At 71.0% G+C, this 57,671-nt stretch carries 40 protein-coding genes, 6 tRNA genes and 1 riboswitch; of the genes, 21 read left to right on the forward strand and 25 right to left on the reverse strand.

Going from position 1 to position 57,671, the window contains the following annotated elements; genetic code table 11:
- Window positions 1–321: 321 nt before the first annotated feature.
- On the reverse strand, window positions 322–870 hold the full coding sequence (locus ABZ453_RS40070) for a MarR family transcriptional regulator (RefSeq protein ID WP_133049006.1): 549 nt from the start codon (window positions 868–870) through the stop codon (window positions 322–324).
- A 152-nt stretch (window positions 871–1,022) separates the two neighbouring features.
- Between ABZ453_RS40070 and ABZ453_RS40075 the strand changes: the two genes are divergently transcribed.
- Complete coding sequence (locus tag ABZ453_RS40075; RefSeq protein ID WP_359023308.1) at window positions 1,023–2,285, forward strand: MFS transporter; 1,263 nt, start codon at window positions 1,023–1,025, stop codon at window positions 2,283–2,285.
- 78 nt (window positions 2,286–2,363) lie between these two features.
- Here the strand turns inward: ABZ453_RS40075 and ABZ453_RS40080 are convergent, their stop codons facing one another.
- The 3 genes from ABZ453_RS40080 to ABZ453_RS40090 form a co-directional block, all read right to left on the reverse strand.
- Window positions 2,364–3,170, reverse strand: coding sequence for a methyltransferase domain-containing protein (locus ABZ453_RS40080; RefSeq protein ID WP_359023218.1), 807 nt, complete (start codon window positions 3,168–3,170; stop codon window positions 2,364–2,366).
- 67 nt (window positions 3,171–3,237) lie between these two features.
- Window positions 3,238–4,899, reverse strand: coding sequence for a SpoIIE family protein phosphatase (locus ABZ453_RS40085; RefSeq protein WP_359023220.1), 1,662 nt, complete (start codon window positions 4,897–4,899; stop codon window positions 3,238–3,240).
- A gap of 275 nt (window positions 4,900–5,174) precedes the next feature.
- Window positions 5,175–6,554, reverse strand: a complete 1,380-nt coding sequence (locus tag ABZ453_RS40090; RefSeq protein ID WP_359023222.1) for an NAD(P)/FAD-dependent oxidoreductase — start codon at window positions 6,552–6,554, stop codon at window positions 5,175–5,177.
- Between the two features lie 383 nt (window positions 6,555–6,937).
- On the opposite strand from ABZ453_RS40090, the gene ABZ453_RS40095 reads away from it, so the two are divergent.
- Both ABZ453_RS40095 and ABZ453_RS40100 read left to right on the forward strand, forming a co-directional pair.
- Window positions 6,938–7,693, forward strand: coding sequence for a helix-turn-helix domain-containing protein (locus ABZ453_RS40095; RefSeq protein ID WP_359023224.1), 756 nt, complete (start codon window positions 6,938–6,940; stop codon window positions 7,691–7,693).
- 249 nt (window positions 7,694–7,942) lie between these two features.
- Complete coding sequence (locus ABZ453_RS40100; protein ID WP_359023227.1) at window positions 7,943–9,895, forward strand: sigma-70 family RNA polymerase sigma factor; 1,953 nt, start codon at window positions 7,943–7,945, stop codon at window positions 9,893–9,895.
- A gap of 9 nt (window positions 9,896–9,904) precedes the next feature.
- Here the strand turns inward: ABZ453_RS40100 and ABZ453_RS40105 are convergent, their stop codons facing one another.
- Entirely contained in the window at window positions 9,905–13,615 is a 3,711-nt protein-coding gene (locus ABZ453_RS40105) for a BTAD domain-containing putative transcriptional regulator (RefSeq protein ID WP_359023229.1), read from the reverse strand.
- A gap of 516 nt (window positions 13,616–14,131) precedes the next feature.
- Window positions 14,132–16,231: an asparagine synthase-related protein gene (locus ABZ453_RS40110; protein WP_359023230.1), complete on the reverse strand. Its 2,100-nt coding sequence runs from the start codon at window positions 16,229–16,231 to the stop codon at window positions 14,132–14,134.
- 696 nt (window positions 16,232–16,927) lie between these two features.
- Here ABZ453_RS40110 and ABZ453_RS40115 point away from each other — a divergent pair.
- The 4 genes from ABZ453_RS40115 to ABZ453_RS40130 are packed head-to-tail and all read left to right on the forward strand — an operon-like array spanning window position 16,928 to window position 21,905.
- Window positions 16,928–18,352 (forward strand): MFS transporter, encoded by a 1,425-nt coding sequence (locus tag ABZ453_RS40115; protein WP_359023232.1) that lies wholly within the window; start codon window positions 16,928–16,930, stop codon window positions 18,350–18,352.
- Window positions 18,353–18,411: 59 nt separating this feature from the next.
- The gene (gene lhgO, locus ABZ453_RS40120) at window positions 18,412–19,632 is read left to right on the forward strand and encodes an L-2-hydroxyglutarate oxidase (RefSeq protein WP_359023236.1); all 1,221 of its coding nucleotides are present in this window, start codon (window positions 18,412–18,414) and stop codon (window positions 19,630–19,632) included.
- A 45-nt stretch (window positions 19,633–19,677) separates the two neighbouring features.
- A complete protein-coding gene (gene trmB / locus ABZ453_RS40125) occupies window positions 19,678–20,526 on the forward strand; it encodes a tRNA (guanosine(46)-N7)-methyltransferase TrmB (protein WP_359023238.1) in 849 nt (282 codons plus the stop codon).
- A 50-nt stretch (window positions 20,527–20,576) separates the two neighbouring features.
- Complete coding sequence (locus ABZ453_RS40130) at window positions 20,577–21,905, forward strand: PrsW family intramembrane metalloprotease (RefSeq protein WP_359023240.1); 1,329 nt, start codon at window positions 20,577–20,579, stop codon at window positions 21,903–21,905.
- A gap of 383 nt (window positions 21,906–22,288) precedes the next feature.
- Here the strand turns inward: ABZ453_RS40130 and ABZ453_RS40135 are convergent, their stop codons facing one another.
- From ABZ453_RS40135 to ABZ453_RS40150, 4 genes are all read right to left on the reverse strand, one after another.
- Window positions 22,289–23,233 carry an aldo/keto reductase gene (locus ABZ453_RS40135; protein ID WP_359023242.1) on the reverse strand — a complete coding sequence of 315 codons (945 nt, stop codon included), beginning with the start codon at window positions 23,231–23,233 and terminating at the stop codon, window positions 22,289–22,291.
- 97 nt (window positions 23,234–23,330) lie between these two features.
- Complete coding sequence (locus ABZ453_RS40140) at window positions 23,331–24,353, reverse strand: M23 family metallopeptidase (protein ID WP_359023244.1); 1,023 nt, start codon at window positions 24,351–24,353, stop codon at window positions 23,331–23,333.
- An 11-nt stretch (window positions 24,354–24,364) separates the two neighbouring features.
- Window positions 24,365–24,522, reverse strand: a riboswitch (cyclic di-AMP (ydaO/yuaA leader).
- 245 nt (window positions 24,523–24,767) lie between these two features.
- Window positions 24,768–24,841: transfer RNA gene (locus ABZ453_RS40145), tRNA-Met, on the reverse strand.
- Window positions 24,842–24,932: 91 nt separating this feature from the next.
- Window positions 24,933–26,063 (reverse strand): dihydrofolate reductase family protein, encoded by a 1,131-nt coding sequence (locus tag ABZ453_RS40150; RefSeq protein ID WP_359023246.1) that lies wholly within the window; start codon window positions 26,061–26,063, stop codon window positions 24,933–24,935.
- A 96-nt stretch (window positions 26,064–26,159) separates the two neighbouring features.
- Between ABZ453_RS40150 and ABZ453_RS40155 the strand changes: the two genes are divergently transcribed.
- Both ABZ453_RS40155 and ribA read left to right on the forward strand, forming a co-directional pair.
- On the forward strand, window positions 26,160–26,672 hold the full coding sequence (locus ABZ453_RS40155; RefSeq protein ID WP_356772382.1) for a MarR family transcriptional regulator: 513 nt from the start codon (window positions 26,160–26,162) through the stop codon (window positions 26,670–26,672).
- 128 nt (window positions 26,673–26,800) lie between these two features.
- Window positions 26,801–27,442 carry a GTP cyclohydrolase II gene (ribA, locus tag ABZ453_RS40160; RefSeq protein WP_133049024.1) on the forward strand — a complete coding sequence of 214 codons (642 nt, stop codon included), beginning with the start codon at window positions 26,801–26,803 and terminating at the stop codon, window positions 27,440–27,442.
- Between the two features lie 28 nt (window positions 27,443–27,470).
- On the opposite strand, the gene ABZ453_RS40165 is transcribed toward ribA, so the two are convergent.
- Window positions 27,471–28,625: a histidine kinase gene (locus tag ABZ453_RS40165; RefSeq protein WP_359023249.1), complete on the reverse strand. Its 1,155-nt coding sequence runs from the start codon at window positions 28,623–28,625 to the stop codon at window positions 27,471–27,473.
- A 255-nt stretch (window positions 28,626–28,880) separates the two neighbouring features.
- On the opposite strand from ABZ453_RS40165, the gene ABZ453_RS40170 reads away from it, so the two are divergent.
- Entirely contained in the window at window positions 28,881–30,083 is a 1,203-nt protein-coding gene (locus ABZ453_RS40170) for an acyltransferase (RefSeq protein ID WP_359023251.1), read from the forward strand.
- A gap of 95 nt (window positions 30,084–30,178) precedes the next feature.
- On the forward strand, window positions 30,179–30,601 hold the full coding sequence (locus ABZ453_RS40175; RefSeq protein ID WP_359023253.1) for a peptidoglycan-binding domain-containing protein: 423 nt from the start codon (window positions 30,179–30,181) through the stop codon (window positions 30,599–30,601).
- Between the two features lie 115 nt (window positions 30,602–30,716).
- On the opposite strand, the gene ABZ453_RS40180 is transcribed toward ABZ453_RS40175, so the two are convergent.
- From ABZ453_RS40180 to ABZ453_RS40205, 6 genes are all read right to left on the reverse strand, one after another.
- Window positions 30,717–30,789: transfer RNA gene (locus ABZ453_RS40180), tRNA-Lys, on the reverse strand.
- A gap of 99 nt (window positions 30,790–30,888) precedes the next feature.
- On the reverse strand, window positions 30,889–32,448 hold the full coding sequence (locus ABZ453_RS40185; RefSeq protein ID WP_359023255.1) for an amino acid permease: 1,560 nt from the start codon (window positions 32,446–32,448) through the stop codon (window positions 30,889–30,891).
- 57 nt (window positions 32,449–32,505) lie between these two features.
- Window positions 32,506–35,616, reverse strand: coding sequence for a VCBS repeat-containing protein (locus tag ABZ453_RS40190; RefSeq protein WP_359023257.1), 3,111 nt, complete (start codon window positions 35,614–35,616; stop codon window positions 32,506–32,508).
- 251 nt (window positions 35,617–35,867) lie between these two features.
- Window positions 35,868–37,964 carry a DEAD/DEAH box helicase gene (locus tag ABZ453_RS40195; RefSeq protein ID WP_359023259.1) on the reverse strand — a complete coding sequence of 699 codons (2,097 nt, stop codon included), beginning with the start codon at window positions 37,962–37,964 and terminating at the stop codon, window positions 35,868–35,870.
- Window positions 37,965–38,200: 236 nt separating this feature from the next.
- Window positions 38,201–38,719, reverse strand: a complete 519-nt coding sequence (locus tag ABZ453_RS40200; RefSeq protein WP_359023261.1) for a hypothetical protein — start codon at window positions 38,717–38,719, stop codon at window positions 38,201–38,203.
- Between the two features lie 83 nt (window positions 38,720–38,802).
- Window positions 38,803–39,153 (reverse strand): metallopeptidase family protein, encoded by a 351-nt coding sequence (locus tag ABZ453_RS40205; protein ID WP_359023263.1) that lies wholly within the window; start codon window positions 39,151–39,153, stop codon window positions 38,803–38,805.
- Window positions 39,154–39,238: 85 nt separating this feature from the next.
- Between ABZ453_RS40205 and ABZ453_RS40210 the strand changes: the two genes are divergently transcribed.
- From ABZ453_RS40210 to ABZ453_RS40245, 8 genes are all read left to right on the forward strand, one after another.
- Complete coding sequence (locus ABZ453_RS40210) at window positions 39,239–40,810, forward strand: metallophosphoesterase (RefSeq protein ID WP_359023265.1); 1,572 nt, start codon at window positions 39,239–39,241, stop codon at window positions 40,808–40,810.
- 80 nt (window positions 40,811–40,890) lie between these two features.
- A tRNA-Glu gene (locus ABZ453_RS40215) sits at window positions 40,891–40,963 on the forward strand.
- A 41-nt stretch (window positions 40,964–41,004) separates the two neighbouring features.
- Window positions 41,005–41,079: transfer RNA gene (locus ABZ453_RS40220), tRNA-Asp, on the forward strand.
- 24 nt (window positions 41,080–41,103) lie between these two features.
- Window positions 41,104–41,177: transfer RNA gene (locus ABZ453_RS40225), tRNA-Phe, on the forward strand.
- Window positions 41,178–41,411: 234 nt separating this feature from the next.
- Complete coding sequence (locus tag ABZ453_RS40230) at window positions 41,412–41,756, forward strand: hypothetical protein (RefSeq protein ID WP_359023267.1); 345 nt, start codon at window positions 41,412–41,414, stop codon at window positions 41,754–41,756.
- A gap of 69 nt (window positions 41,757–41,825) precedes the next feature.
- Window positions 41,826–45,794, forward strand: coding sequence for an ATP-dependent RNA helicase HrpA (gene hrpA / locus ABZ453_RS40235; RefSeq protein ID WP_359023269.1), 3,969 nt, complete (start codon window positions 41,826–41,828; stop codon window positions 45,792–45,794).
- 93 nt (window positions 45,795–45,887) lie between these two features.
- A tRNA-Asp gene (locus tag ABZ453_RS40240) sits at window positions 45,888–45,962 on the forward strand.
- A gap of 363 nt (window positions 45,963–46,325) precedes the next feature.
- Window positions 46,326–46,517 carry a DUF6274 family protein gene (locus ABZ453_RS40245; RefSeq protein WP_359023271.1) on the forward strand — a complete coding sequence of 64 codons (192 nt, stop codon included), beginning with the start codon at window positions 46,326–46,328 and terminating at the stop codon, window positions 46,515–46,517.
- A 482-nt stretch (window positions 46,518–46,999) separates the two neighbouring features.
- On the opposite strand, the gene bldC is transcribed toward ABZ453_RS40245, so the two are convergent.
- Together bldC and ABZ453_RS40255 are read right to left on the reverse strand one after the other, a co-directional pair.
- Window positions 47,000–47,206 carry a developmental transcriptional regulator BldC gene (gene bldC, locus ABZ453_RS40250; protein WP_003949541.1) on the reverse strand — a complete coding sequence of 69 codons (207 nt, stop codon included), beginning with the start codon at window positions 47,204–47,206 and terminating at the stop codon, window positions 47,000–47,002.
- A 494-nt stretch (window positions 47,207–47,700) separates the two neighbouring features.
- The gene (locus tag ABZ453_RS40255) at window positions 47,701–48,543 is read right to left on the reverse strand and encodes a hypothetical protein (RefSeq protein ID WP_359023273.1); all 843 of its coding nucleotides are present in this window, start codon (window positions 48,541–48,543) and stop codon (window positions 47,701–47,703) included.
- 219 nt (window positions 48,544–48,762) lie between these two features.
- On the opposite strand from ABZ453_RS40255, the gene ABZ453_RS40260 reads away from it, so the two are divergent.
- Both ABZ453_RS40260 and ABZ453_RS40265 read left to right on the forward strand, forming a co-directional pair.
- Window positions 48,763–49,860: a Glu/Leu/Phe/Val dehydrogenase dimerization domain-containing protein gene (locus tag ABZ453_RS40260; protein WP_359023275.1), complete on the forward strand. Its 1,098-nt coding sequence runs from the start codon at window positions 48,763–48,765 to the stop codon at window positions 49,858–49,860.
- 307 nt (window positions 49,861–50,167) lie between these two features.
- A complete protein-coding gene (locus tag ABZ453_RS40265; RefSeq protein ID WP_133049037.1) occupies window positions 50,168–50,425 on the forward strand; it encodes a DUF3073 domain-containing protein in 258 nt (85 codons plus the stop codon).
- A 146-nt stretch (window positions 50,426–50,571) separates the two neighbouring features.
- Here ABZ453_RS40265 and purM read toward each other — a convergent pair whose 3' ends face one another.
- The 6 genes from purM to purS form a co-directional block, all read right to left on the reverse strand.
- Window positions 50,572–51,636 carry a phosphoribosylformylglycinamidine cyclo-ligase gene (purM, locus tag ABZ453_RS40270; RefSeq protein ID WP_359023277.1) on the reverse strand — a complete coding sequence of 355 codons (1,065 nt, stop codon included), beginning with the start codon at window positions 51,634–51,636 and terminating at the stop codon, window positions 50,572–50,574.
- Between the two features lie 45 nt (window positions 51,637–51,681).
- Window positions 51,682–53,211 (reverse strand): amidophosphoribosyltransferase, encoded by a 1,530-nt coding sequence (purF, locus tag ABZ453_RS40275; protein ID WP_359023279.1) that lies wholly within the window; start codon window positions 53,209–53,211, stop codon window positions 51,682–51,684.
- A gap of 187 nt (window positions 53,212–53,398) precedes the next feature.
- Window positions 53,399–54,196 (reverse strand): sterol carrier family protein, encoded by a 798-nt coding sequence (locus ABZ453_RS40280; protein WP_359023281.1) that lies wholly within the window; start codon window positions 54,194–54,196, stop codon window positions 53,399–53,401.
- A gap of 88 nt (window positions 54,197–54,284) precedes the next feature.
- The gene (gene purL / locus ABZ453_RS40285; protein WP_359023283.1) at window positions 54,285–56,543 is read right to left on the reverse strand and encodes a phosphoribosylformylglycinamidine synthase subunit PurL; all 2,259 of its coding nucleotides are present in this window, start codon (window positions 56,541–56,543) and stop codon (window positions 54,285–54,287) included.
- Window positions 56,540–57,220, reverse strand: coding sequence for a phosphoribosylformylglycinamidine synthase subunit PurQ (gene purQ / locus ABZ453_RS40290; protein ID WP_359023285.1), 681 nt, complete (start codon window positions 57,218–57,220; stop codon window positions 56,540–56,542). Before purQ ends, purL begins: the two co-directional genes overlap by 4 nt.
- The gene (gene purS / locus ABZ453_RS40295) at window positions 57,217–57,480 is read right to left on the reverse strand and encodes a phosphoribosylformylglycinamidine synthase subunit PurS (RefSeq protein WP_093501106.1); all 264 of its coding nucleotides are present in this window, start codon (window positions 57,478–57,480) and stop codon (window positions 57,217–57,219) included. The genes purQ and purS overlap by 4 nt, the downstream gene beginning before the upstream one ends.
- Window positions 57,481–57,671: the final 191 nt, after the last annotated feature.

Consider the following 57,671-nt stretch of genomic DNA (forward strand, 5'->3'; position numbering starts at 1 on the left):
CCTTCGGTCTTGCGTTTCCGACTCTATCAGATCCTTTCGGCGTCTGATTCCCCGTCAGAGGGGGTTGCCTTCCCGGCCGTTGGGCCGTTCCGACGTCTCAAACCTTAGCCGATTCTCTCGGCGATTCCCAATCGGGCTACCGGGCTCCGAATCGAATTAAATTCGGGCACGCCAAAATCAAATCGTTCAGGAGATCGTGCTGAAGGTTTGTGCCGCTACTGCGGCGGGAGGTGCTGCCGCAGAACCGTTACGGCCCCGTGGCAACCCGAAAAACTTTACGGATCCGGCAGAGGGCTGTCAAGTGCCCCGTGTCAAGATCTTTTAGTCCAGGTCGAGCAAGCGTCCCCCCGCATCCGGCTGGGCGTGTTCCACCCTGCGCAGGAGGCGAGTGAGGACGTCTCCCAGAGTAGCGCGCTCGTCGGCGGAGAGGTCCTGGAGCAGGTCCTCCTCGAAGACCGTGGCCAGGCGCATCGCCTCGAGCCACTTCTCCCTGCCCTCCCCGGTCAGTTCGACGATGACGCGGACCCGGTTGGTCTCGTCCCGCTCCCGAGTCACCAGTCCCTCGCCGACCATGCGGTCGATCCGGTGGGTCATCGCGGCCGGCGTCAGACCGAGCCGCTTCGCGAGGTCGCTGGGGCCCAGACGGTAGGGGGCCCCGGAGAGGACGAGGGCCTTGAGTACCTCCCACTCGGCGTTGCTGATGCCGAGCGCGGAGGTCTGGCGGCCGTAGGCCACGTTCATCCGGCGGTTGAGCCGGGCCAGCGCGGAGACGATCTTCTCGACCTGAGGGTCGAGGTCCCGGAACTCCCGCTGATAGGCGGCGATCTGCTCGTCGAGCGTCGGCTCGGTGACGCCGGGGGTCTCGGCCATGTGCGCAGTATCGCACGCAGTCGCTTTGCCTTGAAGTCCTTGCCTCTGTAGCCTTTAGCCTTGAAATTTATCTTCGAAGTCTTCGGTTCTAAGTACTGAGGGACTTCAACTACCTGAGAGAGGTGAACGTGACCAGGGCGATGGGCGCAGCGATGCGCCGGATCCATGTGGGCAACGCACTCAGCGCGTTCGGGCTCGGCTTCACCGTCCCGTACCTGTACGTCTATGTGGCGCAGGTGCGAGGGCTGGGAGCCATGACGGCGGGGCTGGTCCTCGCGGTCTTCGCCGTGGCCGCGCTGATCGTGCTGCCGTTCGCCGGGCGGGCCATCGTCCGGCGCGGTCCGCTGCCGGTCCTGCTCGCCGCCCTGGTCACCGCCGCTCTGGGAGCGCTGAGCCTGGGGCTGGCGGGCAGCGCGACGGCCGTACTGCTGTCGGCGGCGGCGCTCGGCGCCGGGCAGGCCGTGATGCAGCCGGCACTGGCGACGATGATCGTGGACTGCTCGACCACGGACACGCGGTCCCGCGCTTTCGCCATGCAGTTCTTCCTGCAGAACCTGGGGCTGGGTGTCGGCGGCCTCATCGGCGGCCATCTTGTTGACTCTACGCGCGTCGACTCCTTCACCCTGCTGTTCTCGATCGAGGCCGCGGTGTTCCTGGCGCTGGTCGCGGTGATGGCGACCGTGCGGGTGCCGCGCGCGCCGCGCATGGCGGACGCCCCCGCACGGTCGGGCCAGGGCGGCTTGAAGCAGCTGCTCGGGAACCGGGCCATGGTGCAGCTGTCCGTGCTGGGCTTCGTGCTCTTCTTCGCCTGCTATGGGCAGTTCGAGTCGGGGCTGAGCGCGTACGGCGTCGAGGCGGCCGGTATCTCGACGTCCGCGCTCGGCAGCGCGCTGGCCGCCAACACGCTGATGATCGTCGTCGCGCAGTTCGCCGTACTGCGGTTCGTCGAGCGTCGGCGGCGGTCGCGGGTGATCGCCGGTGTGGGGCTGATCTGGGCCGTGGCGTGGCTCGCCGCCGCATACGCCGGGCTCGGGCACGGCAGTCAGGAGATGGCGACGGCCGCGTTCGTGTCGACGTACGCCCTGTTCGGGCTGGGTGAGGCGATGTTGTCGCCGACCGTCGCTCCGTTGGTCGCCGATCTCGCGCCCAGCGGGATGGCGGGGCAGTACAACTCCGCTTTCGCGCTGGTCAAGCAGCTCGCGCTGGCGGTCGGGCCGGCGGTGGGCGGGCCGCTCGGGGCCTCGCTGCCCATGGCGTACGTCGTGACGTTCCTGCTGTTCTCGGTGGGGATCACCTTCCTCGCGCTGCGGCTGGGTCGGCAGCTCACCGCCGTCCAGGACCGGCCGTGGCTCGGTCGGAGTCGGGTGGTGGCCCGGGGCGGGGCCGCCGCGGAGCCGGTCGTCGCGGAGGCGTGAGTCCGCGATCAGTGTGGAAAGCGGCCGTCACCTTCGGGTGGCGGCCGCTTGTTGTGCCGGTTCGGTTGCTGTGCCGGTTCAGCGGGTCGCCGTCGCCAGGGTGGCCGTGAAGGCGAAGGCCGTCGTGGCGTGGGCGGAGAGGCGGGCGGTGAGGGCCTGGCCGGCGGCCGTCAGGGCTTCCGCGCCTTCCGTGTCGAGGATCTGCTGGGCCCAGGGCAGGACGGAGAGGTGGCCGGGGGCGAACTCGGCCAGTGGGGGGAGGCTGATGCCGAAGGTGAGCTCGTGGGTCTTGGGGTCGTGGAAGCCGGCCGTGTGGAGGGCCGTGGTGAGGTGGTCGGGGGTGCAGGCGAATGCCGCGGCGAAGGAAGCCGCCGGGTCGGGGCCGCCGTACTCCTTGATGACCTCGTGCTGGGCGGCGAAGTACGGGCTGGTGAGGGCGGCCGGCGACCAGACGGTGGCGGCGAAGCGGCCCTCGGGGCGGGTGACGCGGGCCGTCTCCTTGAGCGCGGCGGTCAGGTCCGGGAAGAACTGGGCGCCCTGTTGGCAGACGACCGCGTCGAATGTGGCGTCGGGATTGGGGAGGTCGTCGGCGGGGGCGGCGGTGAACTCGATGTCTGGGTAGTGGCGGGGATGATGCGCCACGGCCACCTTGAGCATGGCCTCGTTGACGTCGGCGCCGTGGACGCGGCCCGCGGGACCGACCTGGGCGGCCGCGGCGCGGGCCGCGAAGCCGGTGCCGCAGGCCAGGTCGAGGACCGTGTCGCCGGGACACAGGTCCACGGCGTCGAGCAGCGCCGTCACGAAGGGCGTCATGATCGGTGCGAGGTACTGCTCGTAACGTTCGGGGGCGCTGCCCCTGAGCTGGAAACCCGGTTCGTCTGCCATGGGGAGCTACTAGCACTGGGAGGCGGGTTCGCCTAGATGGCGCGCGCGGGGCTTGTGCGCGCGCCGGTCAGGTCGCGCCTTTCGGCAGAAGGAACTCGCACCACACCGCCTTGCCACCGCCCGGTGTGCGGCGGGAGCCCCAGTTGGAGGCGATCGTCGCCACGATGGCGATCCCGCGCCCCGACTCGTCGCCCGGCTCCGCACGGCGGCGGCGCGGCAGATGGTCGTCGCCGTCCGTGACCTCGATGATCAGGCGGCGGTCGGTGCGGCGCAGGCGCAGCCGCATCGGCGGGATGCCGTGCTGGAGCGAGTTGGCGACCAGTTCGCTGGCGGCGAGGACCCCGAGGTCGTGCAGATCGGCGGGGAAGCGCCAGCTGGTGAGGACTCCGGAGGCGAAGGCACGCGCGCGTGGGGCCGCTTCGACGCCGCCGAGCAGTTCCAGGGCGGCGTTGCGGAAGAGTTCGCCGTCGGGGCCGGTGCGGGCCGGGTGCTGGAGGACCAGGACCGCCACGTCGTCGTCGTGGTCCGCCGTCACGCCCGCGGAGCGGACCAGCCGGTCGCAGACGACCTGTGGGGTGCCGGTCGCGCCGGCCAGGGCGCGCTCCAGGGCCGCGATACCCTCGTCCAGGTCCTCGTTACGGCGCTCCACCAGACCGTCGGTGTAGAGGACCGCGGTGGAGCCGGGGCCGAGGGGGATCGAGCCGGAGGCGTGCATCCAGCCGCCGGTGCCCAGGGGCGGGCCGGTCGGTTCGTCGGCGCGCAGCACCACCCCGCTCTCGTCGCGGACGAGGATGGGGAGATGGCCGGCCGAGGCGTACACCAGGCGGCCCTCGTTCGGGTCATGGATGGCGTAGACGCAGGTGGCGATCTGGTTGGCGTCGATCTCCGTCGCCAGGCCGTCCAGCAGCTGGAGGACCTCGTGCGGAGGCAGGTCGAGGCGGGCGTAGGCGCGGACGGCCGTGCGCAGCTGGCCCATGACGGCGGCCGCGCGGACCCCCCGGCCCATGACGTCGCCGATGACCAGGGCCGTACGGCCGCCGCCGAGGGTGATGACGTCGTACCAGTCGCCGCCGACCGCGGCCTCCGTGCCGCCGGGCTGGTAGGTGGCGGCGATGCGCAGGTCGTCCGGCTGTTCGAGCTCCTGCGGGAGGAGGGAGCGCTGGAGGGTGACCGCGGTCTCGCGCTGGCGGCGTTCGCTCGCGCGCAGGCGCTCGGCGGCCTCGGCGTGGTCGGTGACGTCGGTGGCGAAGACGAGTACGCCGTGGCCGTCGGGGGACTCCCCTTCGGTGACCGGGGTGCAACTGAAGGTGTAGGAACGGCCGTCGGGGGCCTTGCGGGACTTCAGGGTGCGTGGTCTGCCGCTGCGCTGGACCTGGTCGAGCAGGGGCAGCAGGCCCAGTTCGTCGAGCTCGGGCAGGGCCTCGCGGGTGGGTTCGCCGAGCGGGCGCGGGCCGAACGCGGCGACGTAGGCGTCGTTTACGTAGGCGACGCGGTGGTCGGGGCCGTGGACCAGGGCGACGAGGGCCGGGACGCGGTCGAGGACCTCACGGACGGGAAGTTCGTCGACGGCCGGCACGGGGCGGGTGGCGTCGGTGAGTTGTTCGGCCCGGGCCGCGGGGACGGAGCCGGGCTGCTCGGACTGCCGGTCGGGAAGTGCCACCTGGTCGGTCCGCGCTGCGGCGCGGCGCTGCGTTCCGGGGAGCCGGGCGCTCCAGCGCGTGAAGTTCACGAATCCTTGCCTCGTGTCGTCGTCTTCGGCGTCTGCGGCCGGCTCCGGGTCTGGCCGGAGGGCTGGGGGATGACGCCCCCGGGATGCAGCACGGTGGGGAAAGCCTCTTGGGTTCGAAGGGGGCGGGGGATACGAAGGGGCGGGGTTCGAAGGGAGCGGAGTTCGATGGGGGCGGGCTGCCGCTCGCCCGGATGGCGGGGATCAGTCTGGCAGTGTGGCCTACCGGAGCGACATCCGTCAGACGCCCACTCGGTCGGTGGAGTTCCTGGGTCCGGTCAGGACGACCCCTTCGGGTCGGTCGTCGGGTCGGTAGGAGGCTTTCCACCGGCCGCGAGTTCGAACTCCGCACGGGGATGTTCGAGTGAACCCAGCGAGACGATCTCCCGCTTGAAGAGGCCCGAGAGGGTCCATTCGGCCAGGACACGGGCCTTGCGGTTGAAGGTGGGCACCCTGCTGAGGTGGTAGACGCGGTGCATGAACCAGGCAGGGTAGCCCTTCAGCTTGCGCCCGTAGACATGCGCGACACCCTTGTGCAGACCGAGTGAGGCGACCGAGCCGACGTACTTGTGGGAGTACGTCTCCAGCTCCTCGCCGCGCAGCGCGTGCGCGATGTTGTCGCCGAGGACCCGGGCCTGGCGGACGGCGTGCTGGGCGTTGGGGGCCGTCTCCGCGCCCGGCTGCTCGGCGGTGACGTCGGGGACGGCGGCGGCGTCTCCGGCCGCCCACGCGTGCGTGACGCCGTCGATCGTCAGCTGGGGGGTGCATTTCAGCCGACCCCGTCCGGTGAGCGGGAGGTCGGTCGCGGCGAGGAGGGGGTGCGGCTTGACGCCGGCCGTCCACACCAGCGTGCGGGTCGGGAAGCGGGCCCCGTCGCTGAGCACGGCGATCCGGTCGGTGCAGGACTCCAGGCGGGTGTTCAGCCGTACGTCGATGTTGCGGCGGCGCAGTTCGGTGATCGTATAGCGGCCCATCTCCTCGCCGACCTCGGGCAGGATGCGGTCCGAGGCCTCGACGAGGATCCACTTCATGTCCTCGGCCGTGACGTTGTGGTAGTAGCGCGTGGTGTAGCGGGCCATGTCCTCCAGCTCGCCGAGCGCCTCCACGCCGGCGAAGCCGCCGCCGACGAAGACGTAGGTGAGCGCGGCGTCGCGGATGGCCGGGTCGCGAGTGGAGGAGGCGATGTCCATCTGCTCGATGACGTGGTTGCGCAGGCCGATGGCCTCCTCGACCGACTTGAAACCGATGCCGTGCTCGGCGAGCCCGGGAATCGGCAGGGTGCGCGAGATCGAACCGGGCGCGAGCACGAGTTCGTCGTACGACAGCTGTACGGCGCCCGCTCCCTCCTCCTCCGTGGCGAGGGTGGTGAGGGTCGCGGTGCGCTTGCCGTGGTCGATCGAGCGGACCTCGCCGATGACGACATGGCAGTGGTCGAGCACCCGGCGCAGCGGTACGACGACGTGGCGCGGGGAAATGGCGCCGGCCGCCGCCTCGGGCAGGAACGGCTGATAGGTCATGTACGGGTCCGGGGTCACGATCGTGATCTCGACCTCGCCCCGCCCCAGTTCCCGTTTCAGCTTCCGCTGCAGACGCAGGGCCGTGTACATCCCGACGTAGCCGCCGCCGACAACGAGAATGCGCGCACGTTCCTTCACCATCCCATGACGCACCCAGCGCTTGAGTTTGTCCACAGCCTCGACAATTTGTGTGACCGCAGGTCGGGGATCTCCGGAGTTGGCCGAATTGCCCAAGTAGTGAGGAGGAGTGCAGGTCAGTGGGTGTGCGCCGGGGAGCGTCAGGGGGTGCAATCGGGACTTATACCACCCGTGGTCCGATCGGGGGGCGCTCCGTGCGGAACCTGCCCCTTCTGAATTGACCCCCTCTCAACTATGTTCGTGTGTCGACGGGGTGTAGGGGGAAGCGCTTCATCGGATCCGAAGTCCGCGACGGGCGGACCGGTGATCCCCGCTTCCCCGCACGCTCCGCCTTTCCGATGGCGGGGAAAGTCTCCGGGGGGAGACGTCATTACCGGGGGAACGTTATGCATGTTCAGGACTCTCATTGGTCGTCCGCGCTCGCAGCGGGCGGCATGGTGAGCGCGGCGGCGGGCAACGGACGCGGGGACGGGCCGCGTACGACGCCGCTGCGCGTGGACGCACAGCGCAATCTGGAGCACGTACTGCGCGCGGCGCGCGAGGTCTTCGGCGAGCTGGGGTACGGCGCGCCGATGGAGGACGTGGCGCGGCGGGCGCGGGTGGGTGTGGGGACCGTGTACCGGCGGTTCCCGAGCAAGGACGTGCTGGTGCGGCGGATAGCCGAGGAGGAGACCTCCCGGCTGACCGACCAGGCCCGGGCGGCGCTCGGGCAGGAGGACGAGCCGTGGTCCGCGCTGTCGCGGTTCCTGCGGACGTCGGTGGCCTCGGGAGCGGGGCGGTTGCTGCCGCCGCAGGTGCTGCGGGTCGGCGTCGCCGAAGAGCGCGGGGACGCTTCCGTGTTCGACGAGGCTCGGGTGCCGCAGCAGCGGGGGCATGGCGTCGGGGGTGCCGGCGTGGGCGCCGGTGAGCTGCGGCTGGTCTCCGAGGACGACACGGGGGCCGCGGCGCTGCTCGAGGTCGTGGGGCAGTTGGTGGAGCGGGCCCGGGCGGCGGGTGAACTGCGGGCCGACGTGTCCGTGTCGGACGTGCTGCTGGTGATCGCCACGGCGGCGCCCTCGCTGCCGGACGCGGCGCAGCAGGCGGCGGCGTCCGCGCGGTTGCTGGACATCCTGCTGGAGGGGCTGCGGTCGCGGCCTGCCTGATGCCGATGGTGTCCGCGGGTGGGGGTGCGCCCGGCCGTCGGCCGGTTGTGCGTTCCCACCCGCACCACCGTGCGGCTTCCCCTGGGAGTCGGTTGAGGCTTCCCCGATTGGGTGCGGACTAGTACTGAGGGGTGGGAAAACCCCCCGGACGAGTGGATGCGGTGTACTCCGGGGGCCTGAACAAAACCCCATATGGCACTCTGACCCGGTGTTCGGGACGGGTAGGGCCGGCGGCGGGGGCATTCCGCGATGAGTGTTGACGGGCGGGACGGGTCACCGGGGGACGGTGACCCGGAGGCCGGTGGTTCGCCGCAGGTGCCGAGTCAGGGCGGTCGGCCCTCCATCCCGGCCCAGGCCGGTGAGCCCGTCGAGGGCAGCGTCCCCGCCCAGCGCGACCGGCGCGAGGACGGCGCCGTGGTGCCCCAGGCGAGGAGCCTGCCGCCGTCGGACGCCGATCTGATCGAGCGGATGCGCTCCGGCGACGACACCGCGTACGAGGCGCTGTACCGGCGGCACGCCGACGCCGTGCGCCGTTACGCCCGCACCTGCTGCCGGGACGCCCACACCGCCGACGACCTCACCGCCGAGGTCTTCGCCCGCATGCTCCAGGCCGTACGTCGCGGGCACGGTCCCGAACACGCGGTACGCGCCTATCTGCTCACCACCGTCCGGCGCGTCGCCGCCTCCTGGACGAAGTCCGCCAGACGGGAGCAACTCGTCGACGACTTCGCGGTGTTCGCCGCGCGGGCAGCCCGTTCCCCCGACGTCTCCGACGACGCCGCGTCCCTGGGCTCCTTCGGCGCGGGCCTCGACCTGGGCGCCGATGTGCGCGCGATGCACGAGGCCGAGCAGTCCCTGGCGATGCGTGCCTTCCGGTCGCTGCCCGAACGCTGGCAGGCCGTGCTGTGGCACACCGAGGTCGAGGACGAGTCGCCGAGCGAGGTCGCCACCCTCTTCGGCCTCGACGCCAACGGCACGCGCGTGCTCGCCAGCCGCGCCCGTGAGGGTCTCAGGCAGGCCTATCTGCAGGCCCACGTCAGCGCCGCGCTCGTCGGCGACGAGGAGTGCGCCCGCTACGCCGACCGGCTCGGCGCCTACGCGCGCGGCGGCCTGCGCACCCGTGCCGAGCGAGGCTTGCGCCAGCACCTCGAGGAGTGCGCCAAGTGCCGGCTGGCCGCGGGCCAGATCAAGGAAGTCGCCAGCGGCATCCCCGCCGTCGTACCGGTCGCGGTCATCGGCTGGTTCGGCGCCGCCGGGTACGCCAAGGCGCTCGGGCTCATCGCCGGTGGGGCCGGCGCCGGGGCGGCGGGTGCCGCGGGTGCGGCCGCTGCCGCGAGCGGCGGTTCGTCCGGCGCCGCCGGCGCCGGTGGGGGTGCGGCGGCCTCCGAGGGGCTGGGCGCGCCCGTGAAGGCCGGCATCGCCGCCGGTGTCGTCGCCGTGGCGGGCGTGGCGGTGGCGCTCGCGCTGGCCGGGAGCCACAGCCCCGCCAGGAAGCCGGACGCCAAACCGCCGGTCTCCGCACCGGTCGTACGGCCCGAGTCGCCGACGTCCGCGCCCCCGAGGAAGCAGCCCGCGCCGAACCCCCCGGCGATCGTCCCCGTGGCGGACGCCTCCACCCCGGCGCCCACCCACACCCCCGCGCCCCGCCCGAAGCCCACCCCGACCGCCGCGCCGACGCCCACTCCCACACCCCCGCCTTCACAGCAGCCGCAGCCGAGCCCGAAGCCGACGCCCACCCCCACGCCGGCCCCGACTCCCCCGCCCGCTCCCGCCGTCTACGAGTGGAGCGAGCTGTCGTACGACCTCACCGGCGACGGCACCGAACCCGAGATGCGGCTCGGGCAGAGCAGCTGGGTGTGGCAGCGCCACGGCCTCTCGATCGCCGACAAGCGGTATGCGAACGGCGTCACCGTGCACGGCGCATCCTCCGTCACCATCGACCTCAACCGAAGCTGCACCGCCTACGACGCCTCCGTCGGCATCGACGACACCATCCTGGGTCTCGGCAGGGTCCGCTTCTCCGTCTACGCCGACGGCGTACGGCTGTGGAAGTCCGGCCTGGTCGAGGGCGGCGACCAGGCGGTCCCGGTGCATGTGAACCTGAGCGGGCGCAGGACGGTACGGCTGGTCGTCGAACCCGACACGTCCTTCGACTCGCTGACGCTCGCCGACTGGGCCGAGTCGAGGTTCACCTGCCTGTAGCCCGGCCGCTCAGCGGGCGGGGTGGCCGCGCAGCGTCTCCGTGAACTCGGCGAACAGGGCGTCGGGGGTGAGCGCAGCGCCTCGCGCGTACTCCGTCTCGTAGCGATCGGCGCCCAGTGCGGTGCGGGCGGCCTCTCCGGCAGCCTCGGCCCGGGCCCCTTCCGGCATCAGGCGCGGCTGGCCGTCGCGCCAGGTGTCCGCAAGGGCCAGCAGCCGGACCACGCGCGTGTGGTCGCCGAGTTCGGCCAGCAGCTCCGCGGTGCCGTCCAGCAGGGTCGCCACGATCATGTCGGCGCAGCGCTTCTCCACCGCCTCACGCGCGGCCTCGACGAGCTTCGGCAACCCGTGCGCCGCACCCGACTCGGCGGCCGTCACGCCCGCGTCCACGGCCATCAGCATCACCAGGAACTGCGGCGGTGGCGTACCCCGGCCGGTCTCCACACGGGCCTCCTCCCACAGCTGCCGCGCCCGTGCCGTGTCCTTCTCGTCCAGCGCCATCTGGGCGCGCATCAGCAGGACGAACGCCGCCGAGTCGATGACGGCGTGCTGCTCGGCGGCCTCGCTCGCCTCGTCCAGCAGCCGGCGCGCCGCCTGACGGTCACCCGCGCGGTAGGCGATCTCGGCGAGCCGGGCCAGCAGGAACGGCGTCTCGGCGTAGGCGCCGACCTCGTACGCCAGCCGCAGCGCCTCCTCGTACTCGGCCTTGGCCTCCGCGTGCCGACTGCGGACCATCGCCGCCTCGGCGGACGCGCTGCACACCTGGGCCCGCATCCAGCGGTCGCCGACCCGCCGGCTGAGCACCCTGAGCTCCGCGAGGTCCTCGTCGACGCCCTTCATGCCGCCCGGCGAGTCGACGGCCATGTGGGTACGGAACATCAGGACGACGCCGATCGCCCAGTCGTCGCCGTGTCTGCGGCTGTTGGCGACCGCGGTCTCCATGGCGCCGCGTACGTCCACCGAGCCGTCGAGGACGTACGTGGTCAGCGGCCACACCAGTCCCGGCATACGGGCCGCCTCCGGACCGCCCGGCGCGTAGAAGTCCCGCAGCCGGGCGACGTAACTCCGCAGCCGCTCGTCCAGCCGGTCCTCGAACCGCTCGGTGTCCGCCCTGAGGAACAGGTGCAGCATGCGGAGGTTCATCCGGAGGGTGTGCCGCGGGTGGTGCCGCTCCGCGTCCGGGGCGTCCAGGAAGGCGTCGATGGGGTCGGGGGTGGTCGGGGAAGTGGTGTCCGGGGCAGCCGGCGGGTGGGTGTCGGGGGCGGTCGGGGTGGGTTGGCTGTCCAGGGTGACGCCCAGGCGCAGGGTGCGGTCCACCCAGGCGATGCCCTCCTGGCGGTAGTTGCGCAGCCACCAGAACCAGCCCATGTCCAGGGCCAGGGCACCGGCCTCCTCCTCGGCCCCCTCGTCGAGGGCACGGTCGAGAGCCGCCCGGATGTTGTCCAGCTCGGTCTCCAGACGGTGGATCCACGGGAGTTGGTCGGCGGAACGCAGACGCGGCTCCGCCTCCGCCACCAGCGCCCGCACCCACGCGCGGTGCCGCCGTTCGGCCTCCGCGCGCAGCTCCGGGACCTCGGCGGCGCGCTCGACGGCGTACTCGTGGATGGTCTCCAGCATGCGGTAGCGCATGGTGCCGGAGCCGCCCTCCTCGTACGGCGTCTCGTACGGGGTGGCCACGATCAGGGACTTGTCGACGAGGGCCCCCACGAGGTCTGCCGCGGGGCCCGTGCAGACGGCCTCCGCCGCGGTGAGGTCCCAGCCGCCGGCGAAGACGGAGACCTCACGCAGGACCGTGCGCTCCCGCTCGTCGAGCAGCTCCCAGGACCAGTCCACGACAGCGCGCAGGGTCTGCTGGCGGGGCAGGACCGTGCGGCTGCCGGAGGTCAGGAGGCGGAAGCGGTCGTCGAGGCGGTCGGCGATCTGCCTCGGGGTGAGCAGCCTCAGCCGGGCCGCGGCCAGCTCGATGGCGAGCGGCAGCCCGTCCAGACGGCGGCAGATCTCCTGTACGGCCTCGCGGTCGCGGAGCACGGCCGCCGCGTCGGGGCGGACGGCGGACGCGCGCTCCTCGAAGAGGCGGTGGGCCTGGTCGGGGACGAGGGGTTCGACCGGGCGCACCGACTCGCCGGGAACGCCCAGGGGTTCACGGCTGGTGGCGAGGATCGTGAGCCCGGGGCAGCGGGTGAGCAGGGTCTCCGCGAGGGCGGCCACCGCTGCGATGACATGTTCGCAGTTGTCAAGGATCAGGAGCTGGCTGCGCGGGGCGCAGTGCTCGACGAGCAGGGCGACCGGGTCGTCCTGCGGGGCCGTCAGCTCGGTGGTCATCAGCACGGTCTCGCGCAGACCGAGCGCGCTGACCACCGCGCCTGGCACCGCCTCCGGCCGGTCGAGCGGTGCCAGTTCGACCAGCCAGGCCTGCGGGAGCCCGGCGGCGGCTTCCTCGGCAAGGCGGGTCTTTCCGGAGCCGCCCGGTCCGGTGAGGGTGACCAGTCTGGCCCTGTGCAATTCGGAACGGATGGCGTCGAGCTCTGGTTCCCGCCCCACGAAAGAGGTAAGCCGCGGACGAAGGTTTCCGGTGCGGGCGGGGGCTTGGGGGTGGGGGTTGGTGATGGCGGCGGGGTTGGTGGAGTGGGGAAGGGAGTTGGGCTGTTCTGTGAGACCGGGGGCTTGAGTGAGGGAGGACTCGGAGGGCTCGGAGGGCTCCGAGGGCCTGGAGAAATCGGAGGAGGATTGGCGGAGGAAGCTTTCGGCGGATCCAGGGGGTTGGGGCCGGGAGTCTTCCGCTGGACGGGTGTTGTCGGCGTTGCGATCTTCGGCGGGCCGAGAAGCTTCGCGGCGACTTCCTCCCGCCGCCCCGGAGGCTCTGGCGCGCGAGCCCTCGGGGGATCCCGGGCCTGGGGTGCGAGTGCCCTCGCTGGAACTCGGGCTTGGGGTGCGAGGGCTCTCGGGAGACCCGGAGTCCGTGACGCGAGAAACTTCGGTCGGTTGGGAGGGCGGTGTCGGTCCCGGTGTCTCGGTGAGCAATTCGGCGTGCAGCGCTCGCAGTTGCGGGCCCGGGTCGGTGCCCAGGCCTTCGGACAGGGCTCGGCGGGCCGTCTCGTAGGCGGCGAGGGCATCCGCGCCGCGGCCCGTGTCGCGCAGGGCGCGGATGAGGAGAGCGCGCAGGGGCTCGTCGTACGGGTGGGCCGTCGTCAGTTCCGTCAGACGGGGTACGACGGTGTGGGCGCGGCCCAGTCGCAGGTCCGCGTCGATACGCGCGCGCGTGGCCTCCAGGTGCAGGGCGTCGGCGCGGGCGGCGGCGGTACGGTCCGGAAGGTCGGCGAGGGCGGGGCCGCGCCACAGGGCGAGGGCCTCGGTCAGGACGCGGGCCGCGTGCGCGGCGTCGTCGGCCGTCAGGGCCGCCGTGCCCTCGTGGACCAGGCGCTCGAAGACGTACAGGTCGACGTCGTCCTCGGTCGCGGCGAGGCGGTAGCCGCCGGGGGTGGAGGTGATGGCGTCCTTGCCGAGGGTGCGGCGGAGTCGGCCGATGAGGGCCTGGAGGGCGGCGGGGGCGTCCTGGGGCGGGTCGTCCGTCCAGATCTCGTCGATCAGGGTGGTGGGGGGCGTGACGCGGGCGGGGCGCAGGGCGAGGGCGGCGAGGAGCGTGCGCAGGCGGGGGCCGGGGATGGGGATGGCGGTGCCGTGGTCGTCTGCTGCCTCGGTGACGCCCAGGATTCTGTACCGCACCAGGTCATTGTCGCTGGGAGACGTCGGTGGGGCATCGTGTTTCGGGGTGTCGGTCCGTGGGTGGGCGCGGGTGGGTGGGCGCGGGTCGTGGGTCTCGCCCCCGCCGCCCCTACCCGTCCCGTCCTCCAGGGGCTGCCGCCCCTTCAACCCCGCTCCCGGGAGCTCCGCCCCCTGCACCCCTGCCGGGGCTCCGCCCCCGGACCCCATCAGAGCTCCACCCCTGGACCCCTTCGGCCTCCGCCCCAGACCCCATCAGAGCTCCACCCCTACACCCCATCGGCCTCCGCCCCTGGGCCCCATCAGGCTCCGCCCGATACCCCCATCAGGGCTCCGCCCCTGCACCGGCCTCCGCCCCAGACCCCATCAGGGCTCCACCCAGACCCAATCGGGGCTCCACCCCTGCACCCCTGCACCCCATCAGGCTCCGCCCCCGGACCCCATCGGCCCTTCGGGACTCGTCGTCAAACGCCGGATGGGCTGAAGACACACCAACCCGCCCTCAGAGGCACCGTTCCCTCACGCCACGCCGGCTCCTCCGCCCGAGGCCAACGCCCCCCGTTTCGGGGTGATGCCCGCCGGGACCGCTCGCTGGCGGGCCGGGGTGCCTGTCCAGCAGGTGCCTCGGCGGGCCAGGAGGCGGCGGAGCCAGAGTTCCAGGGAGACCAGGTCGGCCAGGCCGTCCAGGGGCAGGGGCTCGCCCTGTGCCGCCGCGCGCAGGGCCTTGCGGACCACCCTGGCCTCGACCAGGCCCGCCTCCGCCAGCAGGGGCGTGCCGAAGAGGGTCATCAGGGAGTCCGCGGCGACTCTCAGGCCGGTGCGGGCGGCGACCGCCGCGGACGCGTGGGACGGGGCGCCCCAGCCGGGCGGGAGGTCCCGTACGCCGGCGCCCTCCAGGACCGTACGGAGGATGTCCGCGCGGGCGCCCGGCTGGACGCGCAGGGCCTCCGGGAGGGTGCGGCAGGCGCGGACGACCTGGTTGTCGAGGAACGGGGCGTGCAGCCGCTGGGAGCGGATCTCGGCCGCCTGTTCGAGGACGCGGAGGTCCGCCGCCTGTCGGGCGAGGGCGGCACGCGCGCGGTGGTCGCCGGGACGTTGGCCCGGGCCCATCCCGGAGCGGTTCGTGGCCGCCTGCAGGCGAACCGATACTTCAGCGAGCGCCTCGCCGGTCAGCCAGCGTGCCGCGGGGCCCGGTCTGGCCCAGGTGAGGGCGGCCAGGGAGGCTCCGACGGCGCCTCCTGGTTCGTCGAAACGGCGCTGGAGGAGGCGCTCGGCGAGCAGTTCCAGGCCCGCCCGGTACGGGGTGCGCGCAAGCCTCCGCGCGGCGCCGTACACGCGCGCGGGGACCATCACGGAGCCGTCCGCCTTGGCGAGGGCGGCGACGGGGCGTACCAGGTGGCGGCGTTTGCGGTCCATCAGGAGGTCGGCCAGCCGGGCGGGGTGGGCGTCGAGGACCTGGCGGGCGCCGTAGCCCGTGAAGTGGTCCGCGCTGCCGGCGGCGAGGCGGGCGCGGTGGCGGGCGGCCGTGACCAGGGACTGACCCGGCTCGTCCGTCAGCGGGCCGTCCAGGTCGGCGTACGGCAGGGTGTCCTCGCCGCCGGTCACCACCACGTGGTGCAGGCGCGGGTTGGCCGCCAGGGTGCCCGCCCGTTCCACCTCCGCCTCGCGGCCGCCCACCACCAGGTCGTTGAAGGTCACCGCCAGCAGGCGCTCGCCCGCGCCCGTCCCGTGGCCGAGGACCGTGCCCGGCATGCCCGGCAGGCCGGCGGCCAGGAGCGCGAGGGTGCCCGATGCGGGGCCGCCGGAGAGGTCGGCGCCGATGCCCGCGACCGGCATCCCGCGCGCGGCACGGCGTTCGGCGGGCCCCATGCCGGGGACGGGCCCGGGGTCCATGTCGACGCCCGGGACGTGCCGCGGTGCCGACAGACGCGCACGTACCGCCTCCACCAGCGCGTCGCGCACCGCGTCCACCGCGCTGTCGGGGTCGGCGGAGGGCGCCGCCACGGCGAGGGAGGCGACCGGCTCGTAGCCGGCGATCTCTCGCGCCCCGGCACGCAGGATGAGCGCGTGCCCCGGCGGAATGCGCCGTACGCCGTCGTAGGGGGTGGAGTCGTCCAGGGCCGCCGGCACGTCGGGGGCGGCGAGCAGGGCGGCGAGGTGGCCGAAGTCGAGGTTGGCCTCGATGAGGTCGGCGAGCGGCAGGGCCGCGGTCGCGTACGCCGTGCCGCCGGCCCAGGGGGTGTGGAAGACCGGGCGCGCGCCGGCCAGATCGCCACAGACGGTGAGGCGGCGGCCGACCTGGACGATGGCCGTGTAGCTGCCCGGCCAGGCCGTCAGATGCCGCAACGCGCCCCCGCGCGCGGCGAACAGACCGACCCTCAGTTCCTCGTCGGATGCTCCGCAGGTGCCCAGGACCGCGATCCGGGTCTGCGGGTCGGCCCGCACCACGCGCACCTCGTCGGGGCGCCAGTCGCCGACCGCCCACAGCGGGTCGGGGTCACCCCACAGGAGTTGGGAGCCCACCGGGTGCACGGTCTCGCCGTCGAATCCGGTGGCCCCCGCGGAACCGATTCCGGCGGCCACCGCGGCGGTGCTGCTCCATCCCACCAACCACCGCATCGACGCCTCCACAGGCTGTGGACAACCAGTGCACCGCACGAACCGGTTCACCATGCTGCCATGAAGAACGCGTGCCGGCGGGGCGGTGGAGCCGCTTGTGACCCCCGGAACGCGCCGGGGCGCCCACCCTTGCGGGGAGATCCCGAAGGCGTCAACACCCAGGCGGAAGTAGGTGTCTGCGACGCGAATGCGCCCCCGAAACGCTCCCTGAAAACGCCGTTCGCGCCCTCAAGTACCGTGGTGGGAGCCGTAATCCGGGAAGGAACGCGGGGTCGATTTTCGGCCAAATCCGGGACGCGGGGACAGGTGCGCACACGCTCCGTACATGCTCTGCGCACCGCCATGTCAGGTGCGCAGCCCGGGAGGTGGGATTCACCTCCCGGACCGGTCCGCCGCCCGCGGGGATGTAGGCGGCGGTGTCCCCCAGCCCACTGGATCCAGTACAGCGGGCCGACCCACGCAGCATCCATGGAAGCGCTCCCCCGATGGCCGGAGAAGAGCGCACGGACGGGCGCACGGCCACACGGCGGTAGCACGACGCAACTGCGCGTATCGGACCCGCACTTCAGTACGGACCACAATCCCGCCATCCGGAACAATGCCCCTTAACGCTTGGGATGCGGCGAACTACGCTGGGTTTACGAATGCCGCGTGGTTATGCCAACGCGGCAGCCGTCTGTGTCGAGGGGTGGCGCAATGTCCAGGGAGCAACGCGGGCCGAACGAAAAGCTCGGCACCGTTCTCGCCCTCGCGGGAATCAGCAACGCAGGCCTCGCCCGGCGCGTCAACGACCTTGGCGCCCAGCGGGGACTGACTCTTCGCTACGACAAGACCTCGGTGGCGCGCTGGGTGTCGAAGGGCATGGTGCCGCAGGGCGCCGCGCCGCACCTCATCGCCGCCGCGATCGGCCAGAAGCTCGGCCGCCCGGTACCGCTCCACGAGATCGGTCTGGCGGACGCGGATCCCGCCCCAGAAGTAGGCCTCGCCTTCCCCAGGGACGTAGGACAGGCGGTGCGCTCGGCGACGGAGCTGTACCGTCTCGACCTCGCCGGGCGCCGGGCCGGCTCCGGCGGCATCTGGCAGTCGCTGGCCGGATCGTTCGCAGTAAGCGCGTACGCGACGCCCGCCTCACGGTGGCTGATAACCCCGGCCGACTCGTCGGTGGCGCGCGAGGCGAACTCCGCGGAGGGCTCGGGCGCACCGCTCAAAGTCGGCCACAGCGATGTGCAGAAACTGCGGGAGGCCGCCGAGGACGCCAGGCGCTGGGACTCCAAGTACGGAGGCGGCGACTGGCGTTCGTCGATGGTGCCCGAGTGTTTACGGGTGGAGGCGGCGCCGCTGCTGCTGGGCTCGTACTCGGACGAGGTCGGGCGCGCCCTGTTCGGGGCGAGTGCCGAGCTGACCCGGCTCGCCGGGTGGATGGCCTTCGACACCGGGCAGCAGGAGGCCGCGCAGCGGTACTACATCCAGGCGCTGCGGCTCGCGCGCGCGGCGGCCGACGTGCCGCTCGGCGGCTATGTGCTGGCGTCGATGTCGCTGCAGGCCACGTACCGGGGCTTCGGCGACGAGGGCGTCGATCTCGCGCAGGCGGCTCTGGAGCGCAATCGTGGCCTGGCCACCGCCCGCACCATGAGCTTCTTCCGGTTGGTCGAGGCACGCGCGCACGCCCGCGCGGGTGACGCGCAGGCCGCCGGGGCCGCGCTCAAGGCCGCCGAGGGCTGGCTGGAGCGGTCCCGGGAGGGCGACAACGACCCGTCCTGGCTCGGCTTCTACTCCTACGACCGGTTCGCCGCGGACGCCGCCGAGTGCTACCGGGACCTGAAGGCGCCCCGGCAGGTGCGGCGCTTCACGGAGCAGGCCCTCTCCCAGCCGACGGAGGAGTTCGTACGGTCGCACGGGCTGCGGCTGGTCGTCTCGGCGGTCGCCGAGCTCGAGTCGGGCAATCTCGACGCGGCGTGCGAGCAGGGCGTGCGGGCGGTGGAGGTCGCGGGGCGCATCTCCTCGGCCCGCACCACCGAGTACGTGAAGGACCTCCTGCACCGTCTGGAGCCGTACGGGGACGAGCCGAGGGTGGTGGAGCTGCGGGAGCGGGCGCGTCCGTTGCTGATGGCACCCGCATAATGCGACGCGAGACAGTTTGAACACGATGTCAGTGGCGCAGTGCACTATCGGAGGCGGAGGTGGTGCAGGTGCGGCATGAGATCGCTTACGACTGCGACGTGCTGGTGGTCGGCGGTGGCATCGTCGGGTTGTCGACGGCGTACGCGATCACGCGTGCCGCCCCGGGCACCCGGGTGACGGTGCTGGAGAAGGAGGCCGGGCCCGCCCGGCACCAGACCGGGCGCAACAGCGGGGTCATCCACAGCGGGGTCTACTACCGGCCCGGCTCGCTCAAGGCCCGGTACGCCGTGCGGGGCGCGGCCGAGATGGTGAAGTTCTGCGCCGAGTACGGCATCGCGCACGCCGTCACCGGAAAGCTGATCGTCGCCACCGAGCGCGAGGAGCTCCCCCGACTGCACGCCCTCGTGCAGCGCGGCCGGGAGAACGGGATTCCGGTGCGGGAGCTGGGCGGCTCCCAGATCGGGGAGTACGAACCGGAGGTGCGCGGCCTGGCCGCGATACACGTCGGGACGACCGGGATCTGCGACTTCGTGGGCGTGGCCCGGCAGCTGGCGGAGGCCTCGGGCGCGGAGATCCGCTACGGGGCTCGGGTGGAGCGGGTCGACCGGCGCCCGGAGCGCGGGGTCGCCGTCCGCACGGCCGCCGGTGACGTCGTCCGCGCGCGCGTGATGGTGAACTGCGCGGGGCTGTACTGCGACGAGGTGGCGCGGCTGACCGGGGACGACCCGGAGATGCGGATCGTGCCGTTCCGTGGCGAGTACTTCTCGCTGGCGCGGCCCGAGCTGGTGCGCGGCCTGGTCTATCCGGTGCCGGACCCGGCGTTCCCGTTCCTCGGGGTGCATCTCACGCGCGGGATCGACGGAGGCGTGCACGTCGGGCCGAACGCGGTGCCGGCGCTGGCCCGCGAGGGGTACGGCTGGGGTGTCGTACGACCGCGGGAGGTGGCCGGCACACTGGCGTGGCCAGGGTCCTGGCACATGGCCCGGCAGCACTGGCGCTACGGCGCCGGGGAGCTGCGCCGGTCGGTGTCCAAGCACGCGTTCACGACCGCGGTGCGCAGGCTGCTGCCCGCGGTGACCGCGGACGACCTCGTGCCGACCGCCGCCGGGGTGCGGGCGCAGGCGGTGCTGCGGGACGGTTCGCTGGCGGACGACTTCCTGATCAAGGAGGGCGCGCGGACCGTGCACGTGCTGAACGCGCCCTCGCCCGCGGCCACGGCCTCACTGCCCATCGGGCGGGAGGTGGCACGCAGGGCACTGGCGATGCTGGGCTCGGTGTGAGCCGCCGAAACGCACAGGGTGAGCCGCCGTAAAATCGACCTCACTGTGTCTGACTCCCACACCACCCCCGAACGCGCCGGCACCGGCGAGCGCACCTCGCACGCCCCCGGTGTCTCCATCCGGCACACCCGGTCCAAGGGCGAGCCGCGGTTCCCCGACGGGCCGAAGGCCGATCCGGCCGGCTCGCACTTCGAGCGGCGGATCCGCAGTTTCCAGCCGCGGCGCAGCCGGGTGACCGCGGGCCAGGCGGACGCCCTGCAGCGGCTGTGGCCCAAGTGGGGGCTGGACATCGACGGGAGCCACACCCTCGACCTGACGGAGCTGTTCGGCAACGCGAACCGAGTGGTGCTCGAGATCGGGTTCGGCATGGGCGAGGCGACCGCGCAGATGGCCGCCGCGGATCCGGAGACCAACATCCTCGCCGTGGACGTGCACACCCCCGGCCAGGGCAACCTCCTCAACCTCGCCGACCAGGGCGGTCTGTCCAACGTCCGCGTCGGCAATGGCGACGCCATCATCCTGCTGCGCGAGATGCTGACCCCCGACTCCCTCGACGGGCTGCGCGTCTACTTCCCCGACCCCTGGCCCAAGAAGCGGCACCACAAGCGGCGGCTGATCCAGCCGGAGTTCCTCGACCTCGCCGCCGCCCGGATCCGACCGGGCGGGATCGTGCACTGCGCGACGGACTGGGAACCGTACGCCGAACAGATGCTCGAGGTGCTGACGGCGCATCCGGAGTTCGAGAACACCAGGCCCGACGGCGGTTTCGCGCCGCGTCCCGACTTCCGTCCGCTCACCCGTTTCGAGGGCCAGGGACTGGACAAGGGACATGTCGTGAACGACCTGCTCTTCCGTCGCGTACCCCATCACGACCAGCCCCTCACCGGCGCCTGAGGCCCGTCGGCCTCCTGCGGGCGGCGCCTTCCCTCGTTAGGGTCAATGCCGTGGCCACCAGTTCCCCGTATCCGACACACCCGCCGCAACCGCCGTACCCCGGCGATCCCGCGGGCGGGTCGATCGGGCACGCGCACTGGTGGCAGCGGCGCTCAGTGCGCTACGGCGCGCTCAGCGCTCTGCTGGCCCTCTCGGGGCTGGTCATCCTCGCCCTGGTGCGCCAACAGACCGGCACGGAGGGCTTCCTGGTCGGGCTCGGTCTGGCCGTCCTGCCCGTGCCGCTGCTCATAGCCGCCTTCCGCTGGCTCGACCGGGTCGCCCCCGGCCCCTGGCGCAACCTGCTGTTCTCCTTCGCCTGGGGTGCCTGCGCGGCCGCGTTGATAGCGATCGTCGCCAACAGCTTCGCGACGCGGTGGATAGCGACGGCGACGGCGGATCCGTCGAGCGCCGACACCCTGGGCGCCACCGTCATAGCGCCCATAGTCGAGGAGTCCGCCAAGGCGGCGGCCGTACTGCTCGTCTTCCTGTTCCGCAGACGGGACTTCACGGGGATCGTCGACGGAGTGGTCATAGCCGGGGTCACCGCCACCGGCTTCGCGTTCACCGAGAACATCCTCTACCTGGGCACCGCCTTCGGCACCGACCAGCTCACCGGTGACCGGGGCATCGCCTCCGTGACGGCGGCGACCTTCTTCGTCCGCATCGTCATGTCGCCCTTCGCGCACCCCCTGTTCACCGTGCTGACCGGGATCGGCTTCGGCATCGCCGCGGCGGCGGCCGACCGGCAGCACGTGCGGCGGGTGCTGGTCCCCCTGTGCGGGCTGCTGCTCGCGATGGGCATGCACGCCATCTGGAACGGCTCCTCCACCTTCGGTCAGTACGGGTTCTTCGGGGTGTACGCGGCCTTCATGGTGCCGGCGTTCGGACTGCTGACCTGGCTGGTGATCTGGACCCGGCAGCGGGAGCTGCGGACCGTGCGCGAGGAGCTGCCCGCGTACGCGGCCGCGGGGTGGCTGACGCCGGCCGAGCCGTACGCGCTGGGCTCGATGCGGGCGCGGCGGATGGCCCGCGACTACGCGGGGCACCATTTCGGCAGGGCGGGTGCGCGGGCGGTGACGCAGTACGAGGCGTACGCGACCTCGCTCGCGTTCCTACGGCACCGGGGGCGCCGTGGGCGGGCGGGGGTCGATTTCGTCGTACGGGAGCGGGAGTTGCTGGCCGAGCTGTGGCGCCTGCGGGACGTCGCCCGGCCGGCCCTGGACCACGCGGCCCGGGCGACGGCCCCACCGGTCCCGGTGGCCGCCCCGCCCTGGCCGCTGTACGGCACGTACGGCCATCCGGCGGCACCGTATCCCGCGTACAACCCGTACCAGTCGTAAGGCCGCGGCAGACTCGGCACCGCCGACGCCCGCCACGGTGGCCGAGCGCCGTGGCTGCGGACCGAACAGGCCGGTGAGTGGAGGCCGCTGCTGCGGAGAGCCGGCACTGAGTGGAGGCCGCTGCTGCGGAGAGGCGGACGAACGACCAAGCCGACGGCAGAAGGAGCCGACAGCCGGTCGGGCGAAGGCATAGATCAGCAACAGGCCGACCGGCCCGTATCAAGCCAAGACCTCCGCCACCGGCGTCCGCACGCAATCCGGCAGCCCAAAGCTCCCGCCAGGCGGGCCGCCCCGGGCCCCCTCAAACCGACACCCCCACCAAGCGCGCTGAGCCCGGCACCCTCAAACCGACACCCCCACCAAGCACGCTGAGCCCGGCACCCTCAGGCCGAGGCCTCCGTCAAGCGGCCGATCTCGGCGTCCGTCAACGTCACGTCGGCCACTCCCAGGAGGGCCGGGAGCTGGTCCACCGTGCGGGCGCTGGCGATGGGGGCCACCACCGTGGGCTGGGCCGCGAGCCAGGCCAGGGCGATCGTGGGGATCGGGGCGTCGTGGGCCTCGGCGATCTCGTCGAGGGCCTTGAGAACCCGCTGGCCGCGCTCCGTCTCCAGGTGCTTGGCGGCGCCGCCCGCGCGAGGGCTGTCGACCGTCGTGCCGGGGCGGTACTTGCCGGTGAGGAAACCCGACGCCAGGGCGTAGTAGGGGACGGCGGCGAGGCCGTAGCGCGCGGCGAGGTCCTGCAGCGGCCCCTCGTAGGTGTCGCGGGAGACCAGGTTGTACTGCGGCTGCAGCGCCACGTACTTGGCGAGGCCCTCCCGGTCGGAGAACTCCAGGGACGCCGCGAGCCGTTCGGTGGAGATGTTGGACGCGCCGATCGCCCGCACCTTGCCCGCCGTCACCAGCTCGTCGAGCGCACCGATGATCTCCTCGACGGGAATCTCCGGCTTGTCGAAGTGCGTGTAGTACAGGTCGATGTAGTCCGTGTCGAGGCGGCGCAGCGAGGCGTCGGCGGCGGCCTTGATGTTGGCGGCCGACAGCCCCTGGTACTCGGGGTGCTGGCTCACCTTGGTCGCGATGACGACGTCGGACCGGTTGCCGCGGGCCTTGACCCACTTGCCGATGATCGTCTCGGACTCGCCGCCCCGGTTGCCGGGGACCCAGGCGGAGTAGCCGTCGGCGGTGTCGAGGAAGTTGCCGCCCGCGGCCGCGTAGGCGTCGAGGACGGCGAAGGACGTGGCCTCGTCGGCGGTCCAGCCGAAGACGTTGCCACCGAGGGAGAGCGGGAAGACCTCGAGGTCGGAGGAGCCGAGTTTGCGCAGAGCAGTCATGTGTATGGTCAACGCCCGCCCCGGAGAGTCCTCTTCCGGAACGGCCGCAAACTTCCCGTAAACAATCGGAGGCGGCCGTTCCGGGGCGGTGCCACTGTCAGGGGTTGAGGCCCCTGCTGCGCAGCCAGGTCATCGGGTCGATGCCGGTGGCCTGCCCGTTCGGGTGGACCTCGAGGTGCAGGTGCGGGCCGGTCACGTTGCCCGTGGCGCCGATCCGGCCGATGACGTCACCGGCGGCGACCTTCTGACCGACGCTGACGCTGATCGAGGACTGGTGGCAGAACCACAGCTCGGTGCCGTCGTCGAGGGTGAGGATCGTGCGGTAGCCGTACGACCCCGCCCAGCCGGCCTCCGTGATGGTGCCGGAGTGGATGGCCTTGATGAGCGTGCCCGTCGGCGCGGCGAAGTCGAGGCCCGTGTGGTAACCGGAGGACCACATGGAGCCGGCCTGACCGAAGGTGCCGGTGATCGTGTAGGAGACGACCGGCAGCTTGTACTGCTTGGCGAGTTCGGCGAGCTTGACGTCCTCGGCCGCCTTCTTGGCCGCCGCCTCCGCCTTCTCCTTGGCGGCCTGCGCCTTGGCCGCCGCGTCCTTCTCCGCCTTGGCGGCCGCATCGTCGATCTGCTTGGCGAGGGCCGCCTCGGTGGCCGACTGGGCCTTGCTGTCGAGCTGGACCTGCTGCGACTCGGCCTGCGCCATGATGCGGTCGCGCAGCGCCTCACCGGCGTCCCGGGCGCCCTGCTCGGTGTCCTTGGTGCTCACCCCGACAGCGCTGAGCGCGGTCGCGGAGCCCTTGGGGGCATCGGAGCCGGCGTCGAACACATGGGCGACGGAGGCCAGGTCGGGCAGGGAGATGGACACCGGCGGCTTGCCGGTGTTGGCGCTGGCCATGCCGCCCGCGCCGACGGCGGCTATGACACCGACGCCGAGAACCGTGGAGCTGCGGGCGAGTCCCCCGCCGCGCTGCCTGGAGACACGGTGCCGGCCGCGTACCGGGCGGAGGGACTCCTCGGTGGGGTTCCACTCCTCCCACTGGCCCTCGTCGTCGCTGGGGCCGAAGCCGAAGGGCCGGGTGCCCGGCACGAACGGGGCTGCCGGGGCAGGCGGGTTGGACGCCACGTGGGCGTGCTCCTTTCCTTCCTTCTCGCCTACCGGGTTAGCTGACGGGTTCGGAGCAGGAAGGTCTCCTACGCGCGTAAACCTGCCGTGGGTCCACGGCGGTTTCCGCGCGATTCACCCCAGGGTGGTGGTTCCCCGGTTCCCTTGCGGGATTCGGCGCGTGCGCACGGAGCCGCCTCTTGTGACGGCTGGGACGACCGCGCTGCGTTATCGAACGTTAATAGACCCGGGGTGGGGTTTCCAAGCAGTTCGGCTTGATCATTAAACGTTTTTGGCGCGGACGTTCGGGCCATGACCGGTGAAAATCGGGCGAGTTGACCTTGTCCCAGGTTCCGCACAGGGAGCGACGGTCCGGGAAACGTGAAACACCGAGGGCCGGAATCCAGTCACTGGATTCCGGCCCTCGGCCTTCAGTAGCGGGGACAGGATTTGAACCTGCGACCTCTGGGTTATGAGCCCAGCGAGCTACCGAGCTGCTCCACCCCGCGTCGTTGTGAGACCAGCATACGCCATCCGCGGGACGCCCAGCACCAGGGTTTCCGTCCGCCCCCGCGTCCACCCCCGCTCCACCTGCGTTTTTCAGCCCGGCAGATGGGCGTTCGGCGCCTTCGCCCGCTCCTCGTACTCGGGCAGGACGACCACCTCGACGCCCCGCGACGCCAGCAGACCGCTGCCGTCGGCGGCCTCCACGAAGGTGTCCGGCTCCCGCCACGCGGTCACCACCCGCCGTACCCCCGCCTCCAGGATCAGCCGGGCGCACGGCTTGGGACGGGACGCGCGGTGGGCGCAGGGCTCCAGGCTGCTGTATACCGTCGCGGACGCGAGCCTCGGATCGGCCGGGTCGAGCTTGGCCAGGGCCGCCTCCTCCGCGTGGACCACGGGGTCGCCGGCCTCGCGGGAGTGGCCGCGGGCCAGCTCCGTGCCGTCGGCGGCGACGACCACCGCGCCGACGCTGAACGCGGTCCGCGAGGGCGGGCACTGGGCCGCCAGGTCGCAGGCGAGGCGGAGCCAGTGGTGGTCGGCGGCGGAGGCCAGCGGGCCGGTGCCGGGGGCGGTGGGCTCGTAGCGCATGAGGACCACGTCCTCGATCCGCCGGCTCTCCACCAGCCTGAGCCGTCCGCCCTGGTAGCCGCCCGGGCCGAAGAGGCGGGGCGCGTCGGGGTCGCCCACGAACAGGGGGGCGAGCACCAGCTGGAGCTCGTCCGCGAGCCCCTGCTGGAGCAGCTGGGTGTGGATGCGCCCGCCGCCCTCGACCATGAGCCGCCGCACACCCCGGACGTCGTGCAGATGCTCCAGCAGCCGGCGCCAGTCGAGGTCGGGCCCGAGCGGGACGACGTCGGCGGCGATCCCGAGCGCGCGGGCCCGTTCGCCCCCCTTGTCGGTCGTGTAGACGACCTTGTCGCCGCCCGTGTGCCAGAACCTCGCCGCCGGATCCAGCTCGCCCGAGCCGCTGACGGTGACCTTGAGCGGGTACTCGGGCCGGCCCGAGGCGACGCGGGCGGCGCGGCGCTCGGGCGAGTTGACCAGCAGGCGCGGGTTGTCGGCGCGGATGGTGCCGGCGCCGACCAGGATGGCGTCGACGGACGCCCGTACCTCGTCGACGCGGTCGAAGTCGGCCGGGGACGAGAGCAGCAGGCGTTCGGGTCCGGTGTCGTCGAGGTAGCCGTCGAGGGAGACGGCGGCGGACAGCAGGACGTACGGGTGGGGCATCGACGCGCTCCCCGGCTCGTGGTGGACGGCACGCTCGGCACAAGGCGCTGAACGGCCACTCTTGGTTCAAGTTTGAAACAAACCTACACTGGTGGCATGACGACTCGCTGGCTCACCCCGAAGGAGCAGCGCGCCTGGCGCGCGTACATCGCGGCGACGTTCCTCGTCGAGGACGCGATCGACCGGCAGCTCCAGCAGGACGCCGGCATGCCCCACCTGTACTACTCCATCCTGGCCAACCTCTCCGAGACCCCGGAGCGGCGGCTGCGCATGACCGACCTCGCCGAGAGGACGAAGATCACCCGCAGCCGGTTGACCTACGCCGTGGGCCGACTGGAGAAGGACGGCCTGATCCGGCGCGAGAACTGCCGCTGGGACAAGCGCAGCAGCTTCGCCGTGCTGACCGACGAGGGCATGGACGTCCTGGAACGCACCGCCCCGGGACATGTGGAGAACGTACGGTCCCTGCTGTTCGACCACCTCACCGAGGAGCAGGTCGAACAGCTCGAGGAGATCTGTACGGGGATCGTCCAGCGGCTCCAGGAGGACGAGCGCCCCACGACCGACGAGGTGCCCTGGCGCCGCCGGTCGTCGCCGTCCTGCTCATGACCAGTACGTGAAGCGCCGCACAATTCTGTTGCTTCAAATTTAAAGCATGGGGTAGGGTCACCGACCGTGCACCTGTTTCAAAACTGAAGCAGGCGCCGCCAGACTACGGACGGACCCCGGAGACCCGCATGCCCGACTTCCCCGCCGCCACCGAGCGCGCCCGTGTCCGGGTGCCGCTGCGCTTCGCCGACGGCTACAGCGTCGATGCCGAACTGGTCACCTTCCACGGCCTGACCGACGGCCAGGAGCACGTGGCCGTCGTCCTCGGCACCCCGGCCCCGGGCACGGTCCCGCTGGTCCGGTTGCACTCCGAGTGCCTGACCGGCGACGTCTTCGGCTCCGCCCGCTGCGACTGCGGCCCGCAGCTGCGCGAGGCGGTCGAGCGGATAGCCGACCGGGGCGGGGTCCTGCTCTACCTGCGCCAGGAGGGCCGGGGCATCGGCCTCTACAACAAGCTCGACGCCTACGCCCTGCAGGACCAGGGTCTCGACACGTACGAGGCGAACGCGGCCCTGGGCCTGCCCGAGGACGCGCGCGACTACACGGCCGCCGCGCAGATGCTGCGGGCGCTGGGCGTCGAGGAGCTGGACCTGCTGTCCAACAACCCCGACAAGGCCGAGCAACTGCGGGGTCTGGACATCGCCGTGCGCGACCGCGTCCCCACGGGCGTGTTCACTACCGCGCACAACGTCCGCTACCTGCGCGCGAAGGTCCTGCAGACGCAGCACACGCTGCCGCTGGGCCAGCTGACGGAGCTCACGGCCGGCTGAATCCGCCGACTGATTCCGACGGCGTCCCTCACCACACGCACGGCAGCATGACGTCGATCACGGTCGGCCCGCCGACGGGGCTGGAAAGCTCCAGGGTCCCGTCCAGGGCGGCCACCCGCCGCCGCATCCCGACCAGCCCGGAACCGTCCGCCTCGTCGGCGCCCCCGTGCCCCTCGTCGGCGACCCGCACCCGCAGCCCGCGCCTGACCCGCTCCAGCCGGACCGCGGCCCGCGCGGAGCCGCTGTACTTGGCCGCGTTGGTCAGCGCCTCGGCGACCACGAAGTAGGCGGCCGCCTCCACTGCCGCGGGCGCCCGCACCCCGTCCTCCTCCAACCCGGCCACCTCAACCACCACCTCCAGCCCGCTCCCGGCCGCCAGCGCCCGCACCGCGCCCACCAGCCCCCGGTCCGTCAGGATCGGCGGATGGATGCCGCGCACCACGTGCCGCAGCTCGGTCAGCGCCTTCTCGGCCTGCGCCTGGGCCTCGTCGAGGAGTCGGCGGGCGGTGGCCGGGTCGCTGTCGTAGGCGCGTTTGGCGAGCCCGATGCGCATCGACAGGGCGACCAGGTTGGCCTGGGCACCGTCGTGCAGATCGCGTTCGATACGGCGCAGCTCGGCGCCGTGCGCGGCGATGGCGTCGGCGCGGGTCGCCGCCAACTCCTCCACCCGCGCGGTGAGTTGGGCCTTCGGGGACGGCTTGAGCAGGGCGGTGGACCAGTCGGCCTCCAGGTCGGCGATCCGCACGATCAGCGGGAGCACGAGGGGCGCACGGCGCAGCAGCCCGCTCCACACGCCGTCGACGACCAGTCCGAGGGGCCACAGCGGCAGAGCGAGGGCGAGGAGGGCGCCGTAGAAGTAATCGGCGACCATCCAGCGCAGGTCGGTGAAGGTGCCGGGGTCCCGGACGGCCGTCCGGACGCGCTCCCGGACGGTCCCTGTGATCGGCTGATACGCCTCCGGGATCCGCTGCCCGGTCCAGGCGGCCGTCATGACCCGCTTGGCACCGGCGATCCGCCGAATGATCAGCACCGTCTCGGGCAGCAGCCAGGCGCCGACCACGGCGAGCGTCCCGACGGCCGTGATGATCAGCACGGTGATGAAGATCCACAGCCCGAACGCCATGGCCGCGGCCAGCACGAGATGCCCCGTGGCCCTCGCCGCCTGCCGCACCGTTCTGCCCATGGGGCAACGGTAGGCGGGCGGGGGACGGGGCGCGGTGTAGCGGGCTACACCATCGCGGCGGCCGGGAGTACGGCGAATGTCCTTCCACCGATACTGGGGAACCGGCGGCGCGGCTGATTCCGTACGCCTTCCTCCGGGCCCCCGCCAACTCCTGCGGGACGGGTTGAACCCCTCGACCGCAGGCGACGTACGAGTCACCGTGGGTGGTAGACGACACCCACCGCCAGGGGCCCGAAGAGAGGCGGAGCGATTTCAGTGGGATCGAGCCAGGCCGTAGGAGAACTCGCGCCCCTCGCCGGGACGCGGGAGGCGTCTCCCGTCCGGACGCAGGAGGCGGCTCCCGGGGCCCCGCACATCCCGGGTCTCGACGGCCTGCGTGGCATGGCCGCGCTGTACGTCCTGCTGTTCCACTGCTGGCTGCTGACCTTCCCCGGCTTCCCCGCCAACTCCGGCCCCGCCTGGACGGCCTGGATGATGTACGGCCGCCTGGCCGTCGTCTTCTTCCTCGTCCTGTCCGGCTTCTCGCTGGCCCTCTCCCCGGCCCGCAAGGGCTGGCAACTCGGCGGCACGGCCCGCTTCCTGCGCCGCCGCGCCTGGCGCATCCTCCCCCCGTACTGGGCGGCCCTCGCGTTCAGCGTCCTGATCGCCCGGTACGTCGTCCCCGCGTCGCACTTCGGCCCGCCGAACCGGTCCTCGCTCCTCGTGTACGGCCTCCTGGGCCAGGACGTCCTCACGGCCCCGACACCCAACGGAGCGTTCTGGTCGATCGCGGTGGAGGCGGAGCTCTACCTCCTCTTCCCGGCCCTGCTCCTCATCCGCCGCCGCTGGGGTGCGGTACTCCTGGTCTCGGCGGTGACCCTGCCGGTGATCGCCCGTGGCCTGCTCGCCTCCCACGCGAACCCGGCTGAAGGACTCAACTGGCTGACCCCCGACCTGGCCCCGGTCTTCGTCGCCGGCGTCGTCACGGCGGGCATCGTCACCGCGTCCGAGCGGATCCGCGGCCTCCCCTGGCACTGGCTGTCCGCCCTGGCCGCGCTCCCGCCCCTGGCCCTCATCGTCACCAAGGGCTCGGTCTGGACGATGCACCACTCCTACTGGATGGACCTGGCGGTGGTCCCGGCGATGGCCCTGCTCCTCGCCGCCCTCACCACGGGCCACCCCACGCCCCTCCTCCGCCTTCTCGCCACCCGCCCGATCCGCGCCCTCGGCGACTTCTCCTACAGCCTCTACCTGATCCACCTCCTGATCGTGATGGTCGTGATCCGAAAGCTCGCCCCCCACGTCGTTCCGTCGGGCGTCTCCGCCTTCCTCCTCACCCTCGCCCTGAGCGTCCCGCTCTCCCTCCTGACGGCCTGGCTCTTCGCCCGCTACTTCGAAAACCCGTTCAAGAGGACACGCTCCTGGAGGGCGATGCTGCCCACGGGCAGGCAGAAGGGCCGCGTGGCGGAGGGGACTTGATGGCCGGGGATCGCTGTCGGGCCCATTCGAGATGCAACACGTGAGGCAGGAGCGCAGGATGAGAAGTGGGCTCACCCTCCCTGGAGGTGATGAGGATGCGACGCGCACTCGGCGCCGCTGCGGCCCTCCTGCTCCCGATCGCCCTCTTCGCAGGCCCGGCCGCCGCAGCACCCCATGAGAAGTCACCCTCGGCGGCCACCCCGGTGGCTGCCCACACAGTGCCCCGGCCAGGAACCGTTCTGACTCAGGGACCGGACGACGTGTGCAACGACACGATCAGCCGACCCCTTCTCCATCTGGGCTCCTCGGGGCCGGCAGTCGCTCAGCTGCAGTGCTATCTGAACAACGCCATCGATGCCGGTATCGACGAGGACGGCAGTTTCGGCCGCGTCACCCAGAGCACGGTCATGGACTTCCAGCAGTGCGCCGACATCACCGTCGATGGCCGTGTCGGAGCACAGACATGGTCGTTCCTCACCCTCTGGGCCAACTCACCGGACGCGCCCTTCTCGTGCTGACCCGGAGAGCGATCATCCGGTCGGCAGGCGACCACATGCGGCGGCGCCCCGGACGATCAAGGTCGACCGGGGCGCCGCGTCGCAGGTCAGAAGGGTTTCCTGGTGACCTGTCCGGTAGGCCCTGTGGGACTCGAACCCACAACCAATGGATTAAAAGTCCACTGCTCTGCCAATTGAGCTAAGGGCCCCGGCGATGTTGCCTCCACGAGCATAGCCGGACGTGGCCGTGTCTCCGATCGGGTATCGGTGACACGGCCGCGTCGGGGCGGGTGGACATGCCGGGAGTGTTACGGATCAACCTTTTCGGGGGCCGCGGAACGAGCCGCCTCGCGAGCCCGGGTGCGGGCGTGCTCGGGGTTGAGGAACCAGTGCCGGGCCGACGCCCCCCACCACGCCGCCGCGAAGCCGAGGACGACCAGAACGGCGAACGGGGCGTAGTTGAACGTCTCCCAGGTGACCGGCGAGACCTGCGGCAGCATGAAGAGGATCGTGATCACGATGACCCACACCACCGAGATCACGCCGATCGGCTGCGACCAGCGCCCCAGATGCCACGGCCCCCGCTCGAACGCCTCGCCCTTGCGCACCCGCAGCAGCGTCGGCACGACGTACGCGATGTAGAGGCCGATCACGGCGATCGACGTCACCGCCGCGTACGCCGTGACGTTGATCAGGTACGGCAGGCCGAGGAGCAGCGCGCCGGCCGCCGCCAGCCACACCGCCGCCACGGGGGTGCGCGTGCGCGGGCTGACGGTGTGCCAGACACGGGAGAAGGGGAGCGCGCCGTCGCGCGAGAAGGCGTAGATCATGCGGCTGTTGGCCGTCACGGACGCCATCCCGCAGAACAGCTGGGCGCCGATCACGACCAGCAGCAGGAGCTTGCCGGCCGTCGCGCCGAGCGCGTCCAGCAGGATCTGGGCCGGCGGCGCGCCCGTGGGGGACGCCAGCTCCTTGTCGTACGACTGGATGGCGAAGGTGAAGCCGAGGAGCAGGACGAAGCCCGCGATCCACGACGTCCAGATGGACCGCACGATGCCCTTCGGGCCCGCCGTCGACGCGTCGTGGGTCTCCTCCGTCATATGGGCCGAGGCGTCGTAGCCGGTGAAGGTGTACTGGGCCATCAGCAGGCCCAGCAGCACCACGTAGACCCCACTGCCCCAGCCCGTGTTGTTCACGAACTTGGTGAACACGAAGGACGCCGACTGGTGATGGTCCGGTACGAAGGCCAGCGCGCCGACGATCACACCGACGCCCAGCACGTGCCACCACACGCTGATGTCGTTGAGCAGGGCGACGATCTTCACGCCGAAGGTGTTCAGCAGGCCGTGCAGGATCAGGATCCCGGCGAAGAGCAGGACCGTGCGGCCCGGGGTCACCTCGAAGTCGAACTGCAGGTTCAGATAGGCGCCGAGGAAGGACGCGGCGCCGAAGTCGATGCCGGCCGTCACCGCCACCTGACCCAGCACGTTGAACCAGCCCGTGAACCACGCCCAGGCGGCCGCCGAGCGGGGCGGCGCGAGACGGTGGGCCCAGAAGTAGAGGCCGGCGGAGGTCGGGTAGGCCGAACAGATCTCGGCCATGGACAACCCGACGAACAGGGTCATCAGACCCACCGCGACCCAGCCCCAGGTGATCACCGCGGGGCCGCCCGTGTTCATGCCGAACAGATACAGGGTGAGGCAGCCCGACAGGACCGAGATGATCGTGAAGGAGACCGCGTAGTTGGAGAACGCCGACATGCGGCGGGCCAGGACCTGCGTGTAACCGAGCTGGGCAAGCCGTTCTTCGTCGGACAGCCCCGAGGGGGACGGGCCCGACTGCCCGCTCGCTATGGCGTCATCTGTCATGCCCCCAGCGATTCCCCCGCCGGGGGTGTGACATGCACCACTCGCGTTACGGCATGGCTAAAAAATGCCCTTGTACGCCTTCCAGCCGGAGGCGATCTTCACGCGGGCGCCGAAGGATCCCCTCCCGTCACCGGAATTCCGGTATACGTTCCCCGCCGCGTCCCGCTCCACCAGATCCGCCTTGCCGTCACCGGTGATGTCACCGACGCCGACGATCGCGTTGTACGAGCCGCCCCAGTTCGCGAACAGCTTGGCCCGCGCACCGAACGTGCCGTTGCCCTTGCCGTAGTAGCGGTACAGGGTGTTCGCCCCGTCCTGCGCCAGCAGATCCCCGATCCCGTCGCCGTTCAGGTCACCGGCGCCGACGACCTTCTTGTAGCCGCGCCAGTCACCGGACAACTTCACCCGCGCCGACAGCCTGCCCGCGCCACTGCCCTTGTAGAGGTACAGCGCTCCGGTCGAACTGTTGCGCGCGACCAGGTCGGGAAGGCCGTCCTTGGTGACGTCGCCGGGGAAGGTGAGGACGTCGTACTGGTTCCAGCCGCTCGTCCCGAGGGTCGTGTAGTGCGTCGACGGAGTGAGGGCGGAACCACAGGCGGGCTTGTAGGCGCGCAGCGCGCCGCCGGGCGTGCGCACCAGGACCTCGTTGCACCGGTCGTTGTCCAGGTCGCCGAACGGCACCGCGAGCGTCTTCACCGGCCAGCCGCTCCCGGAGACCTTCCCGGCGAAACCGCCCTGGCCGGTGCCCCGTTGGAAGGCGAGTGCGCCCGAGGAGTCGAGGGTCAGCAGGTCTCCGATACCGTCCGCGCCGACGTGGTCGCGACGCACCGGTGATCCGGTCGCGATCCGCACCGAACCGGTCACCAGAAGCGGCGTGCCCGCCCCGTCGGCGGGCGTCACGGACAGCGTCCAGGTGTACGCCCCGTTCGGCAGCGGCACGTCCCCCGGTTTGCTGCGGTCCATGCCGAACCAGCCGACCGAGACCGTCCCGCGCTCCTCACGCTCGCTCTCGGCCGTGTCCACGACCTTCCCGGTCGCCTTCGACCGCACCGTCAGCCGCCACCCGGACACCGGCTTCGACAGCAGCAGCGTGGTGAGGGTGTCCGGCGTCGTGTCGACCGGCACCGGGCCGACCGACGCCGCGTTCCGCGCGGGAGCCAGCAGCCGCAGGGGCTGCTGGGGCACCCCGGACGGCACGAGGTGGATACGGTCCTCGTCGTCCACGTACGCCGCGTTCGCCCCGGACTCGTCGACGGTCCAGCGCACGTCCCGCTGCGAAACACCGGTGTCCGGCAGCTCGCCGATGACCCGGCCGGCCGGGTGCCCGTCGGCGACCGTGGTCAGCACCAGCTTCCCGGCCGCCTTGTCGTGCGTGACGACATACCCGTCGCCGAGCTTCGCCTCACCGGCGGGCACGGGGACGGACCTCCCCGCCGTACGGTCGTACACCGCGGCCGTCGTGCCACCGCAGTTCCAGTACAGGTAACGGCCGTTGACCTGGAGTTCGGTGGGCGCGCAGCCCGCGGTGTCGAGGGTGAGCGTCTCGACGGTCCTCTTCGTCGACAGGTCGTAGGCACTGACCTGTCCGGGCGTCGTGGAACTCGCCGTCCACAGCAGATCGCCCGAGAGGGCCGCGGCGCCCGGGGTGCGGGTGACCGCGGCCGCCGCGGAATCGCCGATCCTGTAGACGTACTGCTGAGTGTCGGTGGTGTAGAGGACGTACTCGCCGGACACGTCGGTGATCCGCCCGCCGACAGGGACGTCGTGCTCCCACAGGGAGTTGCCTGGGCCGTCCGCGCGCAGCAGGTCGACGACCGCGTCGGCGTCGCCGCCGGCGCCGCGCGCGAGCCACACGGTCCGGCCCGCGGCCGTACCGAACAGCTGGGAACAGCCGACGTCCTTCGCCGAGCAGACGCCCAGCAACACGTCCGTGCCGGCGTAGTTCGAACGCGCGCCGTACGTGGGCGTGCCGGTCGCGGCGACAGTACGGCCGTAGGTGTCGCGCCCGCCGGAGTAGCTCTCGTCCGCCTCCACCAGCCGCCCCTGATCCAGCGACAGCCCCTGGATCGCGACCGGCGGCTTCGGCAACGGCTTGACCAGGGTGACGGTCGGCCTGCCGTCCGCACCGGCGACGAACCGCTGCACCCCCCAGTCGTCCGACGCGGCGCCGGTACGGCCCACCGCGACCGCCGTGCCGTCCGAAACGGCCGAGACGCCGTCGGCCGACGCGGTCAGCAAGGTCACCTGCGGGCCGCCCGCGATCGCCCTCGCGTACACCGCCGTACCCCCGCTGGGCCGGTGCACCAGCCAGTCACCGACGACCGCCAGGCCGTCCACCGGGTTGACGCCGCTTCCCGCGAGCGTGACCTCGACAGGAGGCGCCGAGAGGTCGGCGCGATCGAAGACCAGGACGTTCTCGTCGCTGGGGTTGAACAGCACCACATGGTCGGTGGTGACCTGCGCCTTGAGATAGACCTTGGACCGCAGCGGGGTCATGTCCCGCACCTCGCCCGTGTGCCGGTCGACCATCACCGACAGGTACTGGCCGCCCTTCGAGCCCTGGAAGAGCAGCCCGTCCGCGTCCCCACCCACCGGCATTCCCAGGTTCACCCCGGCCGGCACACCGGTCACCGGCACATCCCGGGTGCCGCCGTCGGCGTCCGGAAGCAACAGATGCATCTCGCGCGAGGTCTGGCCGTTGTCGTCCGTGACCGTGCGGAAGGCGACCGCCAGGTCCCGGTAGCCGGTGAGCGCGCTCAGACCGGCGGGTCTCCGCAGGGTGCGGGTGGTCCCGTCGACCGCGTTCCACAACTGCACCCGGCCGTCCGGGAAACGGCTGACCGTGACGTCACCGCCGGAACCGCCGCTCACCACACCGTCACCCGGCAGGGCCACCGGCACGGACGTGCCGTCCGCGTACCGCGTCCACACCAGCCCGGCCCCCTCCAGCGTGTGGAAGACGCCCTGCGGGCCGGCCGCGTCATGACCGCTGTACGTCGACGCGCTCCACAGCGTGCCCGAGGTGTACGTGCCGCGCAGGGTGGCCGGTACCACCGTCTCCCGCGCGGTGTCCGCGACAGCCGACGACGGCAGCAGCGGGCTCAGACAAGCCGCCACCACCGCCGAGGCGGCGACCAGACGCAGACGTGCGAAGCCATGACGAGCCAAGGAGACCCTCCCCGAAGAAGAGGCGAAGCGCACGCACCCGATATCCGGTGCCCAGGCCCCCCGGCCGTCACATTCGCCTCACAAGTCCCCTGACTCTACAGGGAGTTCATGGCCGGGTAAAAGCTTTTCCAACCCGCACCGAGCAGAACGGAACACCAAAAACGCCGTGGCCCCCGCCAGTCTCGACGGGGGCCACGGCGTTCACAGCCGTAGGGGAGTCAGCTCCATATGGGAGTCAGCTCCGCATGGGGTCAGCCGTTGCGCTTCCAGCGCGGCTTGTCGTCACGGCGGCCGAAGGAGCCGGTGCCGCGGTGGTCGTCACGGCGGCCGTACGGGCGGTCGTGGCCGCCGGTGCGGAAGCCCGGACGGTCGTCACGGCGGTCGCGGTTGAAGGGACGGTCGCTGCCACGGTGACCGCCACGCTCGTCCCGGCGCTCGAAGGAACGGCCGGCCGGACGCTCGTCACGGCGGAACCCGTCCCGGTCGTTGTCCCGACGCTCGAACCCACGCCCACCGCGGTCGTCACGGCGCTCGAAGGAACGGCCACCCCGGTCGTCACGGCGGTCATCGCGGCGGAAGCCACCACGGTCGTTGTCCCGACGCTCGAACCCACGCCCGCCACGGTCGTCGCGGCGCTCGAAGGAACGGCCGCCCCGGTCGTCACGGCGGTCGTCACGACCGTCACGACGGAAACCGCCCCGGTCGTTGTCCCGACGCTCGAACCCACGCCCACCACGGTCGTCACGGCGCTCGAAGGAACGGCCACCACGGTCGTCACGGCGGTCATCGCGGCGGAAGCCACCACGGTCGTTGTCCCGACGCTCACGACGCTCGTACGACGGCGCGGCCTCCGTACGCTCCACGTCCTGCACGGCAGGCTGCTCGGGCACGGACACCTCGGCCGCCTCGACAGCAGCCTCGGCGACCGCGGCCTGCGCCTCGGCCACCGCCACCTCCGGGTCCTCGCCGCGCTCGCGGGCGACCCGGGCCACCAGCCGGTCGGCCTCCTCACGCAGCTCGGTCGCCCGGCGCTGCGCCCGCTCCAGCTGCTTGGTGAGGTGAGCGACCTCACGCTCGGCCTGCTGGGCCGCGTTGGCCGCGGACTCGGACTGGACCTCGGTCATCGAACGGGCGCCGGTGATCTCGGCGACCTCGGGCTCGAAAGCCGTACCGGAGTTGATGATGTGACGCCCGGCGTCGACGCCCGCGTCCTCCATCAGCCGGAAGATCTGGCGGCGCTGGTGCGGCAGGGACAGCGAGACGACCGTGCCGGTGCGGCCCGCACGGGCGGTACGGCCGGCGCGGTGCAGGTAGTCCTTGTGGTCACCGGCCGGGTCGACGTTCAGAACGAGGTCGATGCCGTCGACGTGGATACCGCGGGCGGCGACGTCGGTGGCGACGAGCGCGTTGACGTAGCCGTCCTTGAAGTCGGCCAGCGTCCGGGTGCGCGCGCCCTGCGTCATGCCGCCGTGCAGCGCGTCGGCCTTTACGCCGGCCTCGCGCAGCTGCTCGGCGATGCGGTCGGCGCCCAGCTGGGTGCGGACGAAGATGATGGTGCGGCCCTTGCGGGAGGCGATGGCCGCGGTGACCGGCGCCTTGTCCTTGGGCTTCACGATCAGGATGTGGTGGGACATCGTCGTGACGTTGCCCTGGGCGCTGTCGACCTCGTGCGAGACCGGGTCGACCAGGTAGCGCTTGACCAGTGTGGAGATCTCGTTCTCCATGGTCGCGGAGAACAGCATCCGCTGGCCGCCCGCCGGAACCTGGTCGAGCAGCTCCGTCACCTCGGGCAGGAAGCCCAGGTCGGACATCTGGTCGGCCTCGTCGAGGACCGCGATCTGCACGTCCTCCAGGGAGCAGGCACCGCGGTTGATGATGTCGCGCAGCCGGCCCGGCGTGGCGACGAGGATGTCGACGCCGCGCTCCAGGGCGTAGATCTGGTTGCCCATCGACGTACCGCCGCAGACGACCTTCATCTTCAGGCCGAGGACGTCGCCGTACGGCTGCAGGGCGTCCGCCACCTGCATGGCGAGCTCACGCGTCGGCGTGAGGATGACAGCGCGCGGCTTGTGCTTCTCGGTGCGGCCGCCGGCCAGCGTGGCCAGGGTCGGCAGACCGAAGGACAGCGTCTTGCCGGAGCCGGTACGGCCACGGCCGAGGATGTCCTTGCCCGCCAGCGCGTCCGGGATGGTCGCGGCCTGGATCGGGAAGGGGGTGGTCACGCCGTTCTGGGCGAGCTTGCGCACCACGCCCTCGGGGAGACCGAGGTCCGCGAAGGTGACCTCGACAGCGTCCTCGGTGCCCTCGTTCTCGGGCACGACGACGTGATCAGTACTGGAAATGGACATGCGTAAGCGAAACCTTCCGGAGTCTCGTCGGCACGCGCCCGTCAACTCCGTGATTTCGCAATACGACCGCCTCTATGCGGTCAGCCACGGCAAGGGAGAGAACGCGCCACGCGGCGCTCTCTGCAATGGCGCCGGGCAATGGGATCAAACGATCTACCACCATACGCACCCCCCACCCCCGAAGGCAAACCAGACCCCGCCCCTGTAGCCAAGGTCACGTGCCCGCCCCCAGCACCTCACACCGGCGACCCGGCCATCGGCGCCGGCTCACGGTCCTCCAACTGCGCCCCCGTATCCTGATGCGCCGACGACGACGGCTCCGCGGACGGCGGCGGCTCCGACGCGGACGACGTCGGCTGCACGGTCGGCGTCGGCGGCTCCGCACTCTGCGTGGGCGTCGGCTGCGCCCCCGTCGGCGTGGGCACCCCCGGCTCGGCGCTCTTGCCCGGCCCGCCCCGCGCCGGAGCGGAACCACTCGCGCCCGCCGACGGCGAGGCACCCGGGGACACCGACTCCCCCGCCTTCCCCTTGCCCTTCCTGCCCCCGCGCTTCCCGTCGGCCACCGCCCCCATACCGGAGCCGCCACCCGAGACCGCCGACCCCCCGCCCGAATCCGCCCCGCCCCGCCGGCCCGCCGAGTGCGCCGGCTTCACGCCCCCGCCACCCCCGTCGTCGCCCACGCTCATACAGCCGGCGGCCGCGGCGACGGCCATGACCGTGACGGCCAGACGGACGGGTACGTACAAGCGGCGCACGGAAGCCACCTCTCAGGCGGAGGGAGAAGTCAACCCGTTCAACTCCCGCCCCCCACAAGAGGACACGCGCCCGCCCGCGCCCCCTACCCGTAACCCAGCGCGTGCAGCCGCGCGTCGTCGATCCCGAAGTGATGCGCGATCTCGTGCACCACCGTCACCTCGGTCTCCGCGACCACGTCCTCCCGGCTGTCGCACATCCGCAGCGTCGGCCCCCGATAGACGGTGATCCGGTCCGGCAGCACACCGGCATACCACTCCCCCCGATCCGTCAACGGAGTGCCCTCGTACAGCCCGAGCAGCTCGGGGTCGTCGGCGGCCGGTTCGTCCTCGACGAACACCGCCACGTTGTCCATCAGCCGTGTCAGCTCCGGCGGAATCCGGTCCAACGCCTCGGCGACCAGTTCCTCGAACTCCTCGCGCGTCATCTCCAGCACACGCCCATTGTCAGCCACCGAGCACCCGTACGAGAGTCACCAACCCGCTCGCATATCCGCGCCCGGACTTGGGCATACGGGACCAATGGCCCGCGTCCCCGCCATGGCGTCGACCGTCGTGAACCGCATCCGCACCTCCCCGCGCACCCTCGCCCGCCACTACCGCTCCCGCCGACAACACCCCACCGCCGAACTCCTCCCCCAACCCCACCCCTGGGTACGCGCCCTCGGCCTGATGGCCGTCGTACTCCTCGGCGCCTGGCTCGGACTACTCATCGTCGGCAACGTGCGCGTGCCTGTCGGGCCCATGAACACCACCATGACCCTGCGCCCCTCCCTCACCGGCGGCACGAAGATCAACGTCTCACCCCTGGGCGCCCTCGAACTCAACACCCACCACGCCCCGGTCCGCCTCGACGTCAACGTCGACCAGCTCGACCCCGTCCGCGCCCAAGCCCTCGTCGACCACCCCGAACGCCTCTCCGGCCTCCAGGACGAGGTCGCCCGCGACGTCCAGCACGGCACCCTCGACCTCGCCCTGCGCTCCTGCGTCGCCGTCGTCTCCGGCGCCACCGCCCTCGGCCTCGCCGTCTACCGCCGCCCCCGCCGCGCCCTCGCCGCCGGCGGCACCGCCCTCGCCCTGCTGATGGCCTCCGGCGCCACCGCCTACGCCACCTGGAACCCCGACTCCGTCCTCGAACCCAAGTACTCCGGCCTGCTCTCCTCGGCCCCCTCCCTCGTCGGCAACGCCCGCAGCATCGTCACCGAATTCGACGTCTACCAGAAGGAATTGGCCCGCCTGGTGACCAACGTGACCAAGCTGTACGACGTCACCTCCACCCTCCCCGCCTACCAGCCCGACCCCACCACCATCCGCGTCCTGCACGTCTCCGACATCCACCTCAACCCCGCGAGCTGGAAGATCATCGCCTCGCTCGTACAGCAGTACAAGGTCAACGTCATCGTCGACACCGGCGACACCATGGACCACGGCACGGCCGCCGAGAACGGCTTCCTGGACCCCATCGCCGACCTCGGGGCGCCCTACGTCTGGGTCAGGGGCAACCACGACTCCAACCTCACCCAGCGCTACCTCGAACGCATGAAGAACGTCCACGTCCTCGACAACGGCAAGGCGGAAACCATCGGCGGACTGCGCTTCGCCGGCACGGGCGACCCCCAGTTCACCCCCGACCGCTCCAACAAACCCGGCGCCGACGCCTCCGAACAACTGGCCGGCGACCGTCTCGCCTCCGCCCTGAACGACCAGAAGACCGCCGGCACCCCCGTCGACGTCGCGATGGTCCACGAACCCTCCGCGGCCCGCGAGGTCGACGGCACCGTCCCCCTGGTCCTCTGCGGACACCTGCACCACGAGGGCGACGAGATCCTCAAGTACGGCACCCGGCTGCGCATGGAGGGCTCCACCGGCGGCAGCGGCCTGCGCGCCCTCGAACACAAGTACCCGGCCCCCATCGAGGCCTCGATCCTCTACTTCGACCGCGACAGCCGACGCCTCCAGGCCTGGGACGCGATCAAGCTGGGCGGCCTGGGCGAGACCACGGCGGAGGTCAGCCGCCACCTCCCCGACGACAACAAGCCCGGAGCCACCCCCACCACACCCACCCCATCGGCCCCTTCCCCCTCGGCCCCCTAAACCGTTTTGGCGATCCCTCCCCGCATCCCATATGCTTCTCACGTCCCCGACGCGCTGAGAAGCGCCCAGGCGGGCCGATAGCCCTCATCGTCTAGCGGCCTAGGACGCCGCCCTTTCAAGGCGGTAGCACGGGTTCGAATCCCGTTGGGGGCACGCAAAACCGTGTGCGACACTAGTGGTCGCTCACAAAGCTTGGTCCTGTGGAGCAGTTTGGAGTGCTCGCCACCCTGTCAAGGTGGAGGCCGCGGGTTCAAATCCCGTCAGGACCGCTGAGATCTTTTCGGAGATCTCGTGGCTGGGTAGCTCAGTTGGTACGAGCGATCGCCTGAAAAGCGATAGGTCGCCGGTTCGACCCCGGCCCCAGCCACAGCTAAGGCCCCGATCTTCGGATCGGGGCTTTTTTGCATGTCGTACGGCTCGTTGTATGCGGACTGTTCACCCCCGGTGTTCGTTGTCGTCCGGCGGGGTTATGACCGGGCGCAAGTGGACGCTCGGGTCGCTGAGTTGCGGGGGCGGTGACCGATGGTGGGGATCAGGTTGGCAGCGGGGTCCTGCGGCGCTACGTTCTGGCTGGTCGGCGTTGGGACAGAGGGCGGGGACGATGAGCCACAGTGAGGCCAGAGCCATTCGGGACGTCGAGTTGGAGAAGGACCGGGCCCGGTACGGGCTGCTGGCCGTGGTGATCAGCAATCTCGCCATCGCCGGGGTCGCGGTCTTCGGGGTGTGGCGGCTGGACGGTGACAAGTCGGTGATCGTGGGTGTGCTCACCGCCGCCTTCACCGCCGTGAGCAGCATGACCACCGCTTATCTGGGCATCAAGGCCGTGTCGAACACGGCCAGGTCGATCGCTCTCGGGAACGACGGCAGCGGACGGCAGCAGGCCGCGCCGGCCGCCACACCGACCGCCACACCGCCTGCCGCGCCGCCCGCCCAGCGGACGCCGTAAGGAGCCCGGTAGCCACCGGGTACAAATCGTTCGCCACGGATTTCCCGGGGATGAGATCCTGGATCGCGTATGTCTACGCACCCTGCCCCCGGCACCCCGGCTACCGGCACCCCGGCCCTCGGCACCCTCGCCCCCCGCCTGACCGAGCTCTCCCTGCGCGACGCGCAGCGGCTCGGGCGCAGGCTCGAAGGCGCGCGCAAGATCCGCAAGCCGGAGGCCCGCGCCGCCGTGCTCGCCGAGATCGAGGGCGAGATCGGCAAGGCCGAGGAGCGCATGGCCGTCCGGCGCTCTCGTGTGCCCGCCGTCACGTATCCCGAGCAGCTGCCGGTCAGCCAGAAGAAGAGCGAGATCGCCGACGCCATCCGCGACCACCAGGTCGTGATCGTCGCCGGTGAGACCGGGTCCGGCAAGACCACCCAGATCCCGAAGATCTGCCTGGAGCTGGGGCGTGGGGTGCGAGGCATGATCGGGCACACCCAGCCCCGTCGTATCGCCGCCCGTACGGTCGCCGAGCGGGTCGCGGAGGAGCTGGACACACCGCTGGGTGAGGCCGTCGGCTGGAAGGTCCGCTTCACCGATCAGGTGAACCAGGACGCGACCTTCGTCAAGCTGATGACGGACGGCATCCTGCTGGCCGAGATCCAGACCGACCGCGAGCTGCGCGCCTACGACACGATCATCATCGACGAGGCGCACGAGCGGTCCCTCAACATCGACTTCCTGCTGGGGTATCTGGCGCAGTTGTTGCCGCGGCGGCCCGACCTGAAGGTCGTCATCACCTCGGCCACCATCGACCCGGAGCGGTTCTCCCGGCATTTCGGCGACGCGCCGATCGTGGAGGTCAGCGGGCGGACGTATCCGGTGGAGGTGCGCTACCGGCCGCTGCTGGAGGAGGACTCGGACGACTCCGACCGGGACCAGATCACGGCGATCACGGACGCCGTCGAGGAGCTGATGGGGGAGGGGAAGGGGGACATCCTCGTCTTCCTCTCAGGTGAGCGGGAGATCCGGGACACCGCGGACGCGCTCACGCGCAAGCAGTACCGCTTCACCGAGATTCTGCCGCTGTACGCCCGGCTGTCCCACGCCGAGCAGCATCGCGTCTTCCAGCCGCACACCGGGCGCAGGATCGTTCTGGCGACGAACGTCGCCGAGACCTCCCTGACCGTCCCGGGCATCAAGTACGTCATCGACCCGGGCTTCGCCCGCATCTCCCGCTACAGCCACCGCACCAAGGTCCAGCGGCTGCCGATCGAGCCGATCAGCCAGGCCAGCGCCAACCAGCGCAAGGGCCGCTGCGGGCGCACGAGTGACGGCATCTGCATCCGGCTGTACTCGGAGGACGACTTCGAGGCCCGTCCGGAGTTCACCGACGCGGAGATCCTGCGCACGAACCTCGCGTCCGTGATCCTGCAGATGACCGCGGCCGGTCTCGGCGACATCGAGAGGTTCCCCTTCATCGACCCGCCGGACCACCGCAACATCCGTGACGGTGTGCAGTTGCTGCAGGAGCTGGGCGCGCTCGACCCGGCCGAGAAGGACCCGCGGAAGCGGCTGACGCAGACCGGCCGGAAGCTGGCCCAGCTGCCCGTCGACCCGCGTCTGGCCCGGATGGTGCTGGAGGCCGACAAGAACGGCTGTGTCCGTGAGGTCATGGTCATAGCGGCCGCGCTCTCCATCCAGGACCCGCGCGAGCGCCCCGCGGACAAGCAGACCCAGGCCGACCAGCAGCATGCCCGCTTCCGGGACGAGACCAGCGACTTCCTGGCCTATTTGAACCTGTGGCGTTACATCAGGGAGCAGCAGAAGGAGCGGGGCTCGTCGTCCTTCCGCCGGATGTGCAAGCAGGAGTACCTCAATTTCCTGCGCATTCGCGAATGGCAGGACATCTACACCCAACTCCGCACGGTCGCCAAGCAGATGGGCATCCACCTCAACGAGGACGATGCCCCCGCCGACCGCGTCCACGTCTCGCTCCTCGCCGGTCTGCTGTCCCACATCGGCATGAAGGACGTGAAGGAGGGCGCGAAGAACGAGTATCTGGGCGCTCGCAACGCCAAGTTCGCGATCTTCCCGGGCTCGTCGCTGTTCAGGAAGCCGCCGCGGTTCGTGATGTCGGCGGAGCTGGTGGAGACCTCGCGGCTGTGGGCCCGTGTCAACGCCAGGATCGAGCCGGAGTGGGTCGAGCCGCTGGCGGAGCATCTGCTGAAGCGGACGTACAGCGAGCCGCACTGGGAGAAGGACCAGGCGGCCGTGATGGCGTACGAGAAGGTCACGCTGTACGGCGTCCCGATCGTCGCCGACCGGAAGGTCAACTACGGCCGGATCGATCCGGAGGCCAGCCGCGAGCTGTTCATCCGCAACGCGCTCGTGGAGGGCGACTGGCGCACGCACCACAAGTTCTTCTCCGACAACCGCAGACTCCTCAGCGAGGTCGAGGAGTTGGAGCACCGCGCGCGGCGCCGGGACATCGTGGTCGACGACGACACGCTCTTCGACTTCTACGACCAGCGGGTGCCCGAACACGTCGTGTCCGGCGCTCATTTCGACTCCTGGTGGAAGCGGAAGCGGCATGAGCAGCCGGAGTTCCTCGACTTCGAGCGGGAGATGCTCATCCGGGAGTCGGCGGAGGCGGTCACCAAGGCGGACTATCCGGACAGTTGGCGGCAGGGGCAGCTCAAGTTCCGGGTGACGTACCAGTTCGAGCCGGGGGCGGACGCGGACGGTGTGACGGTCCACATCCCTCTCCAGGTGCTCAACCAGGTCACGGACGAGGGCTTCGACTGGCAGATCCCGGGTCTGCGGGAGGAGTTGGTGACGGAGCTGATCCGTTCCCTGCCCAAGCCGATCCGCCGCAACTACGTGCCGGCGCCGAACTTCGCGAAGCGCTTCCTGGACTCGGCGGTGCCCCTCCAGGAGCCCTTGACGACGACGATGGCGCGCGAGTTGAAGCGCATGGTCGGCGTCCCCTTCGAGGCGGAGGACTTCGACTGGTCGAAGGTGCCGGACCATCTGCGGATCACCTTCCGGATCGTCGACGAGCGCCGTCGCAAGCTGGCGGAGGACAAGGATCTGGAGGCGCTGAAGCTGCGGTTGAAGCCGAAGGCGCGCCAGGCGATCTCGCAGGCAGCGGCGGCCACCGCGGAGCGGCAGGGCGGTGAGTCCCTGGAGCGCAAGGGTCTGACCGACTGGACGATCGGCTCCCTGACGCGGGTCTTCGAGACCCGCCGGGCGGGGCAGCCCGTCAAGGCGTATCCGGCGCTGGTGGACGACGGCGACACGGTCTCGGTCCGGCTCTTCGACACGGAGGCTGAGCAGGCCGAGGCGATGTGGAAGGGCACGCGACGGCTGATCCTGCGCAACATCCCGGTCAATCCGGCGCGCTTCGCGAGCGATCGCCTGACGAACGCCCAGAAGCTCGCCCTGTCCGCGAATCCGCACGGCTCGGTCCAGGCGCTGTTCGACGACTGTGCGATGGCGGCGGCGGACCGGCTGATCGGTGACTTCGGGGGGCCGGTGTGGGACGAGGAGTCGTACCGGAAGCTGTACGACAAGGTGCGCGCGGAGATCGTGGACACGACGGTGCGGGCGGTCGGGCAGGTGCAGCAGGTGCTGGCCGCCTGGCAGGCCTGTGAGCGCCGTCTGAAGGCCGTACGGAGCCCGGCGCTGCTGGCGAACCTCCAGGACGTGCGTGAGCAGTTGGACGCGCTCCTGAAGCCCGGTTTCGTGACGGAGACGGGGTTGCGCCGGCTGCCGGATCTGATGCGGTATCTGGTCGCCGCCGACCGCCGGCTGCAGCAGATGCCGACGAACGTCCAGCGGGACACGACCCGTATGGAGAAGGTGCGCGAGATGCGGGACGAGTACGCGTGGCTGCTGGAGCAGATGCCGCAGGGGCGCCCGGTGCCGCAGCAGGTTCTGGACGTGCGCTGGATGATCGAGGAGCTCCGGGTCAGCTATTTCGCGCACGCGCTCGGCACGGCGTATCCGATCTCCGACAAGCGGATCGTGAAGACGATCGACCAGCTGGCCCCGTGACGGTTCCCGCACATTAAGTGAGTTCGACCAGGCGGCTCCCCTCCTGTACAGTCTCTTCTCGCAGCGCAACGCACGAATCGCGCCGCGAAACCTGGTCCTGTGGAGCAGTTTGGAGTGCTCGCCACCCTGTCAAGGTGGAGGCCGCGGGTTCAAATCCCGTCAGGACCGCAACAAGGCCCGCACCCGCGAAGGGTGACGGGCCTTCTTCATGCCCCGGCCCCCGCCCGCCGCCCGGAAGCCGCGCCCCCGGCGCACGCCGCAACCGACCCCAGCAAACCCCGTCAGGACCGCGACGAAAGCCCGCGCCCGCCAAGGGACCGCGGGGCTTCTTCGGGTGCGGCCCGGCTCCCGTGAGGGGTGCGGGTCTTCTTCGTGTTCGGGTGGGGCGGTTGGCGGGGTTTCAGGGGGCCGATCTCCTGCGTGTCGGCACTGTGAGCGTTTCCCCTGGCTCCCAGGCCGTCTTGACGGCGTCGGGATCCCTCGGTACCCAGGGACCAGGGCCCGTTCCCATGCGGCCCCTGGAGGTGGCGTATGGCGGCTTCGGTCAGGCACGAGACGCGGGCTTTGCTCCGTGCGCATCTGTCGGCCGCGTCGTCGTACGGGCATCTGACCCGGCACTGCCCGATCTGCCACCATCTGCTGCGGCTTGCGATGGACTCCGCCCCCAGAGCCGCCGAGGCACCGGACGAGACGGTCGAGGACGAGAGTCCCACCGGTGCGTGACCCCGGACACTCCCAACACCCGCCGCGCCAGGGGACGGTGGATCAGATGCCCCCTTTAGCGCACATGGGGCAACGGCAACAAGGACCCCGGCATGTGACGGGTGTCACCGCATGAGTTTCCGAAACCGCGGTACTTACACCCCACCTACAACTGGTCAATTTAATATGTGCAATTGCACCTGAGTGTCACCCCTCCCGCCGGTCCCCCTCCGAGGCCGCCCACAGGAGATCCGACACCCCTCCCCAGACTCCGACAAGCCCGCTCACAGGGCGACCGGTACCCCACCCCACGCGCACAAAAAAGATCGCGCTGGACCCGGCGGAGTCCAGCGCGATCGACGACGCACCCTTGTCACTTGCCTGAGAAGCCCCTGGGGGCTTGGGCGTGGGCTCTGTTGGGGCAGAACCCGCGTCGCTTGGAGCTAGGGTTCGGGCACCTCGGCACGGTTGGGGACCTGCCGGTTTGCCCGCTATTGAGTTGTTCAGGCCTCGCTGCGCTGCTGCGGAATGCCCGCGAGCAGAGCGCGAACCTCGGCCTCGCGGTAACGGCGGTGTCCGCCGAGCGTACGGATGGAAGTGAGCTTGCCGGCCTTCGCCCACCGCGTGACCGTCTTCGGGTCCACACGGAACATGGTGGCGACCTCAGCCGGGGTCAGCAGCGGCTCGGCATCAGGGGTGCGAGCGGTCATGAGCGGCCTCCTCGGGAGAACCGAACCTTCTCGGTTCTTTCCTCTAAATTCTGCACCTTGACCCGCGTTGCCCGAAATGGCGGACGCGAGTCGAGTCGGTTATAGGACGAACGGCTTGTCCTCGGCACTACAACTACACCATCTGTCCAGCCGCGTCGGCCAAACCGATGGAATTGCCCCTCCAGGTGTTCATCACCGACGGAAGCCGATGGACCATGCCATAGCGGACAGTCACGCCACTGTGACGATCAGTCACAGGACGCCCAGGAGTCATCAAGCCCCCCAAAGAAGAGCCTCCCCCGAACCCCTTGTCCTATTTTGGCATGAGGAGGGGTAAGAGACGCAAGAGCCGGGTACGTGCGGTCCGTCACGCTTGACACACAGTGAGGTGTACGCCCGGATCGGGACCTACGTCCCTCGTCGGCGAAAGCTCAAGGGAACTCGGGAACTTCTTGAACGAGGACGAAACCCCAAAACGGGCGTCCCGTCAAACGTCAGTTCGCCGAGCGCCGGTCCCTGACCGACCGCCAGCGCTCCACCAGCCGCCCGTACGCGGTCCCCGCGGCCGCCCCGTCACCGAGCCGCAACGCCTCGATGCCCTCGGCCACGTCGGCCGCCGAGTGGTCGTCCTCGAGCGCGCCGGCCGGCAGCGTGTGCACCAGCCCGCCGTAGTCCAGCTCGACCAGCGAGCGCGGATGGAACTCCTCCAGCCAGCGCCCCACATCCACCAGACCGTCGATGAGCGGCCCCTCGTCGAGGGCGTCCTTCAGGGCCCGCAGCGCCCGCGCCACCCTCCGCCGCGCCTGCACCATGGGCGTGCGGTACCGCAGCATCGGCGGGATCTCGCCCGACCCCTTGTCAAAGCGCCGCTCCTCGTCGGAGACCAGCACGAACCAGTGCAGCGGCACCTGCCAGGTCGAGGTGCGGATCCAGGGACGGGCGTCCGGGTTGCGCGCCAGCCAGCGCTCGTAGTCCTGGGCGGCCTGGCGCCGTACGACCTCGGGCAGCACCGCGTCCAGGACCGGCTTCGGCAGTTCCTCGGGCAGCTCCTGCAGGGCCTGCCAGCCGCGCAGCCGGGTCCGCCACGGGCACACGCACACGACCCCGTCCACATCGACCACGAACGCGTCGCCGCTCTCCTGCACCGGGACCGGGATCGGCGGGGTGGGCAGCAGGTCGGCGAGCGAGCGACGCAGTTCGTCCTGGTACGAGGGCCGCTGCGGGCGGCGGGCGTAACGCGCCCAGTGGCTGCGCTCCGGCTCGGGGAAGGCGGCCAGCGGTTCGTAGACGCGGAGGTAGGTCGCGTACGGGACGATCACCGAGGACACCTTGGGCACGCCTGCTCCCTCCCCCGCCCACCATCGGGAAAACCTGCGGAACCCGCACACAAACCTGCGGGAAATCTATGCAAATCGTCGCACGGCCACACGCCACCGGTAGGTGATCCTGAGCACTGCGCGGATGGCGGGGCGATCAGGGTCTAAATTCTTGCTCACAGCCCCGCCACCCACACGGGACTGGTCCCACCCGCCGCTACTGCTTCAGGAGTCACCACAGTGACCGACGTAACCGGCGCACCTGCTGATGTGCTGCACACCCTGTTCCACTCGGACCAGGGCGGACATGAGCAAGTCGTGCTCTGCCAGGACCGCGCGAGCGGCCTGAAGGCCGTCATCGCCATCCACAGCACCGCCCTCGGCCCCGCGCTCGGCGGTACCCGCTACTACCCGTACGCGACCGAGGCGGAGGCCGTCGCCGACGCGCTGAACCTCGCGCGCGGGATGTCGTACAAGAACGCCATGGCCGGCCTCGACCACGGCGGCGGCAAGGCCGTGATCATCGGCGATCCGGACCGGGACAAGACCGAGGCCCTGCTGCTCGCCTACGGCCGCATGGTCGCCTCCCTCGGCGGCCGCTACGTCACCGCCTGCGACGTCGGTACGTACGTCGCCGACATGGACGTCGTCGCACGCGAGTGCCGCTGGACGACCGGGCGCTCCCCGGAGAACGGCGGCGCCGGCGACTCCTCCGTCCTCACCGCCTTCGGCGTCTACCAGGGCATGCGCGCCAGCGCGCAGCACCTGTGGGGGGACCCGTCGCTGCGGGACCGCAAGGTCGGCATCGCGGGCGTCGGCAAGGTCGGGCACCACCTGGTGCGGCACCTGCGGGACGAGGGCGCCGAAGTCGTGATCACCGACGTGCGCGAGGAGGCCGTGGGGCGGATCCTCGCGGCGCACCCCGAGGGCGTCACGGCGGTCGCCGACACCGCGACCCTGATCCGCGTCGACGGCCTCGACATCTACGCGCCCTGCGCGCTGGGCGGGGCGCTGAACGACGACACCGTGCCCGCGCTGAGCGCGCGGATCGTCTGCGGGGCGGCCAACAACCAGCTGGCCCACCCGGGCGTCGAGAAGGACCTCGCCGACCGCGGGATCCTCTACGCGCCGGACTACGTGGTCAACGCCGGCGGTGTCATCCAGGTCGCCGACGAGCTGCACGGGTTCGACTTCGAGCGGTGCAGGGCGAAGGCGGCGAAGATCTTCGACACCGCGCTGGCCATATTCGCACGTGCGAAGGCGGACGGGATTCCGCCGGCCGCGGCGGCCGACCGGATCGCCGAGCAGCGCATGGCGGAGGGCCGCGGAGCGCTCTGATTCCGTAAGGTTTCCGGGGCTTTCGGGGTTTGGCCGGTACCTGTCGGCGGGCACTTAGAGAGAACTCTCACGTCCGTCGGCGGGTCGCCCGTCGAGAAGTGGTTAAAATCGCGGTTGACCAGCGGGGACGGGGCACCCCGAGGGTCCTGGGCGCGGGCACGTCATGCGGGCGACGTACCGTATGGGCGCGGGCTCAGGTACCGTGGAAGCCCTACGGACCGGTCTCTCCACGGAGAGCCCGTTCCAGATCATGAACGCGTGTCAAGACTCTGGGGCCGTCGAGCCCCGTCACCGAGGGGGTCGAGCCATGGGGCGCGGCCGGGCCAAGGCCAAGCAGACGAAGGTCGCCCGCCAGCTGAAGTACAACAGCGGCGGGACTGACCTGTCGCGTCTGGCCAGCGAGCTGGGCGCTTCGACTTCGAGCCAACCGCCGAACGGCGAGCCGTTCGAGGACGACGAGGACGAAGACGACCCGTACGCCCAGTACGCGGATCTCTACAACGACGACGATGAGGACGACGACGACCAGCCAGGTCCGTCATCCCAACATCGTCGCGGTGCGTAGTGCTTGCAGCGGCTTAGCCGTTCAAACCCGGTCCGGGGCCCAGCACCGGACCGGGTTTCATGCTGCCGTCGCGGGGCTCCGCCCCGGACCCCGCTCCTCGATCTCCCCCACTGCCTCAAAGGCGTGGGGGTCCCAAGGGGCTGGCTTCACGCGTAGTCGCCGACCAGTTCCGCACCCGTCGTGTGGTCCCGGCGGTCGGTGATCTCTCCGGCGACCCAGGCCTCGACCCCGCGGTCCGCCAGCGTCGCGAGGGCCACGTCGGTCGACTCCTCGGGGACGACGGCGATCATGCCCACGCCCATGTTGAGGGTCTTCTCCAGCTCCAGGCGCTCGACCTGACCCGTCTTGCCGACGAGGTCGAACACCGGAGCCGGGGTCCAGGTGGAGCGGTCCACGATCGCGTGCAGGGTGTCGGGGATCACGCGGGCCAGGTTGGCGGCGAGTCCGCCGCCCGTGACGTGGCTGAACGCGTGCACGTCGGTCGTCCGGGTGAGCGCCAGACAGTCCAGAGAGTAGATCTTGGTCGGCTCCAGCAGCTCCTCGCCGAGCGTGCGGCCGAACTCCTCGACGCGCGCGTCCAGGGAGAGGCCGGCCTGGTCCAGCAGGACGTGCCGGACGAGCGAGTACCCGTTCGAGTGAAGCCCGGAGGCCGCCAGGGCGATGACGGAGTCACCCGAACGGATGCGATCCGCGCCCAGCAGCCGGTCGGCCTCCACGACACCCGTGCCGGCGCCGGCCACGTCGAAGTCGTCCTCGCCCAGCAGCCCGGGGTGTTCGGCCGTCTCGCCGCCCACCAGGGCGCAGCCGGCGAGCACACAGCCCTCGGCGATGCCCTTGACGATCGCGGCGACCCGCTCGGGGTGGACCTTGCCGACGCAGATGTAGTCGGTCATGAACAGCGGCTCGGCACCGCACACCACGATGTCGTCCATGACCATGGCGACCAGGTCGTGGCCGATGGTGTCGTAGACGCCCAGCCGGCGCGCGATGTCGACCTTGGTGCCGACGCCGTCGGTGGCGGAGGCGAGCAGGGGGCGCTCGTAGTTCTTCAGGGCGGAGGCGTCGAAGAGGCCGGCGAAGCCGCCGAGGCCGCCGAGGACCTCGGGGCGCTGGGTCTTCTTCACCCACTCCTTCATGAGCTCCACGGCGCGGTCGCCCGCTTCGATGTCGACGCCCGCGGCTGCGTAGCTGGCACCGGTTGTCTCAGTCATGGCTGGTGAGAACTTTCGTGTCGTACGGCAGGTCTTACGGACCGTCTACGGGCGACGGATCGCGTCGGCCGCGGCCGTGGCGGCGGGCCCGGCGGCCAGCTCGGTCTCCAGCAGCTGCTTGCCGAGCAGCTCGGGGTCCGGGAGTTCCATCGGGTACTCGCCGTCGAAGCAGGCGCGGCACAGGTTCGGCTTGGCGATGGTGGTCGCCTCGATCATGCCGTCGATGGAGATGTAGGCCAGCGAGTCGGCGCCGAGCGAGGTGCCGATCTCGTCGATCGTCATGCCGTTGGCGATGAGCTCGGCGCGGGTGGCGAAATCTATGCCGAAGAAGCAGGGCCACTTCACGGGCGGCGAGGAGATCCGGATGTGGACCTCGGCGGCTCCGGCCTCGCGGAGCATCCGCACCAGCGCCCGCTGGGTGTTGCCGCGCACGATCGAGTCGTCCACGACGACCAGGCGCTTGCCCTTGATGACTTCCTTCAGCGGGTTCAGCTTCAGCCGGATGCCGAGCTGCCGGATGGTCTGCGAGGGCTGGATGAAGGTCCGGCCGACGTAGGCGTTCTTCACCAGGCCGGCGCCGAACGGGATGCCGGAGGCCTCCGCGTAGCCGATGGCGGCCGGGGTGCCGGACTCCGGGGTCGCTATCACCAGGTCTGCCTCGACCGGGGCTTCCTTGGCGAGCTTGCGGCCCATCTCCACGCGGGAGAGGTAGACGTTCCGGCCGGCGATGTCGGTGTCCGGTCGGGCCAGGTACACGTACTCGAAGACACAGCCCTTGGGCTTCGCGTCCGCGAATCGGGAGGTACGGAGGCCGTTCTCGTCGATGGCGACGAACTCGCCCGGCTCGATCTCGCGGACGAAGCTCGCGCCGCAGATGTCGAGGGCGGCGGACTCCGAGGCGACGACCCAGCCGCGCTCGAGGCGGCCGAGGACCAGCGGGCGGATGCCCTGCGGGTCGCGGGCGGCGTAGAGGGTGTGCTCGTCCATGAAGACGAGGGAGAACGCGCCACGCACCTTCGGCAGGACCGTGTGGGCGGCCTCCTCGATGGTCAGCGGCTTGCCGTCCTCGTCGACCTGGGCCGCGAGCAGCGCGGTGAGCAGGTCGGTGTCGTTGGTTGCGGCGACGCGCGGAGCGCGGCCGCCCTCCTGCTTGGGCAGGTCGGCGACCATCTCGGCGAGCTGCGCCGTGTTGACCAGGTTGCCGTTGTGGCCGAGCGCGATGGAACCGTGCGCGGTGGCGCGGAACGTCGGCTGGGCGTTCTCCCACACGGAGGCGCCGGTGGTCGAGTAGCGGGCGTGTCCGACCGCAATGTGACCCTGGAGCGAACCGAGCGAGGTCTCGTCGAAGACCTGGGAGACCAGGCCCATGTCCTTGAAGACGAGGATCTGGGAGCCGTTGCTGACCGCGATACCCGCGGATTCCTGGCCCCGATGCTGGAGGGCGTAGAGCCCGAAGTACGTCAGCTTGGCGACCTCTTCGCCGGGAGCCCAGACTCCGAAGACGCCGCAAGCGTCCTGGGGGCCCTTCTCACCGGGGAGCAGGTCGTGGTTGAGTCGTCCGTCACCACGTGGCACGGCACCGAGTGTAGGCGAGATCGACCACTGGTCCGAATTGGGGATACCCGCCGGTAGTGGATCTTCCTCAGCCCACCCCCTTCTGACCTGCGCAGACGTCGGCCGACCCGACCGCGGTGGCCGGTCCGCGGAGGGCGCGGAGTGAGACGTCCCTCACCCTTCGGGTGGCGCTCCGGCGCACCGGGGGCTATGCCATCAGCGGCAGCAGCCCGGACAGGTCCGCGCGCTCCCCGCTCGCGCTCACCCGTGCCTCGTCGAGCGCGTCCTTCCAGTTCAGGCGTCCGGTCGCGAGCCGGATCCAGGTCAGCGGGTCGGTCTCGACGACGTTCGGCGGGGTGCCCCGGGTGTGCCGGGGCCCCTCGACGCACTGCACGACGGCGTACGGCGGGACCCGCACCTCCGTCGAACCGCCGGGTGCCTTCGCGGCCAGCGCGTCGGCGAGCAGCCGGGTGCAGGCGGCGAGCGCCTGCCGGTCGTACGGCACCTCGAGGCCCGGCACGGCGGCGTTCAGGTCGTCGGTGTGGACGACGAGTTCGACGGTACGGGTGACGAGGAAGTCGGCGAGCGTGACGGCGCCCTTCCGCCACGCCAGCACCCGCGCGCCGGGGTTCTCGGCCAGCCGTTCGGCGAGGCGCTCGGCGGTGGCGGCGAGCGCGGCCTCCGGGTCCGGCTCACGCTCGGCGCTCACGCGGGCCATGCCGGCGATGGCGGAAGCGTCCGCGGTGGTCCCGGACACCCAGTCCAAGGCCGTTATCTCCGCCTTGAAGGGCGCCGGCTGGTCGAGCAGCCGGGAGACGACGTCCGTACTGAGCGCGATGTGCGCCACCAGATCCCGCACGGCCCACTCACCCAGCCGCGTGGGCAGCGCGAGCTGCTCGGGACCGAGCGTGCGGACGCCCTGCCGGACATGGCCGAGCTGGGTCAGCACGGCGGCACGGATCTTCACCGGGTCATAGGTACGGACACGCTTCTTGGCCGTGGGCATGCCGGTGAGCCTATTCGGCTGCGTCCCATGGCGTGCCGAAGGCGCCGCCCCTCCGGCACGGGCGGCGCCTTCGTCGTCGTACGAGTGCCTACTTGAGCAGCGCGGGGATGGTCTCCTCGTGGGCCCGGCGCAGTTCCTCCAGGGTGAGTTCGAACTCGCCCTGGAGCTCCACCGATGCGCCGTCGACGACACCGATACGGGTCACGGGCAGGCCCCGCGCGCCGCACATGTCGTTGAAGCGGACCTCCTCGGAGCGCGGCACGGCGACGATGGCGCGGCCGGCCGACTCGGAGAAGAGGAAGGTGAACGCGTCCAGTCCGTCCGGTACGACCAGACGCGCGCCCTTGCCGCCCAGCAGCGCCGACTCCACGACCGCCTGGATCAGACCGCCGTCGGACAGGTCGTGCGCGGAGTCGATCATGCCGTCGCGGGAGGCCGAGATCAGGATCTCGGCGAGCAGCCGCTCACGCTCCAGGTCGACCTTCGGGGGCAGTCCGCCGAGGTGGTCGTGGACGACCTGGGACCAGGCCGAACCGCCGAACTCCTCCCGCGTGTCGCCGAGGAGGTACAGCAGCTGCCCCTCCTCCTGGAAGGCGACCGGGGTGCGGCGCGCGACGTCGTCGATGACGCCCAGCACCGCGACCACCGGGGTCGGGTGGATGGCGACCTCGCCGGTCTGGTTGTAGAGGGAGACGTTGCCGCCGGTCACCGGGGTGCCCAACTGCTGGCAGGCGTCGGCGAGTCCACGGATGGCCTCGGCGAACTGCCACATGACGGCCGGGTCCTCGGGCGAGCCGAAGTTCAGGCAGTCGGAGACGGCCAGGGGCTTGGCGCCCGTCGTCGCCACGTTCCGGTACGCCTCGGCGAGCGCCAACTGCGCGCCCGCGTACGGGTCCAGCTTCGCGTAGCGGCCGTTGCCGTCCGTCGCGATGGCGACGCCGAGGCCGCTCTCCTCATCGATGCGGATCATGCCGGAGTCCTCCGGCTGGGCCAGCACCGTGTTGCCCTGCACGAAGTGGTCGTACTGCGAGGTGATCCACTTCTTGGAGGCCTGGTTGGGGGAGCCGACCAGCTTCAGGACCTGGTCCTTCAGCTCCGCCGAAGTCCCGGGCCGGACAAGCTTGTTGGCGTCGTCGGCCTGGAGCTCGTCCTGCCAGGACGGGCGGGCGTAGGGGCGCTCGTAGACCGGGCCGTCGTGCGCGACGGTGCGCGGGTCGACGTCGACGATCTTGCCGCCGTGCCAGTAGATCTCCAGGCGGTCGCCGTCGGTCACCTCACCGATGACGGTGGCGATGACGTCCCACTTGTCGCAGATCTCCAGGAACCGCTCGACCTTCTCCGGCTCCACGACCGCGCACATGCGTTCCTGCGACTCGCTCATGAGGATCTCCTCGGGCGAGAGCGTGGAGTCGCGCAGCGGTACGTCGTCCAGGGTGACGCGCATGCCGCCGGAGCCGTTGGAGGCGAGCTCGGAGGTGGCGCAGGACAGGCCGGCGGCGCCGAGGTCCTGGATGCCGACGACCAGCTTCTCCTTGAAGGCCTCCAGGGTGCACTCGATGAGGAGCTTCTCCTGGAAGGGGTCGCCGACCTGGACGGCCGGGCGCTTGGAGGGCTTGGCGTCATCGAAGGTCTCGGAGGCCAGGATCGACGCGCCGCCGATGCCGTCGCCGCCGGTCCGGGCCCCGTACAGGATGACCTTGTTGCCCGCGCCGGACGCCTTCGCGAGGTGGATGTCCTCGTGCCGCATCACACCGATGGCACCGGCGTTGACCAGCGGGTTGCCCTGGTAGCAGGCGTCGAAGACGACCTCGCCGCCGATGTTGGGCAGGCCCAGGCAGTTGCCGTAGCCGCCGATGCCGGCCACGACGCCGGGCAGGACGCGCTTGGTGTCGGGATGGTCGGCGGCGCCGAAGCGCAGCGGGTCGACCACGGCCACCGGACGCGCGCCCATCGCGATGATGTCGCGGACGATGCCGCCGACACCGGTCGCGGCGCCCTGGTAGGGCTCCACGTACGACGGGTGGTTGTGCGACTCGACCTTGAAGGTGACGGCGTAGCCCTGGCCTACGTCCACGACGCCCGCGTTCTCGCCGATGCCGACGAGCAGGGCGTCCGACTGGGGCGCCTTCTCGCCGAACTGGCGGAGGTGGACCTTGGAGGACTTGTAGCTGCAGTGCTCGGACCACATCACGGAGTACATGGCGAGCTCGGCGCCGGTCGGGCGGCGGCCGAGGATCTCCACCACCCGCTCGTACTCGTCCTTCTTCAGGCCCAGTTCGGCCCAGGGCAGCTCGACGTCGGGGGTCGCGGCCGCGTGCTCGACCGTGTCCAGAGGCGTCCTGCTCATGCGGTGACCAGCTTCTTGAGGATCGAGGTGAAGAACGGGAGGCCGTCGGTGCGGCCCGTGCCGATCAGCGGCTCGGTGGCGTGCTCGGGGTGCGGCATGAGGCCCACGACGTTGCCGGCCTCGTTGGTGATGCCGGCGATGTCGTTCAGCGAGCCGTTCGGATTGAAGTCCACATACCGGAAGGCGACCCGGCCCTCGGCCTCCAGCTGGTCCAGCGTGTACTGGTCGGCGACGTACCGGCCGTCCATGTTCTTCAGCGGGATGTGGATCTCCTGGCCCTGCTCGTAGTCCACGGTCCAGGCGGTGTCCGCGTTCTCCACCCGCAGCTTCTGGTCGCGGCAGATGAAGTGGAGGTGGTCGTTGCCGAGCATGCCCCCCGGGAGGAGGTGGGCCTCGGTGAGGATCTGGAAGCCGTTGCAGATGCCGAGGACCGGCAGTCCGGCCCTCGCCTGCTCGATGACCGTCTCCATCACCGGCGAGAAGCGGGAGATGGCGCCGGCCCGCAGATAGTCGCCGTAGGAGAAACCACCCGGAAGGACGACCGCGTCCACCTGGTGGAGGTCCTTGTCCTTGTGCCACAGGGCGACCGGCTCGGCACCCGCGAGACGGATCGCGCGCTGGGTGTCCCGGTCGTCGAGGCTGCCCGGGAAAGTGACGACGCCAATACGAGCGGTCACTTCGCGGCCTCCGCGACTTCATCCACGCGTACGGTGAAGTCCTCGATCACGGTGTTGGCGAGGAAGGATTCCGCAAGATCATGGATACGGGCGAGCGCGGCCTCGTCGACCGGCCCGTCGACTTCCAGCTCGAAACGCTTTCCCTGACGTACGTCCGAGATCCCCTCGAAACCCAGCCGCGGCAGTGCGCGCTGCACCGCCTGGCCCTGGGGGTCGAGGATCTCCGGCTTGAGCATGACGTCGACTACGACGCGTGCCACGTGCACTCCCGGTGGTGTGGTGCTGAGCAGGTTCCTGCAAGTGGTTTCAGACTACCCGCACAAAATTTCTACGCGCGTCGACTTGTAGGAAGCTACGTGACCGCTGTCACGATCCGGCGACGGCGGGGGCGCTCACCAAATTTTCCGGGAAAGATACGCGATCGACAGCCGACAGCTATTGCGCTCGGACA

The organism is Streptomyces sp. NPDC005799 (assembly GCF_040630525.1).
GTDB classification, from domain to species: domain Bacteria; phylum Actinomycetota; class Actinomycetes; order Streptomycetales; family Streptomycetaceae; genus Streptomyces; species Streptomyces griseorubiginosus_B.

What these genes read in the sequence shown, in the direction of transcription:
- ABZ453_RS40070 (WP_133049006.1), bottom strand. Translation starts at nt 870, where the DNA reads ATGGCCGAGACCCCCGGCGTCACCGAGCCGACGCTCGACGAGCAGATC.
- ABZ453_RS40075 (WP_359023308.1), top strand. Translation starts at nt 1,023, where the DNA reads ATGCGCCGGATCCATGTGGGCAACGCACTCAGCGCGTTCGGGCTCGGC.
- ABZ453_RS40080 (WP_359023218.1), bottom strand. Translation starts at nt 3,170, where the DNA reads ATGGCAGACGAACCGGGTTTCCAGCTCAGGGGCAGCGCCCCCGAACGT.
- ABZ453_RS40090 (WP_359023222.1), bottom strand. Translation starts at nt 6,554, where the DNA reads ATGGTGAAGGAACGTGCGCGCATTCTCGTTGTCGGCGGCGGCTACGTC.
- ABZ453_RS40095 (WP_359023224.1), top strand. Translation starts at nt 6,938, where the DNA reads ATGCATGTTCAGGACTCTCATTGGTCGTCCGCGCTCGCAGCGGGCGGC.
- ABZ453_RS40100 (WP_359023227.1), top strand. Translation starts at nt 7,943, where the DNA reads ATGAGTGTTGACGGGCGGGACGGGTCACCGGGGGACGGTGACCCGGAG.
- ABZ453_RS40110 (WP_359023230.1), bottom strand. Translation starts at nt 16,231, where the DNA reads ATGCGGTGGTTGGTGGGATGGAGCAGCACCGCCGCGGTGGCCGCCGGA.
- ABZ453_RS40115 (WP_359023232.1), top strand. Translation starts at nt 16,928, where the DNA reads ATGTCCAGGGAGCAACGCGGGCCGAACGAAAAGCTCGGCACCGTTCTC.
- ABZ453_RS40135 (WP_359023242.1), bottom strand. Translation starts at nt 23,233, where the DNA reads ATGACTGCTCTGCGCAAACTCGGCTCCTCCGACCTCGAGGTCTTCCCG.
- ABZ453_RS40150 (WP_359023246.1), bottom strand. Translation starts at nt 26,063, where the DNA reads ATGCCCCACCCGTACGTCCTGCTGTCCGCCGCCGTCTCCCTCGACGGC.
- ABZ453_RS40155 (WP_356772382.1), top strand. Translation starts at nt 26,160, where the DNA reads ATGACGACTCGCTGGCTCACCCCGAAGGAGCAGCGCGCCTGGCGCGCG.
- ribA (WP_133049024.1), top strand. Translation starts at nt 26,801, where the DNA reads ATGCCCGACTTCCCCGCCGCCACCGAGCGCGCCCGTGTCCGGGTGCCG.
- ABZ453_RS40165 (WP_359023249.1), bottom strand. Translation starts at nt 28,625, where the DNA reads ATGGGCAGAACGGTGCGGCAGGCGGCGAGGGCCACGGGGCATCTCGTG.
- ABZ453_RS40175 (WP_359023253.1), top strand. Translation starts at nt 30,179, where the DNA reads ATGCGACGCGCACTCGGCGCCGCTGCGGCCCTCCTGCTCCCGATCGCC.
- ABZ453_RS40185 (WP_359023255.1), bottom strand. Translation starts at nt 32,448, where the DNA reads ATGACAGATGACGCCATAGCGAGCGGGCAGTCGGGCCCGTCCCCCTCG.
- ABZ453_RS40195 (WP_359023259.1), bottom strand. Translation starts at nt 37,964, where the DNA reads ATGTCCATTTCCAGTACTGATCACGTCGTCGTGCCCGAGAACGAGGGC.
- ABZ453_RS40210 (WP_359023265.1), top strand. Translation starts at nt 39,239, where the DNA reads ATGGCCCGCGTCCCCGCCATGGCGTCGACCGTCGTGAACCGCATCCGC.
- ABZ453_RS40230 (WP_359023267.1), top strand. Translation starts at nt 41,412, where the DNA reads ATGAGCCACAGTGAGGCCAGAGCCATTCGGGACGTCGAGTTGGAGAAG.
- hrpA (WP_359023269.1), top strand. Translation starts at nt 41,826, where the DNA reads ATGTCTACGCACCCTGCCCCCGGCACCCCGGCTACCGGCACCCCGGCC.
- ABZ453_RS40245 (WP_359023271.1), top strand. Translation starts at nt 46,326, where the DNA reads ATGGCGGCTTCGGTCAGGCACGAGACGCGGGCTTTGCTCCGTGCGCAT.
- bldC (WP_003949541.1), bottom strand. Translation starts at nt 47,206, where the DNA reads ATGACCGCTCGCACCCCTGATGCCGAGCCGCTGCTGACCCCGGCTGAG.
- ABZ453_RS40265 (WP_133049037.1), top strand. Translation starts at nt 50,168, where the DNA reads ATGGGGCGCGGCCGGGCCAAGGCCAAGCAGACGAAGGTCGCCCGCCAG.
- purM (WP_359023277.1), bottom strand. Translation starts at nt 51,636, where the DNA reads ATGACTGAGACAACCGGTGCCAGCTACGCAGCCGCGGGCGTCGACATC.
- ABZ453_RS40280 (WP_359023281.1), bottom strand. Translation starts at nt 54,196, where the DNA reads ATGCCCACGGCCAAGAAGCGTGTCCGTACCTATGACCCGGTGAAGATC.
- purL (WP_359023283.1), bottom strand. Translation starts at nt 56,543, where the DNA reads ATGAGCAGGACGCCTCTGGACACGGTCGAGCACGCGGCCGCGACCCCC.